Consider the following 57190-nt stretch of genomic DNA (forward strand, 5'->3'; position numbering starts at 1 on the left):
CGCCCTGCCAGTCGATCAGGTGGTCGGGGACGTCGCCGTCGATGCCCTCCCACCAGACATCGCCGTCGTCTGTGAGCGCGACGTTGGTGAAGATGGTGTTGGCCCGGATCGACTCCATCGCCATCGGGTTCGTGTCGAACGACGTTCCGGGCGCCACGCCGAAGTAGCCGGCTTCGGGGTTGATCGCGTAGAGCTTGCCGTCGGGCCCGGGCTTGATCCAGGCGATGTCGTCGCCGACCGTGGTGATCTTCCAGCCTTCGTCGGTGAACGACGGCGGCGGGACGAGCATCGCGAAGTTCGTCTTCCCGCAGGCGCTGGGGAACGCCGCGGCCACATAGGTCTTCTCGCCGCCCGGGTCGGTGACGCCCATGATCAACATGTGCTCGGCGAGCCACCCGTCGTCGCGGGCCATCGTCGACGCGATCCGCAGGGCGAGGCACTTCTTGCCGAGCAGGGCGTTGCCGCCGTAGCCGCTGCCGTAGCTCCAGATCGAACGCTCCTCGGGGAAGTGCACGATGTACTTGACGTCGGGATTGCACGGCCACGCCACGTCCTCGTCGCCTTCGGCGAGCGGCGCCCCCACCGTGTGCATGCACGGGACGAACGATCCGTCGGTGCCGAGCACCTCCACCGCGGCGCGGCCCATGCGCGTCATGAGCTTCATGTTCACGGCGACGTATGCGGAGTCGCTGATCTCGACGCCGAGCTGAGCGATGTCGGAGCCGAGCGGGCCCATCGAGAACGGGATCACGTACATCGTCCGTCCCGCCATGCAGCCGTCGAAGAGGCCGGTCAGCTCGGCCTTCATCTCGTCGGGGTCCATCCAGTTGTTGGTGGGGCCCGCGTCCTCGGCGGTCTTCGAGCAGATGAAGGTGCGGTCCTCCACGCGGGCGACGTCGCTCGGGTCCGAGCGTGCGAGAAAGCTGTTGGGCCGTTTCTCGTCGTTCAGGCGGATGAACGTGCCGGCGTCGACGAGTTCCTGACACAGGCGGTCGTACTCGTCGTCGGACCCGTCACACCAGTGCACGCGAGCCGGCTTGCAGAGCTCGACCATCTCGGCAACCCATGCCTTCAGGCCGTCATGTCGGACGTAATCGGGGGTCTCCATGTCTCCGAGTCTGCCCAACAGGTGAGGGGTCCGTCCAGTGTCGGGTCTGCTCGGTGCTTCGGCCGGCCGGGGTCGCGGCGAATGTCGACGAGATCGCTGCCCCCTACCGGAGGGCTCTGGACGGCGGGTCCCGGTCAGCGACGGTGTCGTAGCGAATTCGTCCGTCATGACGAGCGACGGTGTAGGCGGCGTCGTGTGGGGTCCGATTCGCTATGACACTGCTCCGCATTGGCGCCGGCCGCGATGATCTCCCAGCACCGCTCGCTCACCTCCGGAGACACCCCGCCAGAGTGGATCGGGAGGGGCTCGAACCCCCGGCCCCCTGCTTGTAAGGCAGGTGCTCTGACCAACTGAGCTACCGATCCGTGGGGTCCAACGGTAGCCGCAGCCGGTTCGACCCGAACCGCTGCGGAACCTAGTGTTCGGGCTCTGGAAGCCAGCATGGCTGATCGCACTGCGCGGGTCGGTCCGGCGGAGACGGCGGGGCGGCGGCCCCCGGAAGGACCTGACATGACCACGAGCGGTGACGGAAGGTCGGACCAGCCCGGCCCCGGGTGGTGGCTCGCCTCCGACGGCAACTGGTACCCACCCGATCAGCAACCCGGCGTGGCGCCTCCGCCACCAGAGCCACAACCGCCGACGCCGCCAGCCGTCCCGCCCCCGACGGTCGACGGACCCGGCGGCTACCAGGCGCCCCCTCCCCAGTATCCCGGTGGGTGGGACGCCCGGGTGCCACCACCGCCGGGCCCCGGCAGCGGTCCGGCCCACATGGATTTCGCCGGTTTCGGTGCCCGACTCGGCGCGTGGATTCTCGACACCCTCATCGTCGGCATCCCGGTGGGTGTGATCTCCGTCGTCGTGACCCTGAACCTTCCGACCGAGATCACCGCTTGCACCGTGAATGGGCGACCCGGGTTGTGCGAAGGGCCGACCACGGCGTCGGCGCTGCTCATCTTGTTCCTCAACCTGGGCCTCGGGGCGCTCTCGCTGTTCTGGTACTACCCGTACTTCGATGGTGTGACGGGGGCGACGCCCGGCAAGCGGATGATCGGTCTGCGTGTCGTCGACGACCGGACCGGCGAGTCCATCGGCTACGGCCGAGGTCTGGGGCGGTCGCTCTTCAAGATCATCTCCGGTCTCGTCCTCCTGCTGGGGTACCTCTGGGCGATCTGGGACCGCGAGAAGCGGGCCTGGCACGACATGGTCGTGTCGAGCCGCGTCGTCCGTTCACACTGAGGACGGTCCGCTCACCGCGCCGGAGGGATGCGTCGGGCGGGGCCGGAGGCGTCCAGACGCCACCCGCCGATCTCGGCGGGATCGACGTCACGATGCGCGAAGACGACGATGCAGCCGCCGAAACCGGCACCGGTGAGCCGCGCGCCGATGACACCCGGTACCCGCCTGGCGCGCTCTACCGCCGCGTCGAGCGCGACCGACGAGACCTCGTAGTCGTCGCGCAGGCTGCGGTGGCTCTCATCTGCCAGGTGGCCCATAGCGTCGAGATCGCCGGCGTCCATCGCGTCGGTGAAGTCGCCGACCCGGGCGATCTCGCTCACGACGTGACGGGCCCGCCGGCGGCGCCCCCGGTCCGCCAACGAAGCGATGTCGTCCATCGTCGCATCACGGAGTGGGCCGATCTCCCGTTCGATGTCCTCACACGCCGTCCGCCGCGAGGCGTACGCGGATCCGGTGAGGCTGCGGGATTCCCCGCAGTGCACCGCGTGGATCGCGAGGCCGTCGGGCAGGCGAACGGCACGGGTGGACAGGTCACGGCAGTCGACGAGCAGCGCTGCGCCGTCGCATGCCGAGGTGATCGTCAACTGGTCGAGGATCCCCGTCGGAACCCCTGTCGCCGCAGCTTCGGCCCGGTGACAGGCCAGAGCAAGGTCGAGTCCGGTCAGGTCGGTCCCGAAAGCGAGTGCCACGGCCACCTCGAGGGCCGCGCTCGACGACAGGCCGGCCCCCACCGGCAGCGAGGTGGTGACGGTCCCCGTTCCACCGGCGCTGATCGCGAGTTCCCTGAGCACGGCGACCACGTGACGTCCCCACGGCGGGTCGACTGTCGCCGGGTCGGCGTCGATCGCCACGTCCAGCGCCCCCGGCACGGCGTCGGAGCTCAGCCGGATCCGCGTACCTCCGCGCCCGGCCAGCGTGACCGTCGTGCCGAGTTGGATGGCCATCGGCAGGGCCCGCCCACCGACGTAGTCCACATGGTCGCCGATCAGGTTCACGCGGCCCGGTGCGAAGGCCGTGTCGGCGCCGTTCACCGATGCCTGGCTCGGACCCGGCCGACCACGATGCTCAGTCGACGACGGGAACGCGGGCCATCGCCGCGGCGATCGTCTCCGACGACAGCTCGTGGTCGACCATCTCGCCCGAGAGGTAGCTCTCGTAGGCGGGGAGGTCGAGGTGTCCGTGGCCGCACAGCGCGGTGAGGATCGTCCGGGACTCGCCCTCTTCGCGGCACCGCAGCGCCTCGCGGACAGCGGCGGCGATCGCATGGGTCGGCTCCGGTGCGGGGACGATGCCCTCGGTGCGGGCGAACTGGACGGCCGCGTCGAAGCACTCGTTCTGGCTGATGGCCTCCGCCTCGACCAGGCCGGTCTCGTAGAGATGCGATACGAGCGGTGCCATCCCGTGGTAGCGGAGACCCCCGGCGTGGATCGGATCGGGGATGAAGTCGTGACCGAGCGTGTGCATCTTCACGAGGGGTGTCATACCGGCGGTGTCGCCGAAGTCGTAGCGGTACTCGCCGCGGGTGAGGGTCGGGCACGCCGCCGGCTCGACGCAGCGGATCACCGGGTCCATCCGCCCGGCGAGCTTCTCGCGCAGGAACGGCAGGCTGAGCCCGGCGAAGTTGGATCCTCCACCGGTACAGCCGACCAGGACGTCGGGCGTCTCGCCGACCTTCGCGAGCTGCAGCAGGGTCTCCTCGCCGATGATCGTCTGGTGCAAGAGGACGTGGTTCAGCACCGAGCCGAGCGCGTAGCGCGTCTTGGGATCGGCGACGGCCATCGAGACCGCCTCGGAGATCGCGATCCCCAGGCTGCCGGGATGGTCGGGGTTCTCCGCCAGGAGTGACCGGCCGAAGTCGGTGAGCTCCGAGGGGCTCGAGTGCACGGTGGCGCCCCAGACCTCCATCATCGTCTTGCGGTAGGGCTTGGCGCGGTAGGAGGCGGCCACCTGCCACACCTCGCACTCCATGTCGTACTGCGCGGTGGCGAACGCGAGAGCCGATCCCCATTGGCCCGCGCCGGTCTCCGTCGTCAGCTTCGTGATGCCCTCGGCATGGTTGTAGAAGGCCTGGGGTACCGACGTGTTCGGCTTGTGCGAGCCGGCGGGGCTCACGCCCTCGTACTTGTAGAAGATCTTCGCCGGGGTATCGAGGATCTTCTCGAGCCGACGCGCCCGGAACAGCGGGCTGGGTCGCCAGAGCCGGTACACGTCGAGCACGCCGCCGGGGATGTCGATGTAGGACTCGGTCGAGACCTCCTGGGCGATGAGCGCCATCGGGAACAGCAGCGCCAGGTCGTCGGGGCCGATCGGCTCGCGTGTCCCGGGATGAAGGGGCGGCGGCGGTGGCGTCGGCAGGTCCGGGATCGCGTTGTACCACTGCGTCGGCATCTCGGACTCGTCGAGAAGAACCTTCGTGTAGCCGTCCCTGTTCGAGTTCATGTCAGAGCTCGCGGCCGGAGAGAGCGAGGAGGCGGGTCTGGGCGTCGGCGTCGTCGCCCGTGGACACCACCGGTCCGTACATTCCCGGCCCGCGCAGCTCCTCGGTGACCGCGTCCATCGCGGCGGTGGCGGCGGCGACCAGGTCCGGCGGAAGGGCGTCATCGGTCCCCACGCTGCGCGCCAGGTCCCAGGTGTGGATGACCATGTCACGCATCAGCGCGACCACGAGGTAGTCGGTCGCCACCTCCCGTTCGCCCAGCTTCAGCGTCGTGACGTCGTGCGCGAGCGCCCGGGTCACAGCCGCTTCACCCGCCGCGCGGGCATCGGTCCACGCGGTCGTGCGGTCGGCGTCGACCGGGCGGGCGACCCCGGTGAAGAAGTCGTCACCGTCGATCCCGGCCGACAGTCCGTGGAGGTTCGAGACGACGTGGTCGATCACGTCGCCCGCGTCCCAGCCGTCACAGGGCGAGGCGGCGGCGAAGTCGTCGTTGGACAGCGGCATGACGCGGCTGTCGAACAGGGCCAGCGCGTCCACGAAGGCCCGCAGATCCGCACGGCCGACGGTGTCGCGCGGCAGTGCGTTCTCGCCGGTCACCTGGTACAGCTCGATGATGTTGCCGAACGGGTCCCGCCCGTAGATCGAACGGTTCTCGCCGAGGGTCACCGGCGGCCCGTGGAAGGTCATGCCTGCGGCGCCGAGGCGCTCGAACTCCATGTCGATGTCGGAGACCTGGAGACAGAAGTGGGTGATCCCGTGGTCGGCGGGGGAGTAGCCCGGGTCCATGGGACGCGGCTCGGGGGACCGGTAGCACCACAGCTCGATGTACGCGTTGTGCCCGCGCAGCATCTTCATCTCGGTGGAGGTGCCCTCCAGCCCGATGACGCGGTCGGCTTCCGGGCGGGTCTTGTCCCAGTCGCCGACGAACGCCTCGGTGAATCCGAGAACGTCCATGTAGAAGCGCGCGGCCTCGGCCATGTCCGGCACCGAGATCCCCACGTGGTGTACGCCGTGGATCATGTCGTTTCCCCCTTCCGGGCGAGCATGCGCCGCGCCCAGTCCTTCCATTCGGGATCGAGTTCCTCGACGTCGAGGAGTCTCTCGATCATCTCGCGTTCTCCCGCGTTGGCACGAACCATCATGTCGATGGTGACGCCATGGCCCGGTGGCCGTCCCACCTCGATCGTGTCGCCGGCTGTGACCGTGCCGCCTGTGGAGATCTCGAGATAGGTGCCGTTGCGGCGCGCTGCATCGAACCGTGCGACGAACGCGGCGTCGCCCATCGCCATCCCGAGCTTGAAGCAGGGGAACCTTGCGGTGCTGACGGCGAGCGTCGCCGAGCCGACGCGCCACGGCGTGCCTATCACCTGGTGTTGCAGGTCGATCCCCTCGACGGTCAGGTTCTCGCCGAAGCGCGCCCACGGTACGGTTTCGCCGAGCTCGTCGCTCCACCACCGGTAGTCCTCGGCGGAGTAGGCGTAGACCGCCTTGTAGCGACCGCCGTGAACCCGCTGGTCGGACTGTTCATCGCCGCTCAGATTCACCCCGTCGACCAGAACGGGGCCGCTCACGGGCTTCTTCGCGATCGACGAGGTCACCGCGCGCCCGTGCCATTCGACGGTGGTCGGGCGCCCTACGTTGACCTGCACTATCCGTGGAGCTTGGCGGTTTTCGGACGTCACTGTGCCATTCTGACCCGGTGACCGACCCGATGGTGCAACTCGCCGTCATCGTGGGACTCGGTGTCGGGTGTCAGTGGATCGGGGCCCGGATCGGGGTCCCGTCGATTCTCCTGCTGCTGGCGGGCGGGATTCTCGTCGGTCCGGTCAGCGACGTCGTCGAGCCCGACGCGCTCTTCGGCCCCCTCCTGTTCCCCGGGATATCACTGGGCGTCGGGATCCTCCTGTTCGAAGGGGGCCTCGCCCTGCGTCGTGACGAGGTCGGTGCGGTGTCGCACCCGCTCGCCCGCCTCGTGACCATCGGCGCGGTCGTGACCTGGCTGATCGGCGCTGCGACGACGGCGCTGCTCTTCGACGTGACGAGCGAGGAGGCGCTGCTGACCGGCGCGATCCTCGTCGTGTCCGGTCCCACCGTCGTCCTCCCGCTGCTCCGGATCATCAACGCCCGACCGGCCTCGGCGTCGTTGTTGCGTTGGGAGGGCATCGTCATCGACCCGATCGGCGCCATCCTCGCGGTGGTGGTCCTCGAAGCTGCGCTGGGCGCCGACGACGCCGCCTCGATCACGGGTCGGATCCTCGCCACACTCGGGGGTGGCGCGGCCGTCGGATTCGTCACCTCGCTGCTGCTCATCGAGGCGCTCGCCCGCCACTGGATCCCCGACCGGCTCCAGACGACGACGACGCTGGGCGCCGTCATGGCCGCCTTCACCGCCGCGGAACAGATCCAGGTCGAGGCGGGGCTGACGGCGACAACGGTGATGGGGATAATGCTCGCCAACCAGCGCCGGGCGCCGGCCGCCCACATCAAGGAGTTCGGGGAGGACCTCGGCGTGATCGTTCTCGGCTCGCTGTTCATCGTTCTCGGGGCACGGGTGGATCTCGACGACCTCGCTGAACACCTGGCACCGTCACTGATCATCCTGGCGGTGCTCGTGGTCATCGCCCGGCCGCTTGCAGTCCTCCTCTCGACGTGGGGGACGAACGTGCCTGCGGCCGACCGCCGATTCGCGGCGGCCATGGCACCACGGGGCATCGTGGCGGCCGCCGTCGGGTCCCTGTTCGCCCTCGAACTGGAGGAACACGGGACCGAGTTCCCCGAGCTGGTGCCCATCGTCTTCACGGTCATCGTGGGCTCGGTGATCTTCTACGGTCTCACGGGTCGGCTCTTCGCCCGGGCGTTCCGGGTGGCGAGGGCGCAGGCGAAAGGGGTCGTGCTCGTCGGCGGCAGTCCGTGGGTGATCGACATCGCCGACAAGCTCACCGAGATCGAGGTGCCGTGCCTGGTGGTCACCTCCGAGGAGGAGGCCATCGTGGATGCCGCGACACGGGGAGTGTTGATCTATACGGGAAAGGTGGACTCCGAGGAGTTGATCACCGCAGCCGAGGGCGTCGGCGCCTCCGTGGCGATAGCTCTCGCCAGCTCCGACGAATTGAACGCCCTCGCCGTGCGTCGGCTCTCCGAGGTGGTCGGACGATCCGGTGTCTTCCGTCTGCGGACAGGCGACGGCGATCACGGCGACGAGGGCGGGGCGGCTTCCGATATCGCGACACAGCCCGCCTTCGGCGAGGTGACCCGTTCTCATCTCGAGAGCGTGCTGGCCGACGGTGGTCGGATCGTCGCAGCGGGGCGGACGCCCGGTGACCGCCGCGATTACCTGCCGCTCGTCGTGGTCGACCCGGACGGAACGCCGCGCGTGGCCGCTGGTGACGAGGGCTTCGACCCGGGAGAGATCGTCATCGCTCTCGTCGGCTCGGATGCCAACCGACGCTTCTGGCCGGTGGTCGGGCGATGAGCAGTTTCCCGGTTTCCTCCCGTGTCCGACGGCTTCTGGCATTCCCGGTTTCCTCCCGTGTCCGACGGCTTCTGGCAGCCGTTTGTGTCGTTGCCGTCGTCCTCGGGGCATTCGTCGGTTCGGCCGGCGCGCACACCGACCTCGAGTCGTCCGTACCCGGGGCCTCGACGACTGTCGGCGGCGACGATGTCGGCAGGGTCGAGCTCTTCTTCTTCGGTCCGATCGAAGACGACGCTCCCCGCGTCGAGGTCGACGGACCGTCAGGGCTTCGCGTCGGCGAAGTCGAGGTCGTGGACGCGACGACGGTGGTGGCCACCTTCGCCCCACTCGACGTCGCGGGAATCCACACGGTCACCTGGACGGTCATCGCCTCTGACGGCGACGCGGTGACCGGCGAGGTCGTCTTCGAGTTCGAGCCGGTGCGGGAGGCCCCTGCGTACCTGCTACTCGACCGGGAGCGCTCGTTCGTCGTGTTCGTGGTCGTGGCCATCGCCGCGGTGGTGGCCCTCGGCGTCATCGTGCCACTCGGCCGACGGAGGCGGCGCAGCGCGGTGACCGGGCACACCATCGAGATCCTGTACCACTCAGAATGCGACGACGCTGCGGACATGGCCGAATCGCTGCACGTCGCACTCGAGGGCCTCGGTCGCGACGTCGAGATCACGATGGTCGAGGTTCGTGACGACGCCCACGCGGCGGAACTCGGGTTTCGCGGGTCGCCGTCGGCTCTGCTCGACGGAGCGGACCTCTTCGATGCCTCCGGAGCGGTCGGGTTCGGTTGCCGCCTCTATGAGACGCCCGACGGTCTTCGGGGTAGGCCCGATGACGAGCAGGTCGCCGCGGCCCTCGCCCGGCGTCTCGCCGACCCCGCCCGGTAGGAGCCCGGCGGTCATGCCGGCTCAGGTCGGGTGGAACAGCGCCGCACCCGACGTCGGATCGAAGAGGTGGAAGTGGCGGGGTTCGAAGCCGAGGGCGGCCATGTCGCCGATTCGCGGAGCGCCGCTGCGGGTCAACGCCGACAGGGAGACGTCGCCGATGCTCACCCCCACGATCCGGTGGGCGCCCCGTGACCTCGCCGATTCCACCCGCCCGGCGAGTCGGTTCGGCCCTGTCGCGTCGAGCCGGAGGTGCTCGGGCCGCAACCCCACCGTGAGGGTGCGGCCGACGTAGCGGGCGGTGACCTCGGGGTAGGCGCGGACGCGCAGATTCCCGATGCGGTACCACCGTTCGTCACCGGTCGCCTCCACGGCCACATCGATCATGTTCATGGCCGGCTCGCCGACGAAGCCCGCAACCATCGTGTTGACCGGACGTTCGTAGATGTCGGCGGGGGTGCCGGCCTGTTGGAGGTGACCACGATCCAGGACGGCCATGCGGTCCGACAGGGAGCGGGCATCGGTCTGGTCGGCGGTCACCAGCAGCGTCGTGATGCCGTAATGACGCTGGAGGGTCATCAGGTCGCCGCGGAAGCGCTCCTTGAGCTGCGGATCGAGGCGCATGAACGGCTCGTCCAACAGGAGGAAGCGAGGCCGGGTGACCAGAGAGCGGGCCATCTGTACGGCCTGGCGTTCACCGGCCGACAACTCGCTGCGCCGACGCTCGAGGAGGTGGCTGATCGACAGGCTCGCGGCCTCCAGTTCGACCCGGAGTTCGACCTCGGACCGGGGGCGCGCGCGGAGTTCCAGCGGAAAGGCGATGTTCGAGCGGGCCGTGCGTCCGGGGAGCATCGTGTCGGCGTTGCTGACCATCGCGAAACCGCGGTCGTGGGGCGGCACGTCATCGACGATGTCGTCGTCGACTATGACGTGGCCATCGTCGGGTGTTTCGAACCCGGCGAGGATCCGCAGCGCCGTGCTCTTGCCGCATCCTGACGGGCCGACGAGGGAGACGAACTCGCCGTCTGCCAGGTGCAGGTCGAGTCCGGCCACAGCGAACGACGACGGCTCGAACTGCCTGGTGACGTGGTCGAGGTGGATTCTGGTCATCGCAAACCTGCGTGGAGCCTACGACGCCCGCCGTGCCCGCTGCGGGTCGGACCTGGTCCGCCATGCCCGGCCGGTGAGCTTACGTACCTCGGCGGCGACGAGGACGCTCGATGCGAGTCCCAGGGCGAGCATCCACTGGGTCACATCCAGGGGGGTCGTGTCGAACGCTTGGTTGAGTACGCCGACGTGCACGACGAGCACCTGCAGTCCCGCCGAGAGAACGACAGCGCCCCATAGCCAGGGGTTCGAGAAGAGGGACACGAACGCGGACTCGAGGGGGGAGCGGGCGTTGAAGCAGTTGAACAACTGGGCGAGGACGAGCGTGGTGAAGGCCATGGTCCGCGCCGTGACGATGTCGCCGTCCCCGCCGATCAACCCGCCCGTCAACTCGATGTCGAGTGCCAGCAGCGTCGCGACCGCCATCACGAAGCCCGTGAATACGACGTCACGTTGCATGGGCCCGTCGATCACCCGGTCCTGGGCGGACCGGGGCGGCCGGTCCATCGGGTTCTCGACGGCCGGGTCGATGCCGAGAGCGAGCGCCGGCGCGGAGTCCGTGAGCAGGTTGATCCAGAGGATGTGGGTCGCCAGAAGCGGGACAGCGATCGCCTCGCCGGTGTCGTCGAGGCCGAGGGCCGTCGCCGCCACCACGCCACCGAACATCGTGAGCACCTCGCCCATGTTCGACGACAGCAGGTACCGGAGGAACTTGCGGATGTTCGCGAAGATGCCCCGCCCTTCGGCGACGGCGGCGACGATCGTCGCGAAGTCGTCGTCGGCGAGGATCATGTTGGACGCCTCCTTGGAGACGTCGGTGCCTGTGATACCCATCGCGACGCCGATGTCGGCGGTCTGCAGGGCGGGGGCGTCGTTCACGCCGTCGCCCGTCATCGCGACGGTGGCGCCCCGCGACTGCAGCGACTGGACGATCCGCAACTTGTGTTCGGGGGCGACGCGGGCGAAGACCGAGGTCTGTTCCAGGGCATCGGCGAGGCCGGCGGCATCCATCGTCTCGATGTCCACGCCGCGCACCACGGGTGCCGGGCCGTCGACGATGCCTATCCGCTGGGCGATCCGCAGGGCGGTCAGCGGGTGGTCGCCGGTGATCATGACGACCCGGATCCCGGCTCGTCGGGCCTCGGTCACCGCCGCGGCGGCTTCGGCGCGGGGAGGGTCGATGATCCCCACCGTGCCGAGGAAGACGAGGTCGGTCTCAAGCGACGTGTCGGCGGTCTCCGGGGCGTCGTCGAGGCGGCGGTAGGCCACCCCGAGCGTCCGCAGGGCGTCATCCGCCAGACCCTCGATGCCGGCGAGGATCTCGTCGCGGCGTCGGGCGGTCAGTCCGGTCGCCTCGCCGTGGACGTTCTCGTGGGTGCAGAGCCCCAGCAGGACGTCGGGGGCGCCCTTGGTCACGACGAGGTGCTGGTGGTCGCGTTCGGTGTCGACCTCGAGCGTCGACATGAGCTTGCGATCCGAGTCGAAGGGGACATCGGCGCGGCGGTCGAAGCGGGCCCGTCGACGTTCTGTGATGCCCAGCTTGCGTTCGGCGACGAGGAAGGCGGCTTCGGTCGGATCGCCGCGCACCGTCCACACGCCATCGGCATGAAGGAGCGCGCTCTCGTTCGCCAGCGAACCACCGGCGATGACCCAGTTGACCTCCTCGAGTACGAGCTCATCGGTCCCGGAGCGTGCGGTGACGGTCACGTGTCCCGCCGGGTCGTACCCGCTGCCGGTGAACTCGGAGGTGCCCGATGCGGTGACGACGCGTTGGATCGTCATCTCGTTGCGCGTCAGGGTGCCCGTCTTGTCGGTGCAGATGACCGACGCCGATCCGAGCGTCTCGACCGAGGAGAGTCGGGTCACGATCGCGTTGCGCGCGGCCATTCGCTGGACGCCGAGTGCCAGTACGACGGTCAAGATGGCGGGAAGGCCCTCCGGTACGGCGGCCACCGCGAGCGAGACGCCGACCAGCAGGACGTCGACCACGTCGGTCGCATCGGAGATGTCGGAGACGGCGAAGATGGTCGCGATCACGAAGAGGGCGATCGCGACCACGGCGATACCGAGTATCCGGCCGACCCTGGCGATCTCGCGCTCGAGAGGGGTCGGGGGTTCGTCGGCGCCGGCGTCGAGGAGGGAGGCGATGCGGCCCATCTCGGTGCGCATGCCGGTGGCGGTGACGACGATACGACCCCGACCTGTCACGACGGCTGTCCCGTTGTAGGCCATGTCGACACGGTCGCCGACGACCGTCGGCCCGTTGACGACGTCGGTGCGTTTGAGGACCGGTTCGCTCTCACCGGTGAGGGGCGCCTCGGCGATCCGCAGCATCGAGGCGTCCACGATGCGACCGTCCGCCGCGATGGCGTCACCCTCGGTGACGACCAGGACATCGCCGGGGACGACAGTCGCCGCATCGACTTCGACGATTCGCGCGTCACGGATGACGGTTGCGCGTGCGGCCGCCATCTCACGCAGAGCCAGCACGGCTCGTGCGGCGCGGGCCTCCTGCCAGAAACCCAGGATCGCGTTGGCGGCGACGATCGCGGCGATGACGATGGCGTCGAATGGCGTCTCATCGGTCCCCTCGATGACCCACGCAACGAGCGAGATGGCGATGGCGACGAGCAGGAGTAGGACCAGCGGGTCCCGGAACTGTGCGAGCAACCGGCGCCACCAGGGGTCTTCGTCCGTGGCTTCGAGGACGTTGGGTCCCCATGTGGCCAGCCGCCGCTGCGCCTCGGCGTCCGTCAGCCCGGTGTCGACATCGGTGCCCGCTCGTGCGACGACGACGTCGACGGTCTCGAGCCAGGGCTCGTTGCCCCCCGCGCCGGGTCCTGGCGAGTCCGCAGCGTGCGCGCCCACCGGCGCATCGGATCCTGTCGACGGTGGGGGCACCGCGTCGACGGTATTCGATCCGGTTGGCGGGCGGATCCGGCTAAAGGCCCTTCTCGGGGTGGCGGAATCCCAGGCCGGGTGGACGCGGTCAGGCGATGAGTTCCAGAGATGCGAGGGAGGCGCCGCCACCGACGACCGTCTCGAGGTCGGGTGTGCCGAGTAGGTCGGCGGCGATCTCGGCCTGGATCGCCCGGAGGTCGTTGACCGGTGCCACGTCGCCGTCGGCGAGATCGTCGAGTCCGGGCCAGTCGCCGCGGACGCCGCCGTTGACAGCGTTGCCTGCGACCAGGACGACCGAGCCGGTCCCGTGGTCGGTTCCCCCCGAGCCGTTCTCCGCGACACGTCGCCCGAACTCGGTGACCACGAGCGCTGTCAGGTCGTCGTGGCGTCCGAGAATCTCGCCGAGGGCGGCGTCGAGGCCGGCCACGAGGCCGGCGAACGCGCCGGTCGCGCCAACCCCCTGAGCGTTGTGTGTGTCCCACCCGCCCACGTTCACCATGACGATCTCCGTGCCGAGCCCGGCTGCGAGGACGGCGGACGCCCCGGCGAAAGCCGTTGCGGTCGCTCCGGTTCCGAAGGCCGCCGGATCGGCGACGGCGTCGATCGGGTCGGCGGCAACGGTTTCGAGGACATCGAGCGCGGCGAGAGCACCCTCGGCGGTGATCCCGGCGGTGTCGCCCCACACCGTGGCGAGTGTCGCGGGGTCGGGGCTGAGCCGACTGGGGCTCACTGTGACGGTGCCACGCGCTCGGCCACGCCGGTAGACGCCCAGCTCGATTGCAGTGGGCTCGGGGGTGGCCAGGGCGTCGCCGGTACCCCACAACGACGGGGGAACACCGACGGACGCAACGGCGATCCCGCGGAACGGCGACGCGCCGTCTGTGGCGGTCGTGGCGAGGTGGCGCCCGAGCCAACCCGTTCCGGCCGCACCGCCCGATCTCTCGAGTGCGGCCTGCGAGGTGAAGTGGCTGCGGGTCTGGTCGGTGAAGCCGACCGCTGGGACCGCTGCGAGCGAACCCGCCGCGTACAGCTCGTGGAGGCGGGGCGCCGAAGGGTGCAGAGCGAATGTGTCGTCGAGCGCGGGTGCCTCGGAACCGTCGATCCGCAGCGTGGGCCGCAACGAGTTGTAGGCGGGGTCGGTCGTGGGGATCAGCAGGCTGAGCCCGTCGGCCCCGCCGCGCAGGAACACCATCAGGAGCTTGTTCATGTTCGCCTCCTCTTCAGACGAGTTGGATGTCGGGGCCGGCCATCACCTCGACCGCGTCGGCGGCGGTCGTCACGCCGAAGCCGTCCCAGGAGAGGTCGAGGCCGCGTGTAGTGGCGCCGGCGAAGGTGGTCAGCGCGTTCCAGCGGGTGATCATCGCGCCCGCGTTCGTCCAGGCCGCCGAGGCGGTCGGTGCGCCGTCGGGGGAGGGCCACTCGTAGGGCAGGTGGCCCATCACCCGCAGCAGGCCGGTGAGCGCCGTCGTGGTGTCGCCCGCCATGGCGGGGTCGATCCGGGCGTCGCCGCGCCGCAGTACCGTCGCCACGAGATCGGTGGGGCGCCTCGCCATGAGTGTGGCGGTCGAGTCGAACCGGTCACTCGTCAGCAGATGACCGACGACCGGTGCGATCGCGGTGTCGTTCGCCATGTAGAGCGCGGTCGCCTCGTCCACGAGCGGATCGTCAGCGGTGACTGATTCACCGACGAAGCGTCGTGCGAGTAGGTGGGCCACACGTCGGCCCGTCGCCGGGTGGCGCGCTAGGTGCTCCAGGAGCGATTCGCCGGCACCGACGCCGGTGGTGGTCGGCTGCCATCCGAGGACGTCACCACCCTGGGCGACGGGGCCGAGGTCATGGCGTCGGCTGACGAACCGGAACGAGCCGGTGCGCGGGTCCAGGGTCCAGCCGGAGAGGACGTGGGCGACCTCGACGACGTCGGCCTCGTCGTAGCCGGCGTCGACCCCGACCGTGTGGAGTTCGAGCAGCTCCCTGGCGTAGTTCTCGTTGGGCACGTTGTCCCCGTCCGCCCGGCTGCTCGCGTTGTCGAGGTAGAGCAGCATCGCGGCGCTCTTGGCGGTGGCCACGAGGAGGTCCGAGTACCGGCCCAGGGCGTGGCGGCGCAGCAACAGGTCGTAGTCGCCGAGGGCGAGGACCGCCGGAGCCTGACCGGAGGAGACGTGGAGCAGGTCGGCGAACACGTCGACGAGGCGTTGCCGGATCTGGTCGGGGGCGAACGCGGCGTTGACCACGAAGCGGGCTGCGACCCCGTTGGCGATCTGTGGTCGGAGTGCGAGGCGTTCGGAGGGGTCGGCGCCCCTGGCGGCGGCGATCCCCGCGGGCGTCTCGATGCTGTTCGGGGCGGACAGCTGGGCGTCGACCCAGGCCGGAAAGCCCATCCGCGCCACCTCGTCGAGGAGCGCCGGCGTCACGCCGAACGTCGCCCGCTCCAACCGACGGAGGGTGGAGGTGTCGAGTTCCGTCGTTGTGGGCTGGGCGGCGGCGAGCCCGTGGTCGACGAGGCCACCCAGTGTCCCGGCTCCGCATGCGGCCAGGCCGACGAGGCCGAGCGAGCGCAGCATGGACCGGCGGCTGATCTCCGTGTTCATCGGTTCACTCATGGTGGCCACGATCGGCGAGCACGATGAGAGCCTGGCCAGAAAGAGGTGAGAACTACCGAAGAAGCGTTCCGTCGGTCAGTGGGCGTGCGGATCCGCTGACGGGTGCGGGACGACGACTCTGTCGGCGACCGACCCGATGTCCGGGTACATGACCCTGATGACGGCCACCGCGACCAGAGTGGCCGCGAGCTGGACCGCTACGAAAGCGGGGCCCCGGCCGGTTCGATGCCGGCGAAGGTGTCGGAGAACATACGGCCGACTGTCACGGCGGGATTCGCGAAGCTCGTCGAGGAGGTGAAGTAGTAGGCGGCGGCCGTCACCTTGTCCACGCCCCCGAAGACGAGGTCCGCCAGGGTCACGGCGGGGTTGAAGTGGGCACCGGAGGCCGCACCCGGCGCGAGGATCAGCGCGCTGAGGACTCCGGCGGTTGCACACGACATCGGTCGCATCCACGGTGCCGGCACCGCCTGCTGCGTAGGTCGCGCCGAGGGGCGTGAGCGACACGTACCGGCGCCTCCCGTCGCCCGAGGAGCGCAGGCGGCGGATCGGCCCCGCGAGTTCGAGTGTCTCCAGGTGGTGCGCTGTGAGGTTGCCCGCGATCACGACGAGCTCCGCGAGTTCTCCGGGGGACCGGTCTGACACCGCCAGTTCGTCGATGATGCGGAGGCGGTTCGCATCCGCGAGCGCGGCGTGGACCGCGATGCGGCGTGTGAACGCTTCGTCGGCCAGAGGTGTGGTCCCTCGCCGTCGGCTCGTCGCACCCTCCACCGTGCTAGCTCAACCAGAGCTGAATCAATGCTGATTGAGTGACTTCCCGCACGTGGTCTCGGGACGTACAGTCGTCTCAGCCGACCAGGGGGAACCCGATGACCGACACGATCGACGAGGCCGGAGCAGGCGTCGACATCGCCGCCCTGCTCGCCAGCCGGGGGCACCTGTCCACGTCGTGGACCGAACTCGGCGAGAGAACTCTTCCCAACGGCGTGGTCGTCGCCAACTTCAGCATCGGCGACCCGGCGGACCCCGCTTCGCCTGCCGTCTTCAAGGTCGACTTTCCGCCCGGCTGTCGCATCGAGCCGCACTCCCACCGCGCTCCCTACGCGGAGATCATCCTCAGCGGCTCACAGAAGGTCTCCGGACGTTGGCACCACGCTGGCGACGTGCGGATCGCCTCGGCCGATCAGGTCTACGGACCGCTCATCGCCGGCGACGAGGGGGCCAGCGTCCTGGTCATGTTCGCCGACGCACGGTGGCAGCCGGTCACGCTGGATTCCTCCGACGCCGGTTCGACGCTGCACGCCGACGAGATCGCGTCGCGCTTCAGCTGAGGTCGGACGGGCGCCTGCTCAGGCGAGGATCGATTTGGTGAGCAATCCGTGGCAGCCGACGACACCGTCGACCACCTGGGTCACCCCGAAGTCCACGGCCACCGAGCACAGCGAGTACGCGTCGTCCAGCGACAGGCCACCACGGATGGTCAGCAGGTCGAGCATCTGTTCGGCTGCCATCTTCATCGCCTCGTCGAGTGTCTCCCCGAAGCCGTGGGTCGCCCACTCGTAGCCGGTCTCGAGGATCGGCGAGGTCACCTTCAGGTCCTTCGCGACACCGAGGCGGATGCGGCCCGTCAACGGTGCCTCGATCGCCGTGCCGCAGATCTCGCCGTCACCTTGAGCGAAGTGCGGATCGCCGAAGTAGACGTTCCCACCGTCCACCCAGGACGGATAGCAGATGGTCGCGTCGGTGCCGAAGCGCCAGTTGTCCACGTTGCCGCCGAACACCCCGGGGGGCACGGAACTCTGCACGCCGGAGGCCTCCGGGGCCACGCCGATCACCCCGAAGTGGGGCCGGACGGGGACGCGTACCTGCCGGGAGAACGGCTCGCGGGCGCTCTCGTCGGGATCTGTGATGCAGCCGGGGGTGTCATAGAGATCGCGCGTGGTGAAGTCGTAGCCGAACATCGGCGTCGCGACGGAGCCGAAACGTCCGTTGGACGCCTGGGCGAGTTCGTAGATCGTGATGCGCTCCTTTCCCATCCGGTCATAGAGCAGCCCCCAGTTGGCCGCGCAGTTCGATCCGTAGGGGAGCCTCGGTTTCGTCGCCTCGATGTGCACGATGATGGTGTCGCCGGCCTCGGCGCCCTCGACGGCGATGGGGCCGGTGAGGATGTGCACACCCGGTCCGCGATCGGACTCGGCGATGCCGTCCCACACGGCCCTGGTGCCCTCGTCCATCAGGAGGTCCGGAGCGTCGCCCGCGTGGTGCGTCAACGTCTCGATCTCGATCGTCTCTCCGGGCCGGACCGTCAGCACGGGCGGACGATCCCGGTCGATGGACCCCCAACTGCATGTGTCGGGTGTCGCAGGGAGGCGGTGGACGGCCTCGGTCTGCCCCGCGGATCGGAGTGACTCGACGGCGGCTGAAAGGACGGGCTGGCTCACGGCTTCGCTCCTCGGGCGATCTAGCGGCCACGACACGGCCACGTCCCTCCGAAGATAGGGGTGCGATGTTTCCGGGTTGTTTCGAGATGCCGAACGGACGGCAACCCGACGAAGGGTCAGAGCGAAGGTGTGAGTTCGCGTAGTTCGCGTAGCGCGATGGACACCCGGGCGAGGTCCTGGGACCCGCTCGCCTTGATGTCGCTGAAGGTCGCCCTGCAGCGTCCGACCCCCGCAGGGTTGGCCGAGACCCAGTGTTCGACCCGTGAGGCGGCGTCGCCGTTGCCCGAGGTCGCCTCGGTGACGGCGGCGGTCAGGGCGGCGTGCTCCCTGTAGAAGTCGTCGCGCAGCGCCGAACGGGCCCGCGACTGCCAGTGGTCGTCGCGGGGGAGCGCGACGATGTGTCGCCGGAGCCAACCGAGATCGAGGCGTTCGTCGAGCAGGAAGTAGATCTCCGCCACTTCGCGGAGATCGGTGGCGGTGCGCTGGGCGACACCGGCCAGGTCGAGGATCCCGAACGCGAGCCCCAGTCCCGCGACCGTGGCGGCGAGGTCCGCCGGCACGCCGGCGTCGGTCAGCAAGGTCGTGGCGGAACGGTGCTCCGAGAGGTCGGAGCCGACCAGCAGGTCCGCCAGGACGCCGGTGAGGCGGCGGGCGGGCTCGGCATGGGCCGCGATGATCGCAGCGACGTCGGGGGCCCCGGTCGAGCCCCGGAGGAACCAACGTGCCGCCCGCTCTCCGAGCCGCTTGATCTCGAGGTGCATGTCGACCTGGATCGAAGCGGGCACGGCGTTGTCGAGTCCCCGCACCGCCCGCCACAGTCCCTCGAGCTCGAAGACCTCCCATGCGGCCCGGTGGGCGCGGGTGATGGCGGCGACGGAGGCCCCCGTCTCCTCCGCGAGACGACGGACCATCGTGGGCCCGCCCCGGTTGACGAGGTGGTTCGTGGCCTGGGTGGCGACGAGCTCGCGTCGAAGCGGATGACCCAGCACCCGGCGCGCGTGGTTCTCGCGGATCTCACGGGGGAAGTAGTCCAGGAGCAGGTCGTCGAAAGCGGCGTCATCGGGGAGGTCGGACTCGATCAGCGCAGCGGTCAACTGGTTCTTGGTGTAGGCGAGCATGACGGCCAGCTCCGGTTGGGTCAGGCCGGTGCCGTCGGTGCGCCGCCGGGCGAGTTCCTCGTCGTCGGGAAGCGCCTCGAGGTCCCTGTCGAGGCCGACCGTCTCGCTCAGGTTGCGCAGATGGCGGATGTGCACCTCGGTCATGCCGGCGGCCTGGGTGCGGGCCGCGACGAGCGCGTCGAGCTGTCCATCGTTGTCGTCCAGGACCAGTTCGCAGACCTCGTCGGCCATTCGGGCAAGGAGCTCGTTGCGCTGACGCACCGTGAGGTCATCGGTGCGGACAGCGTCGTCCAGGAGGATCTTGAGGTTCACCTCGTGGTCCGAGCAGTCGACGCCACCCGAGTTGTCGATCGCGTCGGTGTTGATCCGGCCGCCGCTGCGGGCGAACTCGATGCGTGCCCGCTGGGTGAGGCCGAGGTTCCCGCCTTCGCCGATGACCTTGACTCGCAGGTCGGCCGCCACGATGCGGACGGGATCGTTGGAGCGGTCACCGACGTCGCGGTCGGTTTCGGTGGTGGCCCGCACGTAGGTGCCGATTCCGCCATTCCAGAGCAGGTCCGCAGGGGCACGCAGAATCATCCGGATCAGTTCGTTCGGTGTGACGTGCCCGGGCTCGGCACCGAGTGCCGCCGCCATCGGTGCGCTCACCTCGATGGACTTCGCCGTGCGTTCGAACACCCCTCCGCCTGCCGAGATCGTCGACGTGTCGTAATCAGCCCAGCTCGACCGGGCGAGAGCGAAGAGACGACTGCGTTCCGCGAATCCCGCAGCCGCATCGGGCTGCGGGTCGATGAAGACGTGGCGGTGATCGAAGGCCGCCACCAGGCGGAGGTGGGGTGATCTCAACATCCCGTTGCCGAACACGTCGCCGGACATGTCACCCACGCCGATGACCGTCACGCTCTCGTTGGCCACGTCGATGCCGAGTTCGCGGAAGTGGCGCTCGACGGAGAGCCACGCCCCGCGTGCGGTGATGGCGAGCTTCTTGTGGTCGTAGCCCGTCGAGCCTCCCGACGCGAAAGCGTCACCGAGCCAGAAGCTACGCCCGGTGGCGATCTCGTTGGCCGTGTCGGAGAAGGTGGCGGTGCCCTTGTCGGCTGCGACGACGAGGTACGAGTCGTCGCCGTCATGGCGGACGATGCCTTCTGGCGGGACGATCCGACCGGCCTCGCGGTTGTCGGTCACGTCGAGTAGCGCTGAGATGAAGGAGCGGTAGCAGCGGACCACCTCCGCGGTGACGGCCTCGCGGTCGCCGTCGGGCAGTTGTTTCGCCACGAACCCGCCCTTCGCCCCGACGGGGACGATGACGGCGTTCTTGACGTTCTGGGCCTTCAGCAGCCCGAGTACCTCTGTGCGGTAGTCGTCGCGGCGGTCCGACCAGCGCAGTCCGCCACGGGCGACGCGGCCGGCCCGCAGATGGACGCCTTCGACGTGGGGACCGAACACGAAGATCTCGTGCGCAGGGACGGGGCGGGGCATGCCGGGGATCCGTCCCGGGTCCAGCTTCAGCGCCAGAGCCGAACCAGCGGTGGTGTCGACGCGGTGATGGTTCGTGCGGACCGTGGCACGTACGAGCGCGGCGAGCGAGCGTAGGATCCTGTCCTCGTCGAGGCTGGCGACGTTGTCGATCAACTCGTCGACGTGTGCGGAGGCCTGCTGCTCCAGTTGGTCACGGTTGTCGAGGTCGGGGGCGAAGCGCGCCTCGAAGAGCGCGACGATGGCGGCCACCGCGGCCGGATTGCGGCTCAGCGTCTCCTGGAGATAGCCCACCGTGTAGGTGGCTCCGATCTGGCGTAGGTAGCGCGCGTAGGCACGCACCACGACCACCTGGCGCCAGTCGAGTCCGGCCCGCGTGACCAGTCGGGCGAAGCCGTCGCTGTCGGCGCGCCCGGACCACGAGGCGAGCATCGCCGCCTCCACGCGGTCGCGGGCCTTCTGATCGATCGCCGTCGGGAAGCGGATCCCGATGTCGTAGATCCAGCGGTGAGCATCATGGGCGACGGCGATCTGGTAAGGGCGTTCATCGGTTACGACCGCGCCGAGGTCATGGAGTAGCGGAAGGATCTGTGAGAGCGTGACCGGTTCACCGTGTCGGAACAGTTCGCAGCGGAGCTCGCCGGGACGAGCTTCGAGGGGTTCGTAGATCTGTGCGACGAGGCCGTGCTCGTCGAGTGCCTCCATCCGGGCGATGTGGCTCACCGCTGTCTCGGCGAGCACCTCGCTCGTGTAGGCCGTGGGAAAGGCCGACCGGTACCGACCGAAGAGTTCGAGGCCGCGGTCTTCGCCCGAGTCGCTGATCAGCGCCCGGCGCAGCAGGTCCTCCCATGTCTGTGTGACTCTCGCCAGGCGCGCCTGCACCGCCTCGCGGTCGGGGAGTTGGGCTGTCGCCCGCGTCGGAGTGTGCACGACGATGTGGAGGCGGGCCAGTGGCGCGTCGGAGATCTCCGTCGAGTACTCGCAGTGTGTGCCCGCGTAGGCCTCCAGGAGGATCTCCTGGATCCGGAGGCGGACGTCGGTGGAGTGCCTGTCACGGGGGACGAAGACGAGACACGACAGGAAGCGGCCATAGGAATCGGGCCTCACGAACAGCCTGACCTCGCGGCGGTCACGGAGGTCGAGAATCCCGCGGCAGATCTCCTCGAGGTCGTCGGTGGAGATCTGGAACAGCTCGTCGCGGGGGAACTGCTCGAGGATGTTGGCGAGGTGGCTCGCGTCGTGGGTTCCGGCGCGGAATCCGGCCCGTCGCAGAACGGCCGCCACCTTGTCGCGGACCACGGGGATCGAGTTGGTCGGTCGGTTGTAGACGACCGACGTGTAGAGGCCGATGAAGCGGCGCTCGCCGGTGACCCGACCGTCTCCGTCCACCCGTTTGACGCCGACGTAGTCCAGACGGACCGGACGGTGCACGGTTGCGATCTCGTTGGTCTTGGTGAGGTTCAACAGGAAGGGTCGGCGTGCGAGCTCGGCGACCTCGGCGGGGAACTGCGACAGGTCCTGGCGTGACGGCGCGGCGGACCGCATCACGCCGAGGCCGGTCCCCGGCACCGAGCTGAGGCACGTGAGGTCGTCGCCGTCGACGAAGTCGTACTCGCGGTAGCCGATGAAGGTGAAGTTGTCGTCGGCCATCCAGCGGAGGAACTCGGTGGCGGCCGCGATGTCGGCGGCGTCGACGGTCCCCGGGTGTTCGGCCTCCAGCTCGGCGGCGAGCTCGAGAGCCCGTGTACGCATCGGCTGCCAGTCGGTGTAGGTGGCCCGCACGTCGGCGAGTACCGAACGCACCTCGGTCTCGAGCGTCGCCAACTCGTCGGCGTCGACACGGTCGACCTCGTAGTGCAGGAACGACTCGGCGGCACCGCCTTCGTCCGCGTCGAGTCCGATGATGCGACCCTCGTCGTCGCGCGATACCTCCACCATCGGATGGAACAGGACGTGGACGGCCAGGTTGCGGTGGTTCATCACCGCCGTCACGGAGTCGACCAGGAACGGCATGTCGTCCGTCACCACGTCGATCACGCTGTGGCTGGTCTGCCAGCCGTCGTCGCCGGCCTGCGGGTTGTAGGCCCGGACCCTCGTCTCGCCGACGCGCCGACTGTCGCCGAGGCGGAGGTGGCGGATCGTGGCGCCGTAGAGGTCGGCGGGGGACTTTCCGTCGAGGTCGAGGTGCGAAGCCCTCCCGTAGTAGGCCCGCAGCATCGCCTCGATCCGGTCGCCGCCCAGAGAGCGGTCACGTGACCGGCCCAATTCGACGACGGCGTCGATGAGTGCGTCGGTGACCTGTTGATCCGAGCTGCGCATCACACTCCCGTCTATCAGCCCAGTCTCGCGTCCGGGGCGGATTCGTGGGGACGCGCCTCCGATTGGGCATCCCGCGGCGTAGAAAGAACCGATGACGCCCGGCGCGACGAACCCGACCTGTGCGGATGCGACCCAGCCGCCCGATGATCGCACGTTGGGCGCCTATTCCGATGATCCTCCCTGGAACGTGGATCTCACGTCGCTCTCGTGGCGGGCGGGTCTGACGGCGCGGCGGCAACAGGTCAGGGCGAGGGTCCCCGAACTCACGCGTCCTCGCCGGGTGCCCCCCCTGCGCCGCCTCGCGCGGGTCTCGGCGCGTCTGGGGCTGGCGCTGGCCCGCTGGCGGATCGCGGAGATGCGGTCGTCGTCGGGCCGGGCTGGGCGTCGCAGGAGGTTGTCGCGCGAGATGCGACTCGCGTGCGAGGACCTCGGATCGACCTTCATCAAGCTCGGCCAGATCATCTCTTCGGGTCACGGGCTGTTCCCCGCGGAGCTGGTCGAGGAGTTCTCGGCATGTCGCGACGCCGTGCCCGCGGAGCGCTTCGAGACGGTGCGTCGCGTGGTCGAGGGCGATCTCGGCATGCCGCTCGAAGCGGTGTTCATCGAGTTCGACCGCGAACCGGTCGCCGCTGCATCGATCGCCCAGGTACACCGCGCTGTCCTCGCCGAGTCCTTCGGTGGCCCCGTCGAGGTGGTCGTGAAGGTCCAGCGGCCCTCCATAGGCGAGGTCGTCCATACCGACATCGAGGTGATGGCGTGGCTCGCCGAGCGGCTGGTCGGGCGGATCCCGGTGGCCGCGCTGGCGAACCCGCCCGCGCTGGTCGAGGTCTTCGCCCAGTCGATCGTGGAGGAACTCGACTTCCGCCTCGAGGCCGAGAACATGGTCGACGTGGCGAGCTACCTGGCGGATACGGACCAGCGGGCCTTCGTCGTCCCGCGCCCGCATCCGGACCTCGTGACCGAGCGCGTGCTCGTGATGGAGCGCCTGTCGGGATTCGCGTTCGACGACGTCGCTCGGATCGAGGGCGCCGGGCTGGACACCCACGAGATCATCAGGTCCGGAATGATCGCGTTCCTCGAGGGCTGCCTGCTGCACGGCATCTTCCACGGAGACCTCCACGGCGGCAACCTCTTCGTGCGTCCCGACGGGCGCACCGCCCTGCTGGACCACGGAATCACGGGTCGCCTCACCGAGCCGAAGCGCAGAGCCTTCCTGCGGCTGCTGCTCGCGGCGACGGTGTCGAACCCGCAGGGCCAGCTCGAGGCGTTGCGCGACCTCGGGGCCCTACCGGCCGACACCGACATCGCTGCGATGGTGGTGGACCTGGGTCTCGACCGCCCGGGGGTCGACCCGACGACGCTCGAACGAGACGAACTCGTCGCCGAGCTGAACAGGATCGTGGGGGCGCTCATGGGGTACGGCGCGCGGATGCCCCGCGAGCTCCTGTTGTTCGCCAAGAACCTCGTGTTCCTCGACGCCGCGATCGCCACGCTGGCGCCCGACCTCGACCTCTTCGCCGAGATCATCCACATCTCGGGCTACTTCGCCGAGAACCACGGTTCCCGCCTCGCGGCGGAGGTGGGCATGCGCCCCGAGGACTACGAAGTCGACCTGACGGCCCTGAAGGGACAGTTCGGGGTGGATCCCGAGACCGAGCAGCTGAGCTACGCGGAGCTCCTCGAACGGCGCGAGTTGATCCGTCGTCGCCTCGGCTGACCCGGCTGGGTAGTGTCGTCGCGCCGCCGTGGACGCGCGCGGCCGACAGGGGGATGATGATGGCCAGCAGACGTGACGAGATCCGGATGACCGAGCCCGAACTGGCCGAGTTCCTCGAGGTGTCGCGCACTGTGCACGTGGCGACGGTCAACGCCGACGGAACGCCCCATCTCGTTCCGCTCTGGTTCGCTCTCGACCACGGCGAGATCGTCTTCCACACGTTCGCCCGGTCACGCAAGATCGTGAATCTTCGTCGCGATCCCCGTCTCACGTGTCTCGTGGAGGCGGGGGAGACCTACCCGGAGCTCCGGGGCGCCCAGATCAGTGGTGTCGCCGAGTTGATCACCGACGTCTCCGAGGTCGAGCGGCACGTGATCGCCACCATGGTCCGCTACGACCCGTCAGTGGCGCCCGAGGACGCTGCGGCACGGGCACCGGCAGTCGCCGCGAAACGCGTCGCCGTGCGGGTGGGCGTCACCGCTGTCGCATCGTGGGACCACCGCAAGCTTGCCTGAGCGAAAGGCGGGTGGGCGATCAGTCGCCCAACTCGTCGAGGATGTCGAGGATCTCGGCCGCGAACGCACTGCCCGCCCGTAGCGGTGGCTCCCGGCGGCCGAGGGCCGCGGCACGCATGGCGATGGCGAGGTCGACGAAGCCCGTGCGTCTCGGTGCATCGGCCTGTGGGATCTCCACCGGTTCGCCGTTGCGCTCCAACCCGTAGCCGGCGGCGAGCTCGAGCCGGGCGGTCCCGTCTGCGCCTGCCACCTGGACCTCCGTGTGGGATCCGCGGCCGCGGGCGCCCGTGAACTCGGCGACGGTCCCGTCGTCGAATGTGATGCGTCCCGCACGCGTGCCTTCGGGACGCCGCTGTACGGCCACCGGGCGAGCCGGTGTCGCAACGGTGAGGGCCAGGGCGATCGCCGACGCGACGCAGTGCACCTCGACGGCCGCCGCAGCCGTTGCATCCGGCAGGGCGACCGCGACGGCGACCCTGTGGGGGCGCGCGATGGCGTCGGATTCGACCAGGAGCCTGCCGAGCGCCGGGGCGTACAGCGCGGATGCTGCCAGCGCGTACCGGTGGACGCCCAGCCCCGCCAGCGCGGACCGGTCGGGGGCACCGGGTGGGGCGACGACCGTGAGGCAGTCACGCCCTGCGGGTGCCCAGACGTGGGCGGTGTCGAACGTGGCGGCCTCGTCGATGCCGATCAGGACGATGTCGGGGTCGGCGGGGGGGCGGGTGGGGGGAACGACCGTGACGCCGTCGAGCCCGGGGTCGGCGACGTCGCCGGCGATCGTCACATGGGCCGGCCCCGTCGTGCGCAGCGCGCCGACCAGCGCCAGCGTCGGCTCGTCGCGGCCGACGACGTGGAGCCGCAGCGGTGGTCCGTTCATTTCGACCATCTGTGGTCACCACCGGCGGTTCCGGGTGGGTAGGGTGACGGTCCGGCCCTGTGAGGTCCGGACACGACACCATGAGCGAACTCGAACGCCTTCTGGCACTTCAGCATCTGGACACGGCAATCGATCAGCTCGTGCATCGCCGGGCGACACTACCGGCGAGGGCCGAGATCGCCGGAGTCGACACGCAACTCGCTGCGCTCGACGTTCGGGAGGAGCCGGTACTCGTGTCCCGCCATTCCCTCGAGCGTGACCAGAAGCGCCTGGAGGACGAGGTCCGTTCCGTCGAGGACCGCCGTGATCTCGAGAACGCCCGGCTCTACGGCGGCTCGGTGACCGCCGTCAAGGAGCTGCAGGCACTCCAGGAGGAGCTGGCAGGTCTCGGTCGACGCCAGGAACACCTCGAGGATCAGATCATCGAGTTGATGGAATCCGACGAGCCGCTACGCGCCGAGCAGGAGGCGATCGACGCCGAACGCGGCAAACTCGCCGCACAGCGTGACGACTTCCGGGCAGCATTGGGTGCGGCCGAGGCCGAGATCGACTCGGAGATGGCGGATCTGAACGACCGTCGCGCCGCCGCCGCCGCCGAGGTGTCGGCCGAGCTCGTGGAGCGGTACGAGAAGCTGCGGTCTCAGCTGGGAGGGATCGCGGTGGCCCGCCTGGTGGGTACGAGCTGCGACGGCTGCCACCTCACTCTGCCCGCCGTCGAGGTCGACAAGCTCCGTCACTCCGACCCCGACGAGGTGGCCCTCTGTTTCGAGTGCGGGCGCATCCTCGTCCACTGAGCGCCCGATGTTCTTCTGGTTCGCCGGGCTGACGCTCGTCAGCGTCGTTGCGATCTTCGCGAGCCCCGCCATCGACTACCGCCTCGTCCTGGTGGGCTCGGTGTTTCCTGTGATCGAAGTCGCCCTGGGTGGCCCCTGGGTGATGCATACGCTCGCGTTCCCGTGCGTGGTGCTGGCCCTCGTGATGATCCTCGGCCGTGGCCGACGGCTCGTCCAGCGCCGCTGGCTCGGCCTCGCCATCGGCTTGTTCTTCTATCTCGTGTTCGACGGGGCATGGGCGCGCACCGAGTTATTCTGGTGGCCGGCGTTCGGCCTGTCGGTCGACGACGCCGACCTGCCGGGCCTGGAGCCGGTGTGGGCGCTCGTCGTGATGGAGGTGGTCGGCGCCGGGTGCCTGCTGTGGGCCTGGCGCTCCTACGGGCTCTCCGAAACCACCCACCGCGAGACGTTCCTGCGCACCGGGCGGCTGCCACGATCGGCTTTGCGCGGCGAGCCGCCGTCGTGTTGATCCGGCCCGCTCTCGGTGGTGTCCGCCCCTCCCGGTCGACACGGCGAGGCGGTCCATCCGTAGACTCCGGGCGTGTCGAGGACGCCCACAGGGGACGAACGCAGGCCGCAACCGGCGAAGAAGTCGCTGTTGTTGGCCCAGGACATCGTCCGGAACCTCGTCGACGACGGCACCGCCCCGGGCGCGAGGCTTCCACCGGAGTCGGAGATGATCGAGCGCTACGGTGTGGCGCGGAGCACGACCCGAGAGGCGTTGCGGCTCCTCGAGACCCAGGGCGTCATCTCCATCCGCACCGGCCCCAACGGTGGGCCCGTCGTGTCCGAACTCGACGCCAGGCCGATGGCGGGCAACATCGCGTTGCTGTTGGAGATCGTGGGTTCCACGTTCCGGTCGGTCATCGACGCGCGGATGGTGGTCGAGCCGCCGATCGCGGCCCGTGCGGCCGAGGTCGCGGATGCGCAGCTGTGTGAGCGTCTGGAGCGCAATGTCGCGGCCATGGCCGCAACATCGGACGCGCTCCTGGCGACGACGGAACTGAGCGCCGAGTTCCACGACCTGGTGGCGGCGAGTTCGACCAACCCGCTACTGGCGTTCCTGTTGAAGGCCCTTCACCACGTGACCGTGCCCTACGTGGCCCAGGTGACCTTCGCTCCGTCGGATCTCGCTGACCTGGTCAGGTCGCACACGTTGCTCGCAGACGCGATCGTGCGTGGCGACGCCGACGCGGCGGGGAGAGCCATGCGTGCGGACATCGTGTTGTTCTGTTGCCTTGTGGACAGGACCAGGCCCGAACTATGGGACGCTCCGATCCACTGGAGCGACGTCAACGAGGGGCGCGCTCTGTGAGCGGCCCGTTCACACGGTGATCGCGCGGCTCGGGCAGATGCGCTCGGCTTCGTCCACCTTGTCGTGGAGTTCCTCGCCCGGATCGCTGACAAGAACCTTCGCGATCCCGTCCACGACCTCGAAGACCTCGGGCGCGATGCGCTGGCAGTATCCGGTGCCCTGGCACACGATCTCATCCACTTCGACTCTCATGGCCGCCCCTAGAGGTTGGTGAAGACGACGGGGAAACGCTCGTAGGCGTCGTGGTGGCTCGCCTCCGTGTAGGCGGGGCTGTCGTCGGGGTCGACCTTCACCCCTGCCCGGAACAGCGCACGGAGGATCCGCACGATGGTCCCGTCGGTGCCTTCGGTTCCGTCTGTCCGGGCCGACAGGCCGGTGACGAGGGCCCGTCCGATGCACATGTGTTCGCCTCCGCCGAATGCGAGACCCCAGGGCTTCGCACTGCCGGTGTCCCGATGGGGGTCGAAGGATCTGAACGTGTCTCCGAACACCTTCTCGTCGCGGTTGGCCGGGGTGAACATGCACGCCACCCGCTCGCCCTCGGCCACACGTCGACCGGTCGAGAGTTCCACGTCGCGCACGGCCTGACGCAGCAGTGCCGGTGCGGGCAGGTGCAGGCGCAGCGCCTCGTACGCGGCCTTCTTGAGGAACTCCGGGTCCTCGAGGTGCTCACGGTCGCCGGGGTTGTCAGCCAGCCACTCGTCGAGGTGACGGATCACGTGGGGGCCCGTGTGGGTGGTGGTCTGCGTCGCGGCGACGAGGAACAGCGTCGCCTCCCGCAGGGGCACCTCGGGATCCCAGTCCGGGTTCCAGTTGGCCAACATCAGTGTGAGCAGATCCGTCGGAAGGTCACCCTCGTCGAGTTCGCCGGCCTCGTGGCGGGCGACCAGGTCGCGGCGACGTTCCAGTGACGGGCCGAAGAACTCCTCGACGAACAGGTCGCGTACCCCGAGGATCCGGGAGATGACGGCATCGTGGTCCTCGGTGGACCACTCGACGGTGACGCCCGTGCCGAGTTGCTCGAGGAACCAGCGGAACCGGGCAGTCGCCTCCGGGTCGTCCACGCCGTCGATGCCCGTGATGGTGGCCGAGATGCGGGCGAGCATCTCTCGAAGCATCTGGCACAGGTCACCGCGCACGACCCCGTCGTCACCACGATTGTTGGCAGCGGCCTCGGCGATGACCTGATCGATGTGGGGATCCAGTGCGCGTCGTTCGTAGTGCTCGAGGGCCGCCTTGGTGAACAGGACCGATTCGAGGCGCCGCCGCTCGAAGTGCGGCTCGCCGTCCAACATGATCAGGCTCTCTGCGAAGAACGCGGCGGACTCGCGGTGTGAGCCCTGGATGAAGTCCTTCGACTTCAACACCTCCTCGCACTCGGCGTGGTCGGTGAGCTGTTGCATGTCGCGGATGTACGGCGCGGGCTCCATGTCCCGCACCGACTCCATCTGCGCCTCGGTCATGTCGTCCCCCTGGTCGTCACGCGGACGTTCCCGCCCCTGTAGCGCTCATCTTCGCGGATCACGGGCGTTCGTGGGGCGTGACCCGGGTCCGCTCAGGCGTCGGCGTAGATCATCCACAGGTCGTGGAACAGGCGCCCGGTCTCGATCGTGCAGTCGTACACGTTGCGTCGACCTTCGGCGTCGGTGACCCATTCCGACACGATCTCGATGCCCTCGTCGCCGTGTTCCTCGTCGGCGAGGATGTGCATCGTCCAGAAGATCAGCTGCTCGTCGGTCATGGAGTAGTTCGCCTTGTTCGCCTCCACGATGCGGGTGAAGGTCTCCGGGACGAAGGACTCGAGCCCGATCCCGATGGCGGCCAGGGGCACGTACCACTCGCGACAACGTCCCATGAACTCGAAGTAGTCGGTCAGTCGCCGACCGGCGGGGAGCTGCTCTGCCGCCCTGATCCGGTCGGGGTCGTCGCCGAGCGCCTCCGCGTAGCGCAGGAGGAGTTCGGGGTGTGCCGCGGTGTTGGTGAAGTTCCCGAGGCACTCTTCGGCCAGGTTCTTCACAAGGGTCGTGCGGACCTCTTCGTACGGGCAGTTGGTGAACATCAGCCCGATCCACGGAAGCATCTTGGAGATGTGCAGGTAGAACTGCTCGGTCCAGAGCTGGAGCTGCTCGGTCGTCGCCGTGCCGGCCTCCATCTCCAGGACGATCGGGTGGTTCGCCATCCCCTGGCCGGGCTTGGACAACTCCGAACGGATCAGTTCGACGAACTGCTCGGGTGTCATCGCGGCGAGCTCGTCCGCGGACGGGGCGAGGGATTCGGTCATTGTCATGGGCGCGTACCTCCGGGGTGAGTTTCTGATCATAAATCTGACCCCTCGGCCTGTAAAGCGCCAAGGACCGGCGTCGCCGCCGCGGGCTAGGGTCGCGCTCCGGACCGGCGTGCACGTCGGTCCGGACCCACGACACCGGGAGTGACCGTGACCGACGCTCTAGCCAGACTCGTCGCCAAGGACGAGATCCGTGACGTACTGATGCGCTACAGCCGGGGTATCGACCGGCTCGACGTCGAGGTACTCCGCAGCTGCTACCACGCCGACAGCTACGACGATCACGGCCACTTCAAGGGCAACGGGCACGAGTTCGCTGAGTTCATCGTGGATTCGTTGTCCGGGAGGGCCCACCACACGACCCACGCGGTGGCCAACGTCCTGATCGAGATCACCGACCTGGACGCGGGAACGGCGCGTGCCGAGTCCTACGGGCTGGCGTTCCTGCGGCGCAGCGCTGACGACGAGGAATGGCTCGACGTCTTCTTCGGACGCTACGTCGACCGTTTCGAGCAGCGCGACGGGGTCTGGCGCATCGCCCACCGCGTCGTCGTCCACGACTGGTCCGTGTCGGGTGCACTCGGCGCCGGAGGGGGCTTTCCCCTGCCGATGGAAGGCTTCACGCAGGGCCGTCGTGACCGTTCGGATCTCGTCTATCTCCCCTGACCCCGGCCGGTCGACCCGGCGCCGCACCGAACCGGAGAGCTCCCGACCCGTGCACATCGACGTCGTTCTCGACCCCACCGACTGCCCGCTTCCCGCGATGGTGGAAGCTGCGCAGGCGGCCGAGGAGGTCGGCTTCGACGGGGTCTTCACCTACGACCACCTGTCGGGGGTGACACTCGGCGGGTCGACGATCCGCCATGTCTGGCCGACCCTCACCGCGCTCGTGACTGCGACGCGCTCGGTCACGGTCGGCCCGCTGGTCATCAATGCGACCAGGCACCACCCCGTCGAGCTGGCGGTCGCGATCGCCAGTCTCCAGGAGCTCAGCGGTGGACGGATCGTCGTCGGCCTGGGGGCCGGAGCGGGCCCCGGATCACCGTTCGCGCGGGAACTGATCATGGCGGGGATGACCCCGCTGCCGGCGGCCACGCGGCGCCGTGTCACCGAGGAGTCGATCGCCATGATCCGCGCTCTGTGGGAGGGCACCTCACTGCGCGGGGCGCACTTCGGTCTCAGTGACCCGACTGGATTCCTGGTTCCGGATCCGATCCCGCCGCTGATCGTCGGTGCCAACGGCCCGAAGATGGCCACCCTCGCCGGGCGGGTGGCTGACGGCGTGAACCTGCATGCGTCGGAGTCCGACCTGGGCGCGATCGCGGACCTCGCGGGTCTCGCCAGGTCCGCGGTCACGGCCGATCCGGAGGGGTTCCTCGTCACCGTCGAAGCCGAGATGACCCCGGCGTGGCTCGACCCCGACAGCGGCCCACGCCGGGAACTCGCCGCCATCGGTGCGGCGCGCCTGATGTTGCGGTGGCACCGACGCGACGGCCTCGCAGGGCTCGCCGCGGCGGGCTCCCGCCTGGCATCCGCGCGGCCGGCCCGGTCCGGCCAGGTAGTGTCGGAGGAGGCCTTCGAGCGGCGGAGTCCCCGGCGGAAGGCTGACCCGACATCGGACTCTTCGATCACATGAGCTTCGAGATCCCACTCGACGTCTTCAGGGCGGCGCCCATAGGAATGGTCGTGTTGTCCCACGACGGCTCGATCCAGTGGACCAACGACGTCATGCGCTCCCTCATCGGCGACGTCGAGGCCGGCGAGGTCCTCGATGACGTCGTCGAGAGGTGGTCCGAGGGTGGTGGTCGCGCCTCACTGAGTTCGACGGAGGACGAGCCCCACGCTTCGCGCGAGGAGCGCTGGCGGCTCCGTGACGGAACCGAGCGGCGTGTCACGATCCACGTGGCCGACGTCGCCGCGAACGGGTCTGGTTCGGACATGATCCTGCAGGTGGTGGACGTGACGGAGGCCCGCGCCGCCCGCGAGGCGCTGCAGGAGGCCGAAGCCGAACTACGGCGGCGCAACCTGGACCTCGAGCGGTCCAACCGGCAGCTCACCGAGTTCGCATACGTTGCGTCACATGACCTCTCTGAGCCGCTACGCGTGATCTCGGGGCACGTGGAGCTGCTCGCGATGCGCTACGGCGACGAACTCGACGACGACGCACGCAAGTGGATCGAGTTCGCGGTGGACGGGTGCGCGCGCCAGCGGACACTGATCGACGACCTGCTCGCCTACTCGAGGGCCGGCCGCGTGATCGAGCCCGAAGAGGTCGACCTCGGCGAGGTGGTGGAGAGGGTCACGGCAGACCTCTCTGTCGCCATCGCCGAGGCCGAAGCGTCTGTCCGGTTCGGTGATCTGCCGACGGTCATCGCCGACCGCAAGGGCCTCGGCGCGCTCTTCCAGAACCTGATCGGCAACGCGATCAAGTTCCGGCGCGAAGGCGTCCCCCCGGTCGTCGAGATCGGCGCGGAGCGACGTGACGACGGCTGGCTGATCTCGGTCGCCGACAACGGCATCGGGATCGACGAGAAGTACCGAGATCGCATCTTCGGGGTCTTCCAGCGTCTTCACGGTCGCGGCGAGTACGGCGGCACGGGAATCGGACTGGCGATCGCGCGCAAGTCGATCGAAGCGATGGGTGGCGAGATATGGGTGGAGGAGTCGGCATCGGGTGGGTCGGTGTTCCTGATGACACTGCCGGATCCGCCGGCGTCGGCCGCATGGACCTACAGCGACACGACGGAGGCAGCCGGTGAGTGACCGGACGGTGAGGCCCGTCAGCATCCTTCTGGTCGAGGACAGTCCCGGCGACGTGAACATCACCCGCGAGGCGCTGCGTCAGGCGCGCATCGCCAACGAACTCCACGTCGTCACGAACGGGGAAGCGGCCCTCGACTACCTCCACCAGCGGGGGGAGCACGCCGACGCCGAGCGTCCCGATCTCGTCCTCCTCGACCTCAACATCCCCAGGGTCTCGGGTCACGAGGTCCTCGAGGAGGTCAAGAACGACCCTGAGCTGCTGGCCATTCCGATCGTGGTGCTCACCACCTCGTCGGCGCAGGCCGACGTGTTGCGTTCGTATTCGTCGCACGCCAACTCGTTCGTCACCAAGCCGGTGACGATGGTGGAGTTCATGGACGCGCTCGGTTCGTTGGAGTCGTTCTGGCTGCAGATCGTCACGTTGCCGGGTTCTGACGAGGACTGAGTTCGGCAACAGGTTGGTGAGGCTGGGCCGCCCAGGTCAGCTGCCGCAGCTGGCCCGCCAGGTCCTCGGGTGGGACCGCCTTGTCGAGTGCGAGCACGGCCCCCGCGCTCACCACGTCCTGGGCGATCGCGGCGGACAGGTAGCCCGTCAGCACCACGACCTTCGCTGATGGCGAGTGCAATCGCAGCGCCTCGAGGACCTCCGTGCCGTCGAGACCCGGCATGGCGAGGTCCAATACGACGAGGTCGGGTTCGAGCTCGATGGCCAGCTCGATGCCGGGTTCACCAGCGGGGGCCTCGCCGACGACTACGAGGCCCTCATGCTCGAGGTGGGCCCGTAGAAGGCTGCGGTAGGGCGTGGAGTCATCTATCAGCAGGACCCGTGGCGGGTTCTGGTTCGCGTCGCCGGTCGACGGGTGAACGGCGGCGGGCGGATCGGCGGTCGCCGGGGTCGATGGTCGCGACTCGCTCCTGTCCGTTGGCGGCCTGGGAGAGATGTCGAGGCCCCGGGTAGTCAGAGCCCGGAACTGCTCGGCTGGTAGCGCTTCGGACCACAGGAAGCCCTGACCGTAGTCACATCCCATGCGTCGAAGCGCCCTGAGCTGCCCGAGGTCCTCTACCCCTTCGGCGATGGTCCTCAGGCCGAGGTTGGACGCGAGGTCGATCATGGAGCCGACGATCGCCGCGTCGGCGGGGTCGCGGCTCAGCCCGCTGACGAAGTAGCGGTCCAGCTTGAGGACGTCCACCGGGAACCGTCGAAGGTAGGCGAGCGACGAGTAGCCGGTCCCGAAGTCGTCGACTGCGATGGAGATGCCGAGAGCGGCGAGTTCCTCGACGGCCCTGGACGCCGTGTATCGATCGTCCATGAGCGTCGTCTCGGTCAACTCCAGCACGAGGGCGTCGGACGGGAGGTCGTGCCGGTCGAGGCATTCCGCTATCTCGTAGACGAAACCGGGCTGACTCAACTGACTCCCCGACACGTTGACGGCGACGGTGAGGGACGCTCGTCGCGGATCGGAGCGCCACCGGGCGACTTCGGCGCAGGCCGCGTCGAGGATCTGACGTCCGAGTTCGGCGATCATCCCGGTGGATTCCGCCAACTCGATGAACCTGCTGGGCGGGATCGGGGTGCCGGCGTCGTCAAGCCAACGGGCGAGTGCCTCGGCGCCGACGATCCGATTGTCGACCGTGACGACGGGCTGGAAGTACGGAACGATCGCTCCGACGGCGAGGGCTTCACGCAGCGCTCGCTCCGCGTCGAGGCGACGCAGAGCGATCGTGTGCATCTCCTCGTCGAAGACGACGAAACGACGACCGCCGACGACCTTGGCCCTGTGCATGGCCGAGTCGGCGTTGGCGAGCAGTCGGTCGGCGTCATTGCCGGGGTCGGTGGTGAGTGCGACGCCGATACTCAGGTCGATCTTGAGCGACCGGCCGGCGACTTCCAGCGGTGCGTCGAACGCGGCGAGGATCTGGTCCGCGAGTCGGGTCGCGTCGACTCTCGACGTCCCGGTCTCGGCGACGACGACGAAGCCGTCTCCGCCGAAGCGGGCAACCGTGTCGGACTTGCGTACCGAGCCGGCAAGGACCTTCGCGACTTCCACGAGCACCCGGTCGCCGAAGGTGTGGCCGAGGCTGTCGTTCACGATCTTGAACCGGTCGATGTCGACGAACCACACGCCCACGGTCCGGTTCGCCACGCGTTCGAGTCTGTCGAGCGCCGAGTTGATGCGGTCCGTCAGCAGGACTCGGTTGGGCAGGCCAGTGAGGTCGTCGTAGAGCGCGTGACGTGTCAACTCGTCCTCGAAGCGGTGCCGTTCGGACACGTCGCGGCTGAACAGGCAGATCCGCGGGCCATCGGTGGTCTCCACCACGGACCAGGAGATCTCGAGGTCGACGGGGTGGCCGTCGTGGTGAAGCGCCACCGCTTCGACGATCGACGGCGGGGAGGGCTCCGCTGCGCCGTCGCCCGCGAGCATTCGGTTGAGGACGCGCCGCAGCCCGTCGCGGTCCTCGGGGGCCATGAGCAACTCGACCAGGTTGCGGCCCTCGACGTCCTCGGCGGTCCAACCGAGGCAGGCGGTCGCGGCGCCGTTCCAATCGCGGATCGACGCGGACTCGTCGAGTTGGATGACGGCGGAGGTGCTCGACTCGACCATCGTGCGGTACAGGGTCTCGGCGTCGCGGCTGCGTCGGAGCTCGTGGTCGAGGCCGGTGACGTCGGCGACGACGCCGCGTACCGCGACCGTCGACCCGTCGGCAGCGCTCTCACGTCTTCCCCGAAGCTGGACGGTGCGCGTTGTCGGGTGGTCGCCGACGCTGGTGTGGAACTCGAAGTGCTCGATTCCGTGCTCGCCACGCGCCGTGAGGATCGGTTCGATCTCGTCGCCGAAGACGGCGACCAGGTCCGTTGAGCAGACGGGCGGGGTTCCCGTCACCGGCACGATGTCGGCGAAGTTCGGCGACACCGTGACCACGTCAGCAGTGGCATCCAGACTCCAGGTGGCGATTCCCGCGGCTTCCATGGTGACCACGAGGTCACGGTGCTGTCTGTCGATGTCGCTCGCGACGGCCGCGTGGTCCGTGGTGTCGCCGTCGACGTTCGGTGGGGTGCGCTCCGTCGCCCTGCCGAGGATCTTTCGCATCAGGTTCCCGCCTGCTGTCAGAAGACAGCCATCTCATCGGCTGGCAGAAGCACGAGTTGAGTTCCTCTCCGCCCGGTTCAACAATCCCCGGCTCCGGCCGATGGTAGGGACGCCGCGCACCGGGGCCGGTATTCAGGTGACGAGATGGAAGCGCACGACGCAGTGGTGGGTCGGTCGACCCGACGCCAGGTCTCCGCTGAGGTTGGACGTCTGCTCGTGGTGGCCCGAGACGAGGTCGAAGGTTCACAGATCGCCGGGGTCGTTCGCGGCGCGTCTCCCGCTGTCCACGTCGAGACGGCCCCGTGGTCGGCGCAGGCCCCGGGGGCGCCCGGGGCCCTGGGCGTGGACTGTGTCGTCCTGGTGGCGGGGCGACCCGATGGCGACGTCCTCGAGATGGTCGCGCGCGTGAGGCTTGCCCGGGCGGACCTGCCGGTCGTGGTGGTGGCCGAAGGAGGAGACGACGGGGCCGCTCTCGAAGCGATCGCAGCCGGTGCCGACGAAGTCGTCGACGGGGCCGGTCTCGATGCCGGAGCGTTGTGGCGGGCCGTCTGTTTCGCCGTGGTGCGGCGGCGGGCGTCGAATCCGAAGGCGGGGCGTGGTGCGAGCCGGGCGGCGCCGGGACCGGTGTCGCCCGGGTCCGCTGCCGGTCGCGGCGATGCGGCGGAGGTCGTCGCCGTGATCGACGAGGCCCTGAGGGAGTCGGTGAGCGGTGTCGAGGCCGTAGCGGTGCTGAGTGTCCACGCTCGCGGGAGGCGGCGCCGCGGTGGCGACGGTGAGGACAGACTCGTCGATGCGGTACGTCACGCCGTTCCCGGGGACGCCGCGGTGTCGGTTCGCAGCGGGGAGCGTCTCATGATCGTGCTCCGGTGCGTGGAGACGGCGGACGAGGTGTTCGCGGTCGCCGAGCGCGTCGCGCGTGCGGTCTGCGATGTCGAGGGCGACGGTTGTCTCGACCCGGCGGTCACGCAGGGCATCGCGTTCGCGACCCAGCCCGACACGGATCACGGAGCGGTACTCGTCGAGCGCGCCGAGAGGGCGGTCGGTATCGCTGTCGATCGCGACATCCCGGTGCACCTGTTCGACCCGGAGTCGGTCAGGATGCTCACAGAACGCCTCGGTGTCCGGCGCGAACTGCGGACGGCCATCGGCGACGGGAGTCTGCTCTTGGAGTTCCAACCCTTCGTCGACATGGAGACGGGGCGCATCGAGGGCTTCGAAGCTCTGACGCGTTGGCGTCGTGGTGGCGGAAGGTTGATGTCCCCCGATGCGATATTCCCGCTGGCCCGTCGCAGTGTCGTTCTCGCCGAGCTCACGGGCCACGTCGTCACGACAGCTTGCCGAGCGGCGATCGAATGGGGTGCGGTGGATGAGGCACCGTTGTTCGTCTCGGTGAACATCGGGGCTGACGAACTGCGTGACGCGGCGGTCGTCGACGTGGTGAGAACGACCCTCGACGAGACCGGCTTGGACCCGGCGTTGCTGTGGCTCGAGGTGCCGGGCGACATGGCGTTCGACGCTCAGGCGACGACCCGACTCGAGCAGTTGGCCGATCTCGGGGTCCGGCTCGTGTTCGACGGCTTCGGCGCGGCTCTCGCGACTTCGGCCCGACTCGGTGACACCCCGTTCGAGATCGCGAAGATCGACCGCCGTCTCGGGTCGGACCTGTCGGGGTCCGCGACCGGCCGTGCCGTCTACTCCTCGGCCGTCACGGCGTTGGAGGCGGCCGGGCTCGACGTGGTCGCCACGGGGATCGAGACTGAGCTCCAACGCAAGCGCGCCGTGGCGGCGGGATGCCGTCTGGGTCAGGGATTCGGCCTCTGCGGCCCGTTGTCGGCGTCCGACGCCCGCGAGATGGCTACCGGAGCCCGGCTGGACATCGACGCCGGACGCTTGCCGCGGCACCGGTGGTTCGGCTGACCTGAACGTCCGACGTCTCCACGTGGCACGCCGGCCTTCGAGATGCCCGGCACACAGTTCCCGTGTGCCGAGGGTCCAAGGCCCCTGGCAAGACGGGCCGTAGTCGGGCTCACTGGGGAGTCGCACGGGTCTTCACCGGAGGGTTTCATGACGGAGCGCTGGGTGTTCGGGTTCGAGGACCTCTCGGATGCCGAGGAGATCGTCGACGGGTGGGACGGGGTGAGAAGCCTCCTCGGAGGCAAGGGCGCCAACCTGGCTCTCATGTCGCGGATGGGTGTTCCCGTCCCTCCCGGGTTCACGGTGACGACCCGCGCATGTCTGGACTACCTGCGTGACGAGGCCATGCCCGACGGGCTCTGGGACGAGGTCGTCGAGGCCGTGCGGAGGCTGGAGAAGGAGTCGGGGCAGACCTTCGGCGGGGGTGACGATCCGCTGCTCGTATCGGTGCGGTCCGGTGCACGCATCTCCATGCCCGGGATGATGGACACCGTCTTGAACGTCGGCCTCTCCGACGCGGCGGTCGAGCGTCTCGCCCATCACACCGGCGACCCGCGTTTCGCGTTCGACTCCTACCGCCGGCTCGTGCAGATGTTCGGGACCGTGGTCCTCGGCGTGCGCGACGAACCTTTTGAAGACGTACTCACCCAGAGGCGTGCCGACAAGGGGGTCGACTCGGACGCGGAACTCACGGTCGAGGACCTGCGGGAGATCGTCTCGGACTTCAAGGCGATCGTGGCCCGATGGTCCGGGACGACGTTCCCCGATGACCCCTTCGAGCAACTACGTATGGCGGTGGAGGCCGTCTTCGCCAGCTGGAACACGCCCCGGGCCATCGCGTACCGGTCCGCGTCGGGGATCGCTGACGATCTCGGCACGGCGGTGAACATCGTGAAGATGGTCTACGGCAACCTCGGTGCCGACTCGGCGACGGGCGTCGCCATGTCACGCAATGCCGCGACGGGCGCACCGGGCCTCGAGGGCGACTACCTCGTCAATGCGCAGGGTGAGGACGTCGTGGCGGGCACACGGCCCACACTTCCCCTGGATCAGCTGGCCACCGACATGCCCGAGGTCTACGGGGAGCTCGTCGAGATCGCGGGGCGACTCGAGAAGCACCACCGTGACATCCAGGACATGGAGTTCACCGTGGAGAGGGGCAAGCTGTGGCTCCTCCAGACCCGCAACGCCAAGCGGACCGCCCGTGCTGCGGTGCGCTCGGCCGTGGAGATGGTCGACGAGGGATTGATCGAGCCCACCGAGGCGCTGATGCGGGTCGCCCCTGATCACGTCGAGGCGTTCCTGCATCCCCAGCTCGCGCCATCCCCAGACGGCTCCCGCACCCCCTTCGCGACCGGGCTCAACGTCTCACCGGGCGCTGCGGTCGGTCGGGCGGCTCTCGACGCCGATCTGGCGGCGCGGTGGGCCGCCGATGGCGAGAAGGTCGTCCTCGTGCGTCCCGAGACCAAGCCCGACGACGTGCACGGGATGCTCGCCGCGCAGGGGATCCTGACGGCGCGCGGAGGGCGTACCAGCCATGCCGCTCTCGTCGCCCGCCAGTTCGGGCGCCCCGCGGTGGTCGGAGCTCACGCCCTCGAGGTCGATCTGGGCGCGCGCGAGATCAGAGCCGGTGACACGGTGGTCGCCGAGGGCGACTGGCTGACGATCGACGGCACCACCGGTGAGGTCCACCTCGGAGCACTGGAGCTGATGGTCCCCGACCTCGCGGACGAGTGGCTGCGGCGTCTGCTGGAGTGGGCCGACGAGCATCGCCGCCTCGGTGTGAGGGCGAACGCCGACACCCCTGTCGACGCCGAACGGGCGCGCGCTTACGGCGCCGAGGGGATCGGGTTGTGCCGCACCGAGCACATGTTCTTCGACCCTGCCCGCCTCCCGATCGTGCAGCGGATGATCGTGACCGAGTCCGACCGGGAACGCAGCGACGCCATCTCTGCTCTCCTGCCGCACCAGCGCCGTGACTTCGCGGGCCTGTTCCGGGTGATGGACGGACTGCCGGTCATCATCCGTCTCATCGACCCGCCACTGCACGAGTTCCTGCCCGGGGCGGTGGAGCTCACCCGTCGCGTCCACGACATCCACGTGCGGCTCACCACGGCCGCTGACATGGACACGCTCGAGGAGCTCGCCGACGAGCTCGAGGAGGCCAGATTCATGCTGCGCCGCGTTCACGAGCTCGGTGAGGCCAACCCGATGTTGGGCCTGCGCGGAGTGCGGCTGGGGCTGCTCATGCCCGAACTCGTCCGAATGCAGGTCCGGGCGATATTCGAGTCCGCTCTCGCCGTGGCCGGGGAGGGCGTCGAGGTCCACCCGAAGATCATGATCCCCCTCGTCGCCGATGCCGAGGAGCTGCGACGGATGCGGACGATGCTCGAGGAGGTCGCCCACGACGTGCTGGAGATGGCCGACGTGGAGATCGACTACGCCTTCGGCACGATGATCGAGATCCCCCGGGCGGCGTTGACCGCCGCTGAGATAGCGCAGACGGCCGACTTCTTCTCGTTCGGCACGAATGATCTGACCCAGATGACCTTCGGTATCTCGCGTGACGACGCCGAAGGGGGCTTCCTGATGCGGTACGTGGAGGAAGGCGTCCTGGCCGAGAGTCCGTTCCACTCCCTCGACGAGGGTGGCGTGGGTCGTCTGATCGACATCGCGGTCCGCGATGCCCGGGAGCTGAAACCCGATCTCGAAGTGGGTATCTGCGGGGAGCACGGCGGTGACCCGGCCTCGATCGGCCGCTTCGACCGCCTCGGCCTGGACTATGTGAGCTGTTCGCCCTTCCAGGTCCCGGTCGCCCGTCTCGCAGCAGCCCAGTCCGCCCTGGAGGACCCATGAACACCGCCGAAGCCAAGTCACTGGTCCGTTCGCTCATCGACGCCTTCAGGAGCCGTGAGCCCGCAGGGCGTCTCGCCGAGCTGCTCACGCCCGACTACGTGCAGCACGCTCCGGGCGGGGAGGTCACCAAGGGTGTGACGGCGATGGTCGCCGACGTCGTCGAGATGTTCTCGGCGTTCGCCGACTTCACGCCGACCATCGAACTGCAGGTGGCCGAGGGTGACCTCGTCGCCACCCGGGTCCGCTGGCGGGGCACCCACACCGGGGACTTCGGGCCGGTGGGGGCCACCGGTCGGTCGGTGGGCGTGACGGTGACCCGTATCGACCGGATCGACCGGGGACGGGTCGCCGAGAGCTGGCTCGAGTACGACCCGAACTCGCTCGTCCGCCAGATCTCCTGATCAGTCCGCCAGGGTGCCGGCGAACACCTGCCAGGCGAGCGCACTCTTCGCGACGAGGCTGAGAACGAGGTAGACCTTCTCGCCGTAGAGGTAGTCGGCGAATCGGCCGCGCCCGCGGTACTGCAGCCACTGGTTCAACGCGAAGCAGTTGAACAGGATGAACAGTGACACGAAGATCCCGTAGACGAAGCCAGGTACGCCGTCGCCCTCGGTGGAGGAGACGACGATCGACACCGTGATGGCGATCCACGGGACCGCCCCGACCAGGCAACCGGCCACGAACGGCCACCAGTCGACGGGACCATCGCCGTCGTTCGTCCGCTCCATGAGCCAACCGAAGCCGATCATCGCCGCGTTGGCTCCGAAGAGGCCGATGAGCGCGTAGAGGTTGGTGATCCCCGGGAGCATCGCGATCAGCACGACCATGATCGAGGCGCTGATCGAGTACTCGACCCACCGCGCCGGGTTGATCGACCGTGCCAGATTCGCCTCGTACCACCCTCGGGCCGGCCCGGCTGTCACGAGGTGGTCCGCTGCTGCCAGGAACAGGAACGTGGCGATCGCTATCGCGAACGGCAGCCCGAAGAAGACCGCCTCGCTCCTCAGTTCGGTCCCCGGGGGGCCTTCCTGGACGAACGCGACCACGTCGATCGAGAACCCGTTGGCCAGCAGGAGGATGGCGACGCCCTGGAGGAGATGGACGAGGCCGACGCCGACGTTCCACCGGCGGAGGTTCTCGAGACGGCGGGCGGGCGCTGACGATTCGGTGTCCACGGGACAGACCCTAGCGATCGCGCCTCGCGACACGTGGTGGACGGCCCACGATGATGCGGCCGGGTCGGCCCCTGGTGGAGGGGTGGGGGCCGACCCGGCGCGCGATCCGCCGCCCGGGATCTCAGCTGTGTGCGGCCTCGTCCCGAACCGGTGGCTCGGGTGCGCCTGACCGTCCGGTGCGATGGAGGGTGTGGGCCGCCAGCGCTCCGAGGACGATGGCGCCCCCGAGCGCCTGCCCCGCTGTGAGCGACTGGTCCAGGAACCACCAGGCGAGAACGGCTGCCGCGACCGGCATGAGTAGCTGGAACAGTCCCATCAGCACGAGGGGAACGCTGCGGTGCGAGTAGTTGATGAGCATGTGGCCCAGGCCGGGGATGAGTCCGACGGCGATGAGTCGCAGCCACTCCGTGCCATCAGTCGTGATCGGGTCCTGTCCGGCGATGAGGACCGCCGGGGTCAGCGCGACGGCCCCCCAGAACATCATGCCGGTCATGAACGGCATGGTCTCGATCTCGGTGCGTGCCCGTTTGCCCAGGACGAAGTACGTCGCCCCGCCGAGGGTGCCTCCCATGGCGAGAAGGTCACCGCGGATGTCGGCGGTGCCGCCGGAGTCCGCTGACAGGACCATGAACGCGGCGCCGGCGATTGCGAGGAGCATCCATGCCAGATCCCGGCCGCCGACGCGCTCGCCGAAGAGGAAGCGGGCGGCGACCAGCAGCGGCAGGGGCTGCATCACGGTCAGGAGGCTGGCGTTGGCGACGCTCGTGACCTGAGTGGCGCTGAAGAACAGGGCGATGCCGAGACCGAAGGCCAGTCCGGGCCCGATCGTGAGCTTCAGCGCCCGCAGCGACGCGTCGCCGCGGAACAAAGTGAAGATGCCGAAGGCGGCGAAGGCGATCCATGCCCGCCAGGCGGCGACTGCAAGGCCCTCGAGTTCCGCCCCCGCGACCAGGACAGGACCGACGGCGAACAGGACCATGCCCACCGATGTAGCGACCAGGCCGCGCTGGAGTGAACTGTCGGAGGCCGCCGTGACGGTCTGCGTGTTCTGCGCGGTCGAGGTCACTGCCTTCCATGTTATCTGTCTTGTCAAGACAGATCTCGCGTCAAGACACGCACATGGTGGATTCAGCCCCGGGGGACGTCCTCGAAGCCGCGTCGCAGGAGCGCGAACATGGCGCGCACCTGGGTGGAGTACCGGCCCTGTCCGTCCATCTCGAGCCAGCGCCGACGGGCCGAGAGCATCGCGGCGACGGCGCACATTCCCACGAGACGGGCCTCTGAATCGTCGAACTTCCCCGAGTCGGCCCGTTGGGACACGAAGTCACCGATGACCGTCGCCCAGTCGTCGTGGATCCGCAGGTTCTCGGCTTCGAGGTTCTTGGAACTGTCGAGTACCCGCGACCGGGCGAGGAGTTGAGGTTCGAAGGCCGGGTCCTCGACGATCTCGACACACGCCTCTTCGATCGCCTCCAGGAGCGGTTCGCGAGACGGTCTCCGGCCGAGCGCCGCTGCCAGCTTTGCGAGCCGCGAGTCCTGGTCGACGAACAAGACGTCGGACTTCTGTGGGAAGTAGCGGTTGAAGGTCCGCGTCGAGACATCGACGATGTCGCAGATCTCCTCGACGGTGGTCTCCTCGAAGCCCTTGTCGGCGAAGAGTTCCAGGGCCGTGGTGGCGAGCGCCTCGCGGGTCTCGCGCTTCTTGCGTTCGCGGCGGCCCTCCACCGTGGGGTCATCGATCGTGTCGGTCACGGCGACACGCTATCGGTGTCGGACGACATCTGTCGGGATGGGACAAGTGTCGCAGGTCTCGCACGGGTGGCCTTGCGTCTGCCACGATCGGCGTGACGACGAAGGGAGCCCGACGATGGCCGATGACGAGAACGCTGCAGACGAGAACGCTGCAGAGCGGGGTGAGGACGTCCGGATCGAGGCGGAGGCATGGCAGGCGAAGGAGAAGGACCAGGTCGAACGTGTCCTGCGAGGTGAGTCCTCGAAAGGTGAGGTCATGGGCGAGCTCGTCGCCGAGGCCTTCACCGGGCAGGACGCGGACCGAATCCTCGGTGAGGCCGCCTTCAACGCGCCGTCGTCATCGATCCTCGACCAGCCCCTGCTCGTCGTCTTCCAACCCCCGAAGATGATCGCGACGTCGGACACCTACACCTATTCACTGCCCGACGGAACGCAGTTGGCGGTGGGTGAGCAGACGAACCAGGGGCTCGGCCGCAAGCTCCTGCGGATGACATCGAATCTCGACTCGCGACTGAAGACCATCGTGGAGGTCACCCAGGACGGGGCGAAGGTCTTCTCGATGGAGCGCAAGGGCGCGCTGGGGAAGAACACGATGGTGATCCGGGACTCAGAGGAGCGCGAGGTCGGCGAGGTGAAGCAGACGAAGCGCGACCGCAGAGCGCGGTTCGCGCTCGTCGCGGGCGGCGAGACGTTGGCGACGGCCGACGTCGGGCGGCTCAGGCCCGGTCAGGGGTTCGACATCATCGATCCGGATGGCGACGTGGTCGCCTTCGTGCGCCGTCTCCACGAGGGGGCTTTCAAGAGCGTGACGCGCTGGGCGATGGACAGTCCCGACAACTACGTGCTGCGCATGGCGAAGCCGCTCGAAGATCCCCTACGCACCCTCGTGGTGGCGACGCCGATGTCGGTCGACTCGGCGGTCAACCAGGACGATGAAGGCCTCGACGTCGGCAAGGTGCTGCGACGTTTCCGCTGAACCTCGGCGGAACGCGAGAGGGGCGGGGCCTGTGCAGGCCCCGCCCCTCTGCCGTTCAGTGAGTGCTCGTTCCTAGCCTGCGAAACCGATGCCCTCGCCGGCCACGTCCGCGCCCGGGGTGGGCTCCGCAGTGGGCGTCTCGGTCGGATCCGGGGTCGGTTCCTCGGTCGGTGTGGGAGTCGCAGTGGGCGTCTCCGTCGGCGTCTCGGTCGGTGTCGGCGTGGGCGTGGGCGTGGTCAGCTCACCCGGGCAGTCACCAATGGGGCCGAGCAGGTCACAGAGCAACTCGGGTGGCTCGCAGGGATCCCGGCGTCCGAAGTCGTCGCCCGACGGCCCGGCGAATTCGTTGTCACAACACGGGTCATAGAACGAGTCGCTTCCCGGGATGGGGCGCTTGGTCGGCGCGCAGCACTCGTTGAATCCGTCGCTCGATGCGCGCTCGGTCAAGCAGCACTCGTTGAAGCCGTTGGCGTTGAGGTCGGGCTCGTAGCAGCACTCGTTGAAGCCGTCGGAGCTGAAGTCCAGCACCGGACAGCACTCGTCCACGGGGTTCGACGTGACCCCTTCCGCCTGGGGATTGCAGATCGGAATTTCCTGCTGTGCGGTGGCGGAGCCACCGGCCAGCAGGGTGAGGGGGACCGCCAGTGCGACGATCAGCCCCAACGCGCTGATGATGCCGAGCGTGCGTCGGCCTGTCTCTGTCCGGGTGATACGTGCCATGTGTCTCCTGGTCCCTCTCTGTGGTGGCCGTGGCCACCCAACCTGTCAGCAGCGCGACACCGTAGTCCATGGAGCTTGCGCCCACCACGTATTCCGATGCTGACTGAACAGGGTCGTAGGTCCCCGATGGCCTCAGCCCGCGATGGCGAGAGCACGACCGAGCGACGCGGCTCCCACGATCCCCGAGTCGTCGCCGAGTTCGGCTACGACGAGGCTCAGTTCCGGACTGCGATGCAGGATCCAGCGCTCCGCCGCATCGCCGATGCGGTCGGCGAGGTCCTGCCCGAGCTTTTCGGCCATCCCGCCGCCGATGACCACGAGTTCGACGTCCAACATGTTGACGACCGAGCCGATGCCGGCAGCCAGGGCGTCGACAGCGGTGTCGAACAGCTCGGTTGCGAGCGCATCGCCCTCGGCGAGGGCAGCCTCCCAGACCCGGGAGGTGAGGCGCGGCTTGCCCTCCTGCGCCTGGATCTCGAACAGTCGTGTCTCGCGGCCGGCGCCCACCATCGTGTCCACCGCGCGCGCCAGCGACGCGCGTCCCGCGTACGCCTCGACGCAGCCCCGGCGACCGCACCCGCACAACGCGCCGCCCTGGCGGACGACGACGTGGCCCAGTTCTCCCGCTCCGCCGCGTGCCCCCCGGTAGGGCCGACCGTCGAGGATGAGGCCACCCCCGATCCCGGTGCCCATCCAGACACCCAGGACGTCGTCGTGACCCACGGCGGCGCCGGCGAGCCACTCACCGATCACGCCGACGTTGGCGTCGTTGCCGAGTGCCACGGGCAGGCCGAGGCGCTTCTCGACGCGTTCGGCGATGTCGAAGTCGTCGTCCCAGCCCGACAGGTTCGGTACCACGAGGACGTCACGGTCGTCGACGACGCCCGGGATCGCGAGGCCGACCGCGACCGGATCCCCGCCCAGACCCTGAACGAGTTCCACCACCGCATCGACGAGTTCGGGGCCGCTGCGGGGCGTCTCCATCTTCGCGTCCGCGACCACCGCATGGGTCTCGTCGACGAGACCCGCTCCGATGTTGGTTCCACCCACGTCGACTCCAGCGACCTGCATGACGACTTCTCCCGATTGTGGTGGAGCTCAGCGAGTGACCGTTCGGCCTGCCAGTTCCAGTTGGTAGTCGACGATGGCTCGTCCGTCCCAACTCCGCCCCTGCAACGACACCGCCAGGTGGGGACCGTCGTCGAGGATCTCGACCAGCCCGAACTGTCCACCTCCCGGGAAGGCCCCGTGGCTGTAGGGGCCGCCCTTGACCTCGCCGGTCTTGTCGAGAGCCGCGACGTGGAACACCGGGAATCCCGCACCACCGGCCGACGAGTAGTCGGAGTTCGTCCCGTCGTCGAGGCCGACCATGTGGGCGTCGCCGCTGACCATGAGGAGCCGGTCCGAGATCGCGAGCCTGGCGATGGCCTCGGAGATCGCCGCTCGTTCGGTGGCATAGCCTCCCCAGTGATCCGCTCCCTCGTCGACGTCGGCGATCCACGGCACGGGGTTGACCCAGATCACGAGTGGCGCGTCGCCGACGGAGGACAGTTCCTCGATCAGCCAGTCCCGCTGGAGAGGTCCGAGCATCGATTTGGCGGGCCCGTCGGGGTGGCCGGCCGGGGTGCGGGCCGCGCGGCAGTCGGTGATGATCATCCGGATCCTGCCGATGTCGAACGAGCGGAACAGGCCGACGTCGGGGTGGGGGAGCGGACGGCTCGGGACGTGCGAGCGGTAGGTGGCGAAGGCGGCCGGGCGACCGCGGCTGTCGCGATCCAGACCGCCGAAGTCGTGGTCGTCCCAGACGTATTCGACCCCGGTCGACCTGTAGAGCGCGGACTGCGCCGGCCGGGAGAGCGTGATGTCCATCAGCGCGGCGAACTCCCCGCTGTCGTCATCGGCGACATCGCCGTAGTGGAAGTCGCCCAGGTTGGTGTAGAGGAGGGGTCCGGCCTCGCGGATGCGGTCGAACACCGCTCCGTTGGATCCGGTCCGCGCGCAGCTCGCGAACGCCAGGGTGAAGCTCCCGGCACCCTCCGGGAAGGTCGTGAACCGGCCCGCCCGTGCGGTGTCGACGGTGTCGGCGTCGGCGACGGCGTAGCGGTAGGTCGTGTCGGGTCGCAGCCCGTCGACCGCGAATTGGGCGATGTCCCCGATCGTGCGGACCGGAGGCACGAGGCGTTGCGATCCGTCGGGGCCGACGACGCGCAGGGCCCCTGCGGGGCCGGTGACCTTGGCCACGACCTCAGCCGACCGTTGGGTGAGGCCGCCGGCCCAGGCCCACTGGACCGCCTCCGCGGCGGCGAGATCCGTCGCGGAACCGGGATGGGTCGGACCGAAGATCGCCTGATGGATCGAGCGCCCGGCCCATCCGCCACCGAGGGCGGCCACCGACGCGATCGCGAAGCTGCGCACGAGCAACCATCGGCGTCCGACCACTGAGCGTCGTGTGCTCTGCGTCGGCGTGTCCTGTGATCTCGCCGGGGCGGAACGTTGCGCGATGTCGGCCAGGAACCACCAGACCGTCGGTAGGGCGAACCCGACGATCACCACCGCAGCGTGGGCCGCCACGAGCTGTTCCGTCGCGAAGACGATCAGTCCACCTGTGCAGAACGACGCCAGGGCGCCGCCGAGCCGACGCCACCGCAGCGTGGCGATCGTCGCAACAGCGAACAGGCCCATCAGCACGGGTTGGGCTCCGAACCGGAACGACCGGCCGCCCGGGCGGTGGTCGAGCCACTCGAAGACCAGGTCCCCGGTCAACACGGCCAACGTGGCCAGCGCGAGGCCGAGGGCCCAGGAGCGCCGAGCGAGGGGGTGGCGGTTCGACGAACCGGCTTCCCTGTTCATCTCACCATGGTGGGCCGCGGCGGTCGGCGATGCACGGCAGGGGCGTGGCGCCTTCGGCGATAGCGTTCCGAAGTGGCGGTAGTTCCGCCGAGGAGTATCCATGACCCCCACCCCGGCCCCCGTGGCCACCGACGGGCTCGTCGCCCGCTCGGACCTACGAAACGTCGCGATCGTCGCCCACGTCGATCACGGCAAGACCACGCTCGTCGACGCCATGTTGTGGCAGTCGGGCGCTTTCCGGACCAACGAGTCCGTCGACGAGCGCGTCATGGATTCGATGGACCTGGAGCGTGAGAAGGGCATCACGATCCTCGCCAAGAACACGGCGGTGCGGGTCGGGGACACGAAGATCAACATCCTCGACACGCCGGGGCACGCCGACTTCGGCGGAGAGGTCGAGAGGGCACTGACGATGGTCGACGGCGTGGTGCTCCTCGTCGACGCCAGCGAGGGCCCCCTTCCCCAGACCCGTTTCGTGCTGCGCAAGGCGATGGAACTCGACCTTCCGGTCGTCCTGGTCGTCAACAAGATCGACCGGCCGGACGCACGCATCGCCGAGGTCGTGGACGAGACCTACGAGTTGTTCCTCGATCTGGACGCGGCGGATCATCAGATCGAGTTCCCGATCGTCTACACCGATGCCCGCAAGGGCACGGCCACGTTGGATCCCGCTGAGCCCGGTACCGACCTGGGCCCCCTGTTCACGACGCTCCTGGAACATGTCCCCGCGCCCCGCTACGACCCGTCCCATCCCTTCCAGGCACGTGTGACCAACCTGGACGCATCGCCCTACGTCGGGCGCATCGCCCTGTGTCGGATAGCGCACGGCACGGTGCGCAAGGGTGCCTCGGTCGCATGGTGCCGTACGGACGGCACCGTCGAGCGGGCGAAGATCGGCACGCTCGCGGTCAGCGAGAACCTCGAACGTGTCGACGTGGAAGAGGCCGGCCCGGGCGAGATCATCGCCATCTCCGGCATCGAGGAGATCACCATCGGTGAGACCCTCACCGATCCCGAGCACCCGCGGCCACTGCCCGTCATCACGGTCGACGAACCGACCCTGTCGGTGACAATCGGCGTGAACAGCGGCCCGCTGGCCGGTACCGACGGTGACAAGCTGACCGCCCGTCAGGTCGAGGCCCGGCTGGCCAAGGAACTGATCGGCAACGTGTCGTTGCGCGTCCTGGCGACCGACCGCCCCGACGCGTGGGAGGTCCAGGGCCGTGGCGAGCTCCAGCTGGCGATCCTCGTCGAGATGATGCGACGTGAAGGTTTCGAGCTCACCGTCGGCAAGCCTGAGGTCGTCACCCGCGAGATCGATGGCACGCTGCACGAGCCGACCGAGCGCCTCACGATCGACGTGCCCGAGGAGTACGTCGGTGCGGTGACGCAGCTTCTCGGCGAGCGGCGTGCGCAGATGGAGAACATGGCCAACCACGGCACCGGCTGGGTCCGTCTGGACTACGTCGTCGTCGCCCGTGGTCTCATCGGGTTCCGTACCGAGTTGTTGACGGAGACACGTGGCACCGCGCTGGCCCATCACATGTTCGACGGGTACGTGCCCTGGGTGGGCGAGTTGCGGACGCGCTCCACAGGGAGCGTGGTGGCCGACCGCACCGGCGCTGTCACCGCCTACGCCGTGCAGGGCATCCAGGAACGGGCCTCGCTGTTCGTCGGGCCCGGCGACGTCGTGTACGAGGGGATGATCATCGGGGAGAACCCGCGCCTCGAGGACATGGACGTGAACATCTGCCGTCCCAAGAAGCAGACCAACATGCGCGCCGCGGCTGCCGACGAGACGGTCCGGCTGGCACCGCCGCGCCGGCTGGGTCTCGAGCAGGCGCTCGAGTTCATCGCGGCCGACGAGTGCGTCGAGGCGACACCCTCCAACGTCCGGGTTCGCAAGGTCATCCTGGACGCGGGGGAACGGGCCCGTAGCCTGAAGAGGTTGAAGAACGAGAGGGGCTGACGTGCCGACACCCCACATCGCCGCCGAACCGGGTGACTTCGCCCCCGTGTGCCTGCTACCGGGTGATCCCCGACGGGCCGCTCACATCGCCACGAACTTCCTCGACGACGCCCGTGAGGTCACAGCGGTCCGCAACATGACCGGCTTCACCGGCACGTACCGCGGTGCTCCGGTCTCGGTCATGGGCACCGGCATGGGGATTCCCAGCGCCATGATCTACGCCCACGAGCTGATCTCCGACTACGGGGTACGCCACCTGATAAGGGTGGGTTCGTGCGGGGCTCTACCGGCGGATGTGGGCGTCGGCGACGTGATCCTGGCGATGGGGGCGTGCACGGACTCCGGGGTCAACCGGACCCGCTTCGGCGGTCTCGACTTCGCCGCCATCGCGGACTACGCCCTGTTGCGCGCTGCCGTCGACGCCGCGGCATCCACGGACCGGCCCGTGCACGTGGGGAACGTCTTCAGCGCCGACTTCTTCTACCACCCCGACTCCGGTCAGCTCGACACCCTGGGATCCATGGGTGTGCTCGCCATCGAGATGGAGGCGGCGGGGCTGTACGGACTGGCTGCGGCGGAGGGCGCAGCCGCCCTGGCGGTCCTGACCGTCAGCGATCACATCCGCTCGGGTGAGGCCCAGTCCTCCGACGAACGTGAGAGGAACGTGACCGCGTCGACCACGATCGCCCTCGAGGCCGCGCTGGTAGTTGCCGGTATCTGACAGCTCGTCGAGCAGTTCAGGTGCCAGGCACGTCCCCGCGCGGGCCGTGGCTCAGGTGAAGACGGTGCAGGCCGTGCTGTCGGTGATGCGGGCTTCGACCCTGACGAGCTGCCAGTCCAGGACCGGGTCTGCGGAGGCCGTGGCGAACACCCAGTTACCGAGTCGGATGACGGTCATGTCGGGGTAGCCGTCGTCGGGAGCGGCTCTCCGCAGGAAGGCGAAGCTTCCGAGTGAGAAGCCGGTGGTCTCCGGTGGGACGGCGGCGGTCTCGATGCCGGACTCTTCGACCCACCAACTGAAAAACCAATCGAGGTCGTAGCCGTCGTACGAGATGAAGCCGTAACTCTCCTCGACGAACTCCAGAGGGATCAGCTGGTTCACGTCGCGGACTTCGGCGCAGAACGGTTGGTGGAAGGGTGACGGTCCCGGCGCCGCCGTGACGCGTGCCTGCGCGCTCGGTGCACCCGACGCCGGCCCGACCGCGAGGCCGAGGCTGAGCAGCGAAACGATGATCGCGGCCGTGATGAGTCGTGCAGTTCGGGTCATTGTCGTCTCCTGGCCGTGCGGCCCGAGGGGAACCCTGGGTCGGTGGTCACCGTAGCCCGTTTCGGGAGTTGCTCCGAGCATCGTGCGCCCGGACCGACTGGTTCTGGCGGCCTGCGAACCTGGAGATGCCCGGGTTTCTGGCCTCCCCGGTACGATCGGCCCATGCCATCGGACGTGTTCTTCAAGGCTGCGAATGCAGTCCACCGTTCCCTTTTCTCCCTGTCGGGTGGACGGATCGGAGGGTCGGTCGACGGGATGCCTGCACTAAAGCTCGTGACCACCGGGCGACACAGCGGCGAGCCCCGGACCGTGATGCTGTCGAGTCCCCATGTCGACGGCGATGCCATCGCGATCGTCGCATCGAAGGGTGGCGACGACCGCACGCCGGCGTGGTTCCTCAATCTGCGCGACAACCCGGCGGTGACCGTCGAGCTCGCCGGTGGAGAACCGCGCCCGATGATCGCCCGGGTCGTCGCTGGCGAGGAGCGCACGGCGCTGTGGGACGCGATCACCACGGCTCACCCCCGCTACGCGCAGTACCAGGCCAAGACCGATCGCGAGATTCCCATCGCCGTTCTCGAGCCTGCTGACTGAGCGCCGGCTGCTCGGCGTGCGGGAGCCCGCGCCGCTCAGAGGATCTGGGAGAGGAACAGCTTGGTGCGAGCCTCGCGGGGGTTCTCGAAGAAGTGCTGCGGGGTCCCGACCTCGACGATCTGACCGTCGGCCATGAACACCACGCGGTCGGCCACCTCCCGTGCGAACCCCATCTCGTGGGTGACGACGATCATCGTCATCCCGTCCCGGGCGAGAGTCTTCATCGCCTCGAGGACCTCGTTGATCATCTCGGGATCCAGCGCGGACGTCGGCTCGTCGAAGAGCATGACCTTGGGCTGCATGGCGAGTGCCCGGGCGATGGCGACCCGCTGCTGCTGACCCCCGGAGAGCTGACCCGGGTACTTCGACGCCTGTTCGGGTATCTGAACCCGCTCGAGTAGCTCCATCGCTGCATTCTCGGCTTCGGCTCTCGGTGTCTTGCGTACCTGGCGAGGCGCAAGGGTGATGTTGTCGAGCACGGTCATGTGGGGGAACAGGTTGAAGGACTGGAAGACCATCCCCGTCTCGCGGCGGATCTCCTGGATGTTGCGGATATCGGTGGACAACTCGGTGCCGTCGACCACGATGCGGCCCTCGTCGTGCTCCTCGAGGCGGTTGATGCAGCGGATCATCGTGGACTTGCCCGAACCGGACGGCCCGATCACCACGACGACCTCCTGCTTGGCGACCCGTAGATCGATGTTGGTCAGAGCGGTGAAGTCCCCGAAACGTTTGACGACGCCGTCGAGTTCGATCATGACCTCCCCGGACGCGCCCATCTCCGTCGCGTCGGCGAAGACACCTTCGTCGCCCATCGGGTTCTCCTCGGTCATCGTTCGCCGACCCCCAGCTTCTTTTCGAGTCTCTGGCTCTCGTTCGACATCGTGTAGGACCCGGCCCAGAAGACGAGCGCTACGAAGGCGAGCGTCTCGGCGATCAGCTGCTGGCCACGGAACTGCTCCTGCTGGGTGATCGCCTCGGCCACGGACAAGATGTCGAGCAGCCCCATCGCCGCGCCGGCGAGCACCGTGTCCTTGAACAGGGAGATGAACTGACCCACCAGGGCCGGGATCACGTTGCGCAGCGCCTGGGGCAGGACGATGAAGAGGGTCACGCGCGGCGGGGACATCCCGAGCGCCTGGCCGGCTTCGGTCTGACCGCGCGGCAGCGACTGCAGCCCACCGCGCACGATCTCCGCGACGTACGCGGAGGTGAACAGGGTGAACACGACGATGGCGCGGACGACGGTGCTGGGCAGTGGCCACGACGGCGGGAGGAAGAAGCCGAGCGCCACGTTCGCCATCAACAGCAGAACGAACAGGGGAACGCCGCGGAACAGTTCGATGTAGCCCGTCGAGATCGCGCGGATGATGGGCAACTTGGACCGGCGCCCGAGAGCGGCAACCACGCCGATCGGGAAGCACAGGCCGATCGAGACGACAGCGAGGAACATGGTGAGCATCAGACCGCCCCACTCGTCCCAGCCGACCGGGATCGTGAGGACCCAGACCATGACCCCTGACACGACGACGGTCGTCACCAGGACCGGCACGAGTGCGCGGGGTCCGAGGCGCGCCCCGATCATCCGCGCGACCACTCCCGCCGCGAGCGCGGCGAGGGCGACGAGCCATGGTGTGACTGTCTTGGCGAGGGCCAACATGAGGAGTACGGCGACGAGGCCCGCCCACAGCCGCCCCGCCAGATCACGGACCCGCTCCGCGACACCAGGAGTGTGCGGGTTCTCGGCAGCTGCGGCTGCCCGTGCGTGCACGGTCCCGGCGATGAGTCCGGCGAGTGTCGCGAACACGATGAGCCCCATCGCCACGTACCAGACGTCGTCGGCGGGGTAGCGGCCGACGACGAACAGCTTGAGGTTCTCACGCACGATCGTCCACCGCCCGGTGATGAAGACATACCGTGCGGCCCGCCACAGTGCGAACAGGAGAACGGGCGCGAACACGAGGGTCACGATCGTGTCGGTGACGTTCTTGAAGAGATTGCGCCGGGCCCAGGCGATCGCGCCGGACCTCACCACGGCCGGCAGGGGTGAGGCGCGATCGGGCGCGGTCATCGCTCCACCAGTCGCATCCGTCGGTTGGCGAGGTTCACGAACGCGGAGATCACGAGCGACACCACGAGGTAGATCGCCAGGGCCAACAGGAAGGCGGGCACTGCGGGGGAGCCGTTGCCGACGGTCGTGCGGGTCACTGTGGTGAGTTCGAAGTAGCTGATCACCGCGCCGAGCGAGGAGTTCTTCATCAGGTTGGCGTACTGGTTGCCCACAGGGGGGATGGCGATGCGCATCGCCTGGGGAAGAACGACGTACCACATGCGCTGGAACCCGCTGAGCGCCAGAGCGGAGGCGGCCTCGTTCTGACCGCGGTGCACGGACTGGATGGAGGCCCGCACGATCTCGGCGATGTGGCTCGCCGTGTACAGAGACAGTGCGAGGAGCAGAGCGAGGTACTCGGGGCCCACGCCGATGCCGCCGCTGATGATGCGTCCCTGACGTTCAGGAAGAGTGATCTCGAGCCCGAACGCGAGCCACAGGGCGACGGCCACGACGAAGAACGCCGGTATGGCCCAGGCCCCGGTCCGGGCGAGTTCACCGGTGCGATCCGACACCGACCTTCGCCAGCGGGCGCTGGCCCACGCCCCGGCAGCGGCGAGTAGCGCAACGCCGATGACCGCCCATCCGGACCCCTCGAACCAGGGCAGGCCGTTGCCGCGGTTGGAGAAGACCGCCAGATCGCCGACGATCCAGGCGTCCTCGATCGGTGGGAAGACCGGCAGAACGATGGCCGAATAGGTGACGAAGATGATCACCAGCAGCGGAAGGTTTCGAAGGACCTCCACGTAGAGGCGGGCGGCGGTGGACAGCAGCCAGTTGGAGGAGAGCCGGGCTATGCCGATGAGAGTGCCCAGGATCGTCGCGAGCACGATGCCGACGAACGACACCCTGATCGTGTTGCCGAGGCCCTGCCACAGCGCATCCGAGACCGGCTGGGACGTACGCAGCGAGTTCCCGGGAATGGTGAATGCCGACGGCTGGTCGAGGAAGTCGAACCCGACCGGGATGCCGATCTGGTCGCTCGTGGCCTGGACGTTGCGGTACAGCCAGAACAGCAGGGCGAGGACGCCCCCGAGCACCGCCAACTGGTAGGCCCACGACAGCGCCCGCACGTCCCGCCACAAGGGCGGGCGCGTGCGGACAGCGGTCGAGGCGTCCGTCACCGGGTGGCCGTGAGCATCGTCATCGCCTGGCGGGCGACGTCGCGTCTGGGGGAGTCGCCGCTACTTGTAGGGCGGCGGGTAGAGGAGGCCACCGTCGACCCAGAGCCGGTTGGGGCCGCGCTCGAGGCCGAGCGGGGTGATGTGGCGCTCGTAGATCTCGCCGTAGTTACCGACCTGCTTGACCACCTGGTAGGCGAAGTCGGTCGGGAGGCCGAGTCCCGGCTGCAGAACGGTGCCGTCGACCTCGACGCCGAGGAAGGTCAGGATCAGCGGATTGTCGGAGTCGAGGAAGCTGTCCACGTTGGCGGAGGTGATACCGAACTCCTCCGCCTGGATGGTGGCGAACACGGCCCATTCCACGGCCTGTGCCCATGCGGTGTCACCGTCGCGCACGGCAGGGGCGAGGGGTTCCTTGGAGAACGTCTCCTCGAGGATCCGCAGTGCGTCGGGCCCGTCGGGATACGTGGAGCGCAGCGAGACGAGCTGGCTGGCGTCGGAACCCCAGCCGTCACAACGACCCTCGATGAAGGCCGCCTGGATCAGGTCGGTGTTCTCGAACGAGAGCACTTCGACCTGCAGACCGATCCGGTCGAAGGCGATGGCGACGGCACCCTCGGTCGTCGTCCCGGCGGCGACACACACCACGGTGTCGCCCATGTCCGAGATGCTTCCGTAGTCGGAGTCCGCGGCGACCATGATGCGAGAGCCGTCGTAGAAGTTGGGCTGAAGGAACGTGGCGCCCTCCACTCCGTCGCGGGTGGCGTTCCAGGTGGTGTTGCGGATGAGTACGTCGATCTCGCCGGACTGCAGCGCTGTGAACCGGTCTGCCGTCTCGAGGTCCACGAAGTTCGTGGCGGTCGAATCGCCGAGCACCGCTGCGGCGACAACCCGGCAGAAGTCGCTGTCGAAGCCGACATGGTCTCCGTCGTCGGTCAGGACCGCGAAACCGGGAAGCGCGTCGCGGGTTCCGCACCGGACCTCGCCGGCGTCGATGACGTCCTGGAGCGTCGTTCCGCCGGCGCTCGCGCCACCGTCGTCATCGTCGTCGTCGCCACATGCCGTCGCGAACAGCGCGACGGCTACCAGCAGCGCCAGCAGGCCCTTCCACTTGTTGACCGACCTCATGATTGTCCCTCTTCCGGGTGCGTGTCGATGGATGACGGGGCCTCTACCCAGGAGATCTGCGGTCCAGTGGGGTTCACGACCTTACTCACTGGTAGCTACGTGGTGTCAATGGTCGGGCTTGCGGGACCTGACGACGTGCCAGGCTTGTGGGGTGGAGAAGACAGGTCCCGACGGGGCGGCGGTGCAGTCGGTCCGCTACGTGTCGTGGGGTGGGCTGCACGGTTATCCGACCGCCGCGGTGGGCTATCTCGGAGCCATGATGGCGGCGGGAGTGGAGG

General features: G+C 68.7%; 49 protein-coding genes and 1 tRNA gene (2 of these 50 running past the window's edge). 21 read left to right on the plus strand and 29 right to left on the minus strand.

The window, feature by feature from the left end; translation table 11 throughout:
• On the minus strand, window positions 1-1108 hold the 5' portion of the coding sequence (locus RIE08_14965; GenBank protein ID MEQ8718908.1) for a phosphoenolpyruvate carboxykinase (GTP). Its footprint begins 740 nt before the window's first position; only the first 1108 of its 1848 coding nucleotides appear in the window; its start codon is at window positions 1106-1108; its stop codon lies off the left edge, out of view.
• A 291-nt stretch (window positions 1109-1399) separates the two neighbouring features.
• Window positions 1400-1473, minus strand: a tRNA-Val gene (locus RIE08_14970).
• A 145-nt stretch (window positions 1474-1618) separates the two neighbouring features.
• Between RIE08_14970 and RIE08_14975 the strand changes: the two genes are divergently transcribed.
• Entirely contained in the window at window positions 1619-2344 is a 726-nt protein-coding gene (locus RIE08_14975) for an RDD family protein (GenBank protein ID MEQ8718909.1), read from the plus strand.
• A gap of 11 nt (window positions 2345-2355) precedes the next feature.
• Here RIE08_14975 and RIE08_14980 read toward each other — a convergent pair whose 3' ends face one another.
• From RIE08_14980 to RIE08_14995, 4 genes are read right to left on the minus strand one after another with little or no spacing between them, the layout of a single operon-like run.
• Complete coding sequence (locus tag RIE08_14980; protein MEQ8718910.1) at window positions 2356-3375, minus strand: galactokinase family protein; 1020 nt, start codon at window positions 3373-3375, stop codon at window positions 2356-2358.
• A gap of 34 nt (window positions 3376-3409) precedes the next feature.
• Window positions 3410-4783, minus strand: a complete 1374-nt coding sequence (locus RIE08_14985) for a TrpB-like pyridoxal phosphate-dependent enzyme (protein MEQ8718911.1) — start codon at window positions 4781-4783, stop codon at window positions 3410-3412.
• A 1-nt stretch (window position 4784) separates the two neighbouring features.
• Window positions 4785-5801, minus strand: coding sequence for a TIGR03086 family metal-binding protein (locus tag RIE08_14990; protein ID MEQ8718912.1), 1017 nt, complete (start codon window positions 5799-5801; stop codon window positions 4785-4787).
• Window positions 5798-6430, minus strand: coding sequence for an MOSC domain-containing protein (locus RIE08_14995; GenBank protein ID MEQ8718913.1), 633 nt, complete (start codon window positions 6428-6430; stop codon window positions 5798-5800). Before RIE08_14995 ends, RIE08_14990 begins: the two co-directional genes overlap by 4 nt.
• Before the next feature lie 50 nt (window positions 6431-6480).
• Between RIE08_14995 and RIE08_15000 the strand changes: the two genes are divergently transcribed.
• On the plus strand, window positions 6481-8253 hold the full coding sequence (locus RIE08_15000) for a sodium:proton antiporter (GenBank protein MEQ8718914.1): 1773 nt from the start codon (window positions 6481-6483) through the stop codon (window positions 8251-8253).
• A complete protein-coding gene (locus tag RIE08_15005) occupies window positions 8250-9131 on the plus strand; it encodes a copper resistance protein CopC (GenBank protein MEQ8718915.1) in 882 nt (293 codons plus the stop codon). Before RIE08_15000 ends, RIE08_15005 begins: the two co-directional genes overlap by 4 nt.
• Before the next feature lie 21 nt (window positions 9132-9152).
• Here RIE08_15005 and RIE08_15010 read toward each other — a convergent pair whose 3' ends face one another.
• From RIE08_15010 to RIE08_15030, 5 genes are all read right to left on the minus strand, one after another.
• Window positions 9153-10238 (minus strand): ABC transporter ATP-binding protein, encoded by a 1086-nt coding sequence (locus RIE08_15010; protein MEQ8718916.1) that lies wholly within the window; start codon window positions 10236-10238, stop codon window positions 9153-9155.
• An 18-nt stretch (window positions 10239-10256) separates the two neighbouring features.
• Window positions 10257-13136 (minus strand): cation-translocating P-type ATPase, encoded by a 2880-nt coding sequence (locus RIE08_15015; GenBank protein MEQ8718917.1) that lies wholly within the window; start codon window positions 13134-13136, stop codon window positions 10257-10259.
• 88 nt (window positions 13137-13224) lie between these two features.
• A complete protein-coding gene (locus RIE08_15020; protein ID MEQ8718918.1) occupies window positions 13225-14343 on the minus strand; it encodes a DUF1501 domain-containing protein in 1119 nt (372 codons plus the stop codon).
• Window positions 14344-14356: 13 nt separating this feature from the next.
• The gene (locus tag RIE08_15025) at window positions 14357-15736 is read right to left on the minus strand and encodes a DUF1800 domain-containing protein (GenBank protein MEQ8718919.1); all 1380 of its coding nucleotides are present in this window, start codon (window positions 15734-15736) and stop codon (window positions 14357-14359) included.
• A 197-nt stretch (window positions 15737-15933) separates the two neighbouring features.
• Complete coding sequence (locus tag RIE08_15030; GenBank protein ID MEQ8718920.1) at window positions 15934-16176, minus strand: aquaporin; 243 nt, start codon at window positions 16174-16176, stop codon at window positions 15934-15936.
• A 426-nt stretch (window positions 16177-16602) separates the two neighbouring features.
• Here RIE08_15030 and RIE08_15035 point away from each other — a divergent pair, with 426 nt between their 5' ends.
• Window positions 16603-17064: a hypothetical protein gene (locus tag RIE08_15035; protein ID MEQ8718921.1), complete on the plus strand. Its 462-nt coding sequence runs from the start codon at window positions 16603-16605 to the stop codon at window positions 17062-17064.
• A gap of 18 nt (window positions 17065-17082) precedes the next feature.
• Here the strand turns inward: RIE08_15035 and RIE08_15040 are convergent, their stop codons facing one another.
• A complete protein-coding gene (locus RIE08_15040; protein ID MEQ8718922.1) occupies window positions 17083-18174 on the minus strand; it encodes an acetamidase/formamidase family protein in 1092 nt (363 codons plus the stop codon).
• Between the two features lie 116 nt (window positions 18175-18290).
• The gene (locus RIE08_15045; GenBank protein ID MEQ8718923.1) at window positions 18291-23087 is read right to left on the minus strand and encodes an NAD-glutamate dehydrogenase; all 4797 of its coding nucleotides are present in this window, start codon (window positions 23085-23087) and stop codon (window positions 18291-18293) included.
• Between the two features lie 91 nt (window positions 23088-23178).
• Here RIE08_15045 and RIE08_15050 point away from each other — a divergent pair, with 91 nt between their 5' ends.
• Together RIE08_15050 and RIE08_15055 are read left to right on the plus strand one after the other, a co-directional pair.
• Entirely contained in the window at window positions 23179-24804 is a 1626-nt protein-coding gene (locus RIE08_15050) for an AarF/UbiB family protein (protein MEQ8718924.1), read from the plus strand.
• A gap of 86 nt (window positions 24805-24890) precedes the next feature.
• Window positions 24891-25319, plus strand: a complete 429-nt coding sequence (locus tag RIE08_15055) for a TIGR03618 family F420-dependent PPOX class oxidoreductase (GenBank protein MEQ8718925.1) — start codon at window positions 24891-24893, stop codon at window positions 25317-25319.
• A gap of 19 nt (window positions 25320-25338) precedes the next feature.
• On the opposite strand, the gene RIE08_15060 is transcribed toward RIE08_15055, so the two are convergent.
• A complete protein-coding gene (locus RIE08_15060; protein ID MEQ8718926.1) occupies window positions 25339-26205 on the minus strand; it encodes a hypothetical protein in 867 nt (288 codons plus the stop codon).
• Between the two features lie 71 nt (window positions 26206-26276).
• Here RIE08_15060 and RIE08_15065 point away from each other — a divergent pair, with 71 nt between their 5' ends.
• The 3 genes from RIE08_15065 (at window position 26277) to RIE08_15075 (ending at window position 28344) form a co-directional block, all read left to right on the plus strand.
• Complete coding sequence (locus tag RIE08_15065) at window positions 26277-26990, plus strand: C4-type zinc ribbon domain-containing protein (GenBank protein MEQ8718927.1); 714 nt, start codon at window positions 26277-26279, stop codon at window positions 26988-26990.
• A 7-nt stretch (window positions 26991-26997) separates the two neighbouring features.
• Complete coding sequence (locus RIE08_15070) at window positions 26998-27498, plus strand: hypothetical protein (GenBank protein ID MEQ8718928.1); 501 nt, start codon at window positions 26998-27000, stop codon at window positions 27496-27498.
• Between the two features lie 72 nt (window positions 27499-27570).
• A complete protein-coding gene (locus RIE08_15075; protein ID MEQ8718929.1) occupies window positions 27571-28344 on the plus strand; it encodes an FCD domain-containing protein in 774 nt (257 codons plus the stop codon).
• Window positions 28345-28353: 9 nt separating this feature from the next.
• On the opposite strand, the gene RIE08_15080 is transcribed toward RIE08_15075, so the two are convergent.
• From RIE08_15080 to RIE08_15090, 3 genes are all read right to left on the minus strand, one after another.
• Window positions 28354-28536 carry a ferredoxin gene (locus RIE08_15080; GenBank protein ID MEQ8718930.1) on the minus strand — a complete coding sequence of 61 codons (183 nt, stop codon included), beginning with the start codon at window positions 28534-28536 and terminating at the stop codon, window positions 28354-28356.
• Window positions 28537-28544: 8 nt separating this feature from the next.
• Entirely contained in the window at window positions 28545-29807 is a 1263-nt protein-coding gene (locus tag RIE08_15085) for a cytochrome P450 (protein ID MEQ8718931.1), read from the minus strand.
• Window positions 29808-29899: 92 nt separating this feature from the next.
• Complete coding sequence (locus RIE08_15090; GenBank protein ID MEQ8718932.1) at window positions 29900-30631, minus strand: iron-containing redox enzyme family protein; 732 nt, start codon at window positions 30629-30631, stop codon at window positions 29900-29902.
• A gap of 147 nt (window positions 30632-30778) precedes the next feature.
• On the opposite strand from RIE08_15090, the gene RIE08_15095 reads away from it, so the two are divergent.
• From RIE08_15095 to RIE08_15110, 4 genes are read left to right on the plus strand one after another with little or no spacing between them, the layout of a single operon-like run.
• Window positions 30779-31294 (plus strand): nuclear transport factor 2 family protein, encoded by a 516-nt coding sequence (locus RIE08_15095; GenBank protein ID MEQ8718933.1) that lies wholly within the window; start codon window positions 30779-30781, stop codon window positions 31292-31294.
• Between the two features lie 49 nt (window positions 31295-31343).
• Entirely contained in the window at window positions 31344-32264 is a 921-nt protein-coding gene (locus RIE08_15100) for an LLM class flavin-dependent oxidoreductase (protein MEQ8718934.1), read from the plus strand.
• Window positions 32261-33391 (plus strand): ATP-binding protein, encoded by a 1131-nt coding sequence (locus RIE08_15105; GenBank protein ID MEQ8718935.1) that lies wholly within the window; start codon window positions 32261-32263, stop codon window positions 33389-33391. The genes RIE08_15100 and RIE08_15105 overlap by 4 nt, the downstream gene beginning before the upstream one ends.
• A complete protein-coding gene (locus RIE08_15110) occupies window positions 33384-33836 on the plus strand; it encodes a response regulator (GenBank protein MEQ8718936.1) in 453 nt (150 codons plus the stop codon). Before RIE08_15105 ends, RIE08_15110 begins: the two co-directional genes overlap by 8 nt.
• On the opposite strand, the gene RIE08_15115 is transcribed toward RIE08_15110, so the two are convergent.
• Window positions 33808-36480 (minus strand): EAL domain-containing protein, encoded by a 2673-nt coding sequence (locus RIE08_15115; protein ID MEQ8718937.1) that lies wholly within the window; start codon window positions 36478-36480, stop codon window positions 33808-33810. The genes RIE08_15110 and RIE08_15115 overlap by 29 nt on opposite strands.
• Window positions 36481-36624: 144 nt before the next feature.
• Between RIE08_15115 and RIE08_15120 the strand changes: the two genes are divergently transcribed.
• From RIE08_15120 to RIE08_15130, 3 genes are all read left to right on the plus strand, one after another.
• Window positions 36625-38397: an EAL domain-containing protein gene (locus RIE08_15120; protein ID MEQ8718938.1), complete on the plus strand. Its 1773-nt coding sequence runs from the start codon at window positions 36625-36627 to the stop codon at window positions 38395-38397.
• 147 nt (window positions 38398-38544) lie between these two features.
• Window positions 38545-41250, plus strand: a complete 2706-nt coding sequence (gene ppdK / locus RIE08_15125) for a pyruvate, phosphate dikinase (GenBank protein ID MEQ8718939.1) — start codon at window positions 38545-38547, stop codon at window positions 41248-41250.
• The gene (locus RIE08_15130) at window positions 41247-41651 is read left to right on the plus strand and encodes an ester cyclase (GenBank protein MEQ8718940.1); all 405 of its coding nucleotides are present in this window, start codon (window positions 41247-41249) and stop codon (window positions 41649-41651) included. Before ppdK ends, RIE08_15130 begins: the two co-directional genes overlap by 4 nt.
• Here RIE08_15130 and heR read toward each other — a convergent pair whose 3' ends face one another.
• The 3 genes from heR to RIE08_15145 all read right to left on the minus strand — a co-directional run bounded on the left by heR (window position 41652) and on the right by RIE08_15145 (window position 44177).
• Window positions 41652-42425, minus strand: coding sequence for a heliorhodopsin HeR (gene heR / locus RIE08_15135; GenBank protein MEQ8718941.1), 774 nt, complete (start codon window positions 42423-42425; stop codon window positions 41652-41654).
• 121 nt (window positions 42426-42546) lie between these two features.
• Window positions 42547-43491: a DMT family transporter gene (locus RIE08_15140; protein ID MEQ8718942.1), complete on the minus strand. Its 945-nt coding sequence runs from the start codon at window positions 43489-43491 to the stop codon at window positions 42547-42549.
• Between the two features lie 62 nt (window positions 43492-43553).
• Window positions 43554-44177, minus strand: a complete 624-nt coding sequence (locus RIE08_15145) for a TetR family transcriptional regulator (protein ID MEQ8718943.1) — start codon at window positions 44175-44177, stop codon at window positions 43554-43556.
• Between the two features lie 115 nt (window positions 44178-44292).
• Between RIE08_15145 and RIE08_15150 the strand changes: the two genes are divergently transcribed.
• The gene (locus RIE08_15150; protein MEQ8718944.1) at window positions 44293-45153 is read left to right on the plus strand and encodes a hypothetical protein; all 861 of its coding nucleotides are present in this window, start codon (window positions 44293-44295) and stop codon (window positions 45151-45153) included.
• A gap of 72 nt (window positions 45154-45225) precedes the next feature.
• Here the strand turns inward: RIE08_15150 and RIE08_15155 are convergent, their stop codons facing one another.
• The 3 genes from RIE08_15155 to RIE08_15165 all read right to left on the minus strand — a co-directional run bounded on the left by RIE08_15155 (window position 45226) and on the right by RIE08_15165 (window position 48723).
• A complete protein-coding gene (locus RIE08_15155) occupies window positions 45226-45873 on the minus strand; it encodes a hypothetical protein (protein ID MEQ8718945.1) in 648 nt (215 codons plus the stop codon).
• Window positions 45874-46005: 132 nt separating this feature from the next.
• On the minus strand, window positions 46006-46944 hold the full coding sequence (locus RIE08_15160) for an ROK family protein (GenBank protein MEQ8718946.1): 939 nt from the start codon (window positions 46942-46944) through the stop codon (window positions 46006-46008).
• Between the two features lie 27 nt (window positions 46945-46971).
• The gene (locus tag RIE08_15165; protein MEQ8718947.1) at window positions 46972-48723 is read right to left on the minus strand and encodes an alkaline phosphatase D family protein; all 1752 of its coding nucleotides are present in this window, start codon (window positions 48721-48723) and stop codon (window positions 46972-46974) included.
• A gap of 100 nt (window positions 48724-48823) precedes the next feature.
• Between RIE08_15165 and typA the strand changes: the two genes are divergently transcribed.
• On the plus strand, window positions 48824-50692 hold the full coding sequence (typA, locus tag RIE08_15170; protein MEQ8718948.1) for a translational GTPase TypA: 1869 nt from the start codon (window positions 48824-48826) through the stop codon (window positions 50690-50692).
• Window position 50693: 1 nt separating this feature from the next.
• Window positions 50694-51413, plus strand: coding sequence for a purine-nucleoside phosphorylase (gene deoD, locus RIE08_15175; GenBank protein ID MEQ8718949.1), 720 nt, complete (start codon window positions 50694-50696; stop codon window positions 51411-51413).
• Between the two features lie 51 nt (window positions 51414-51464).
• Here the strand turns inward: deoD and RIE08_15180 are convergent, their stop codons facing one another.
• Entirely contained in the window at window positions 51465-51959 is a 495-nt protein-coding gene (locus RIE08_15180) for a hypothetical protein (protein MEQ8718950.1), read from the minus strand.
• 162 nt (window positions 51960-52121) lie between these two features.
• Between RIE08_15180 and RIE08_15185 the strand changes: the two genes are divergently transcribed.
• On the plus strand, window positions 52122-52553 hold the full coding sequence (locus tag RIE08_15185) for a nitroreductase/quinone reductase family protein (protein ID MEQ8718951.1): 432 nt from the start codon (window positions 52122-52124) through the stop codon (window positions 52551-52553).
• A gap of 35 nt (window positions 52554-52588) precedes the next feature.
• On the opposite strand, the gene RIE08_15190 is transcribed toward RIE08_15185, so the two are convergent.
• From RIE08_15190 to RIE08_15205, 4 genes are read right to left on the minus strand one after another with little or no spacing between them, the layout of a single operon-like run.
• Window positions 52589-53368 carry an amino acid ABC transporter ATP-binding protein gene (locus RIE08_15190; GenBank protein MEQ8718952.1) on the minus strand — a complete coding sequence of 260 codons (780 nt, stop codon included), beginning with the start codon at window positions 53366-53368 and terminating at the stop codon, window positions 52589-52591.
• Between the two features lie 14 nt (window positions 53369-53382).
• Window positions 53383-54624 carry an amino acid ABC transporter permease gene (locus RIE08_15195; GenBank protein MEQ8718953.1) on the minus strand — a complete coding sequence of 414 codons (1242 nt, stop codon included), beginning with the start codon at window positions 54622-54624 and terminating at the stop codon, window positions 53383-53385.
• Entirely contained in the window at window positions 54621-55787 is a 1167-nt protein-coding gene (locus tag RIE08_15200) for an ABC transporter permease subunit (GenBank protein ID MEQ8718954.1), read from the minus strand. Before RIE08_15200 ends, RIE08_15195 begins: the two co-directional genes overlap by 4 nt.
• Before the next feature lie 60 nt (window positions 55788-55847).
• Complete coding sequence (locus RIE08_15205) at window positions 55848-56912, minus strand: amino acid ABC transporter substrate-binding protein (GenBank protein ID MEQ8718955.1); 1065 nt, start codon at window positions 56910-56912, stop codon at window positions 55848-55850.
• 151 nt (window positions 56913-57063) lie between these two features.
• On the opposite strand from RIE08_15205, the gene RIE08_15210 reads away from it, so the two are divergent.
• On the plus strand, window positions 57064-57190 hold the beginning of the coding sequence (locus RIE08_15210; protein MEQ8718956.1) for a glycosyltransferase. Its footprint extends 1091 nt past the window's final position; only the first 127 of its 1218 coding nucleotides appear in the window; it begins with the start codon at window positions 57064-57066; its stop codon lies off the right edge, out of view.

Source organism: Acidimicrobiales bacterium, from assembly GCA_040219085.1.
GTDB lineage: Bacteria > Actinomycetota > Acidimicrobiia > Acidimicrobiales > JAVJTC01 > JAVJTC01.

What these genes read in the sequence shown, in the direction of transcription:
- RIE08_15085 (MEQ8718931.1), bottom strand. Translation starts at nt 29,807, where the DNA reads ATGACCGAGGCGCAGATGGAGTCGGTGCGGGACATGGAGCCCGCGCCG.
- RIE08_15065 (MEQ8718927.1), top strand. Translation starts at nt 26,277, where the DNA reads ATGAGCGAACTCGAACGCCTTCTGGCACTTCAGCATCTGGACACGGCA.
- RIE08_15090 (MEQ8718932.1), bottom strand. Translation starts at nt 30,631, where the DNA reads ATGACAATGACCGAATCCCTCGCCCCGTCCGCGGACGAGCTCGCCGCG.
- RIE08_15080 (MEQ8718930.1), bottom strand. Translation starts at nt 28,536, where the DNA reads ATGAGAGTCGAAGTGGATGAGATCGTGTGCCAGGGCACCGGATACTGC.
- RIE08_15180 (MEQ8718950.1), bottom strand. Translation starts at nt 51,959, where the DNA reads ATGACCCGAACTGCACGACTCATCACGGCCGCGATCATCGTTTCGCTG.
- RIE08_15115 (MEQ8718937.1), bottom strand. Translation starts at nt 36,480, where the DNA reads ATGCGAAAGATCCTCGGCAGGGCGACGGAGCGCACCCCACCGAACGTC.
- RIE08_14975 (MEQ8718909.1), top strand. Translation starts at nt 1,619, where the DNA reads ATGACCACGAGCGGTGACGGAAGGTCGGACCAGCCCGGCCCCGGGTGG.
- RIE08_15055 (MEQ8718925.1), top strand. Translation starts at nt 24,891, where the DNA reads ATGACCGAGCCCGAACTGGCCGAGTTCCTCGAGGTGTCGCGCACTGTG.
- RIE08_15025 (MEQ8718919.1), bottom strand. Translation starts at nt 15,736, where the DNA reads ATGAGTGAACCGATGAACACGGAGATCAGCCGCCGGTCCATGCTGCGC.
- RIE08_15105 (MEQ8718935.1), top strand. Translation starts at nt 32,261, where the DNA reads ATGAGCTTCGAGATCCCACTCGACGTCTTCAGGGCGGCGCCCATAGGA.
- RIE08_15070 (MEQ8718928.1), top strand. Translation starts at nt 26,998, where the DNA reads ATGTTCTTCTGGTTCGCCGGGCTGACGCTCGTCAGCGTCGTTGCGATC.
- RIE08_15120 (MEQ8718938.1), top strand. Translation starts at nt 36,625, where the DNA reads ATGGAAGCGCACGACGCAGTGGTGGGTCGGTCGACCCGACGCCAGGTC.
- RIE08_15160 (MEQ8718946.1), bottom strand. Translation starts at nt 46,944, where the DNA reads ATGCAGGTCGCTGGAGTCGACGTGGGTGGAACCAACATCGGAGCGGGT.
- RIE08_15050 (MEQ8718924.1), top strand. Translation starts at nt 23,179, where the DNA reads ATGACGCCCGGCGCGACGAACCCGACCTGTGCGGATGCGACCCAGCCG.
- RIE08_15190 (MEQ8718952.1), bottom strand. Translation starts at nt 53,368, where the DNA reads ATGGGCGACGAAGGTGTCTTCGCCGACGCGACGGAGATGGGCGCGTCC.
- RIE08_15195 (MEQ8718953.1), bottom strand. Translation starts at nt 54,624, where the DNA reads ATGACCGCGCCCGATCGCGCCTCACCCCTGCCGGCCGTGGTGAGGTCC.
- RIE08_14985 (MEQ8718911.1), bottom strand. Translation starts at nt 4,783, where the DNA reads ATGAACTCGAACAGGGACGGCTACACGAAGGTTCTTCTCGACGAGTCC.
- RIE08_14990 (MEQ8718912.1), bottom strand. Translation starts at nt 5,801, where the DNA reads ATGATCCACGGCGTACACCACGTGGGGATCTCGGTGCCGGACATGGCC.
- RIE08_15060 (MEQ8718926.1), bottom strand. Translation starts at nt 26,205, where the DNA reads ATGGTCGAAATGAACGGACCACCGCTGCGGCTCCACGTCGTCGGCCGC.
- RIE08_15035 (MEQ8718921.1), top strand. Translation starts at nt 16,603, where the DNA reads ATGACCGACACGATCGACGAGGCCGGAGCAGGCGTCGACATCGCCGCC.
- ppdK (MEQ8718939.1), top strand. Translation starts at nt 38,545, where the DNA reads ATGACGGAGCGCTGGGTGTTCGGGTTCGAGGACCTCTCGGATGCCGAG.
- RIE08_15205 (MEQ8718955.1), bottom strand. Translation starts at nt 56,912, where the DNA reads ATGAGGTCGGTCAACAAGTGGAAGGGCCTGCTGGCGCTGCTGGTAGCC.
- RIE08_15010 (MEQ8718916.1), bottom strand. Translation starts at nt 10,238, where the DNA reads ATGACCAGAATCCACCTCGACCACGTCACCAGGCAGTTCGAGCCGTCG.
- RIE08_15030 (MEQ8718920.1), bottom strand. Translation starts at nt 16,176, where the DNA reads ATGTCGTGTGCAACCGCCGGAGTCCTCAGCGCGCTGATCCTCGCGCCG.
- RIE08_15155 (MEQ8718945.1), bottom strand. Translation starts at nt 45,873, where the DNA reads ATGGCACGTATCACCCGGACAGAGACAGGCCGACGCACGCTCGGCATC.
- RIE08_15130 (MEQ8718940.1), top strand. Translation starts at nt 41,247, where the DNA reads ATGAACACCGCCGAAGCCAAGTCACTGGTCCGTTCGCTCATCGACGCC.
- RIE08_15005 (MEQ8718915.1), top strand. Translation starts at nt 8,250, where the DNA reads ATGAGCAGTTTCCCGGTTTCCTCCCGTGTCCGACGGCTTCTGGCATTC.
- RIE08_15020 (MEQ8718918.1), bottom strand. Translation starts at nt 14,343, where the DNA reads ATGAACAAGCTCCTGATGGTGTTCCTGCGCGGCGGGGCCGACGGGCTC.
- RIE08_15150 (MEQ8718944.1), top strand. Translation starts at nt 44,293, where the DNA reads ATGGCCGATGACGAGAACGCTGCAGACGAGAACGCTGCAGAGCGGGGT.
- RIE08_15165 (MEQ8718947.1), bottom strand. Translation starts at nt 48,723, where the DNA reads ATGAACAGGGAAGCCGGTTCGTCGAACCGCCACCCCCTCGCTCGGCGC.
- typA (MEQ8718948.1), top strand. Translation starts at nt 48,824, where the DNA reads ATGACCCCCACCCCGGCCCCCGTGGCCACCGACGGGCTCGTCGCCCGC.
- RIE08_15045 (MEQ8718923.1), bottom strand. Translation starts at nt 23,087, where the DNA reads ATGCGCAGCTCGGATCAACAGGTCACCGACGCACTCATCGACGCCGTC.
- RIE08_15185 (MEQ8718951.1), top strand. Translation starts at nt 52,122, where the DNA reads ATGCCATCGGACGTGTTCTTCAAGGCTGCGAATGCAGTCCACCGTTCC.